Genomic DNA, 52418 nt, shown 5'->3' with positions numbered 1-52418 from the left:
TAACTCCAGGTACTGACCTTTGTATTCAGGTTGTAGGAGCGCACGGTATGCTCCTTGAACAGGGCTTCTACCTCCTGCGCGGATAGCATGCGCGGCTGATCTGACTGAGTGGGAATAACGGCGTTGCATCCGCTCAGGGCAACCGCAGCCAGCGTAAGCAGTATCAATGGCTTCATCATGAGTTCTCCTGTTGTGACTGCAGAAAATGAGTAATCAGGTGTAGCAGGCGTGTCTCGGCAATCGAGTCCGCAAAACTGTGTCCCACTCCCTCAAGCTGCTCCAACTGCCAGTCAGTACCGGCACCCAACGACCGACAGTATTCAAACCAGCGCTGTGCTCGCTCAAGCCGGGTCCTGCCTTGCTGGTGGTCGATGCGCTCTCCCCGGCGCAAGCTGGCGTCCCGCTGAGTATCCAGGCTGCCAATGGTGATCAGCGTGGGGATGGACAGGAACTGCCGTGCCTGCGCAGCCGGCTGCGGCAGAGCCTCTGGCCAGGCCGCAAGCCCGCGTGGGTAACGTACGTTGGAGTCGGGAAAGGTATACCAGCCGGCTGCTGCCAGCATTAACGATCGCACCCGCCGAGGGTAGCAGAGCGCGTAGCGGTGGCTGAACTGGGCGCCACCGGAGTAACCGAACAGGTCCAGCCGAGGCTGTGGACAGGTGGGATCGAGCTGAAGCAGCAATCGGTTCAAGGCCAGATCAGCCCGATCATGCCCAGGGCGCTGATCCAGTCGCTGGTAGCCCGGAAAGCGTTGAGTGCAGAAGTTGGGTGCGATCAACCGGATGCCCAGCGCATCTGCTACTGGCTTGAAGGCAACCAGCTGCTCGCGGGCGTTGCGGGAGATCCCGTGCACGCAGACCAGCCAGCGTCCCGGCTCTCGGATAAGCTCAGGTTCATGCAGCCAGGCACCCAGCTCTGGGGTTTCATAATATTCAGCCATGGGGACTGCCCTCAGGTTCCAACGGATCGGGCTCAGCTGCCAATATGGGCTCAATGCTCCAGAGGGTATCCACCCAGTCGGGACGCTCCGCGTCCGCAGATGTACGCAGGATCAACGTGCCGGTGAAAGAATCGGCCACGCGTTTCATGAATGCACTTTGAGCCAGGGCAACATGCAATCCGGGGTGGTCCACAACCAGCAGAGAGGGCCGTCGCAGCAGTGCGCGGCAGACCTGAATGGCAAAACACTCGTGCTCGGTCAGCGCATGGTCATGCGGCTTCAGCGGTGTGTCCAGCCCCTTTTCAAGGCGGCTCACCAGCGGGGTCAGATCACAGAGTTCGATGGCCGTCTGAAGGTCTTCTTCGCGACCCTTGCGCATGCCATAGGTCAGATTGTGACGCAGGCTGCCGCCCCATAGCTGAAGCGCCTGGCCGATGATGACAATGCGCCGCCTGGTTTCTGTGGCCGACAGTTGTTCGAGCGGAGTTCCGTTCAGTTCCACTGGAAGTGTGGCAAGACGCTCAGCATTGAGGGCGGATTGCAGGGCTGTCACCAGTCGGTTGTCGGGGTCGGACAGCATGATCCGTGCGCCGGGGGACGCTTTCAGGGTACCTTCGGCCAGCGGCAGGGACACGGACAGCGGCTGGCCTGTTGCCGCTGTAAGGCGCTCCCCCTTGCGAGGGGCGACCTTTCGCGCAAGAAAACGCTCAAGCTTGTGACAGCCAAGCCGGTATCCAGTCCAGTACTCGTACACCCGCCCCAGGCGGCGGAATTGGGGCAGCATGTAGAGACCAAACAGGGTAATCATCACAAATTGATCAGTGCTGAGAGGGCCCTGTTCTATTCGATAGTGTCCCACCAGGGCCAGAGAGCCCACCAGCATGAGGCTGGTGAGTTCGGTCAGGGCGCGGAGCATGCCAACCCAGCGGGCACGTTGCTGCTGCTGTCTGAGCAGGCGCTCACTCAAACGTTCAAAGCGGCGCGCCTCTCGCCCCATCTGGTTGGTTGCCAGAATAAGAGAAATGCCCGCGATTTTTTCGGTGGTATGGCTGATCAGACGGGTGCGTTGCTGCCTGACGCGCCGGCTGCTGTTATAGAGGGCACGGCCTGCCAGCCAGTATACGGGCATGGCGAGCAACAGCATTGCCAGCAGGAGGGCGACCAGCACGGGGTCCAGAAACATCAGTGTGGCGGTGGCGACACTCAGCCAGATACCGAGCGAAATCAGGGGTACCAGACCCTGAATGATCCAGGTCCGAATGGCAGACAGGTCGCCGGTCAGGCGCATCAACAGCCCACCTCGGTTGATGCGTCTGGCTGTGTTTCCGGGCAGGCTCAGAAAGTGGCGAAAAATGCGCTGACGTACACTGTGAATATGGGCAACGGCCAGTTGCTCCGCTCCGGCCCTTTCAATGAACCGTGATGCGGTCAGTACGGCAGCCAACAGCGCCAGGAGCCCCCACTGCTGTGACAGGTTACCGGCATCACCACGGATCTGATCGCGCAGTTGCACCATCAAGTACAGCAGGCTGAGCGACTGAATCAGTCCGTTTGCGCCCAGCCCAACAAGGCCGGCACGAAGCTTTCCACTGGCAAGGCGTGTCACACGGCACGCTCCCTTGTGCCCAGTGAACCAAGGTATTGATTCAGCAGGGCAGGGCTTTGCACCTGCTCGGATGTCAGGACCGGAAGCCCCGAGGCCTGTGCGAGCTCCTCCATCAACAGGGGCGCGCGGGTGAGGGTGCCGCTAATGCCGTGTATGGGTATCTGCAAACTGGACAGTTGCTGTATCAGCCCTAGTGCACCTGCCGTGCAGTCTGCCGCGATGAAGCAGTTGTCGATCAACTGGCGGAAACGTGTGTGTCTCAACAGGGCCGCGGTTTCCTGCTGAAAAAAGCCATCGGCCAACTCAACGATCAGGTAGTCATTCCGGTTCAGCTGAGCGGCTGTTTTGGCGCGTTGTGCAATCGTGATGAGTTCATTGATCGGGTGCTGCCAGGTACTGGCCAATCCCGCATCGGTGAAGTCCATGACCCTGTCGGCGCCTGCATCCAGAAAACGCCACAAGTCGGGCCCTGACCCTGTACCGGTCAGTTTGCAGGCCGCAACCCTTGCACCCGTACGGTTGAGCGCGTAAATCAGGTTGGCTGCCAGCGTGGTTTTGCCGCTGTTCATGCCCGTTCCCGTCACCAAAAGGGTGCGCGGGCCTGAGCCAAAGATCTGCTCTGCGGGCAATGGCAGGGTGGTAAATCGGGACAGGTTGAGTGAACGCCCCTGGGCATCCTTGAGAATCCCGATGATGTCGATCTCCGTGGCCGGTTTGACCTGGGCATGTCGTTGGGTCATCTGGCCGGCAATGCCTCCGGCTGCGACTAGGTGAGCGCTCTGGGCCTGTGGCAGTTCCGCCGTGAACTGGTCGGTGGCATAGCGTCGCCCGGCACAGAGAATCAACTCGTCATCCGGGTACAGGTGGGCACGGCGTCCGCTGGTCAGCTCGATGCGAGTATGCTGGCGTATACGCCTCACCTTGGCCAGCAGCAGGTCGCCGGCGGCCATTTCAGCCGGGGAGATGGAGTCGCAAAGGCTCAGGTCGGCATGTCGGGTGACAAAGCTGCGCTTGGCGCTCTCAAGGCGATTGTGTACAGGGTTCATTGTATGGCTCCGGTGCTAGCGTCCAATCACCTTTCGGTGCAGACGCCGTATGCGCTTATAGGTTGCCTTGCGGGGAGGCAGCAGGTGTTCCAGCGTGCGGGTCCGTTCACGTGTGCGTGTGGTACGTTCAAGATCCACCACCAGGCCCAGTGCAGGTGCGTAACTGATCAGCCGGGTTTCCCGAACCGAGCGGGTAAACCAGCGGCTGTGGAGCCGCGTTCGCATGCATTGGTATCGGTTGACCGCATATGTCTGGCCTGAAAAACGCCAGGATGCAGGCTGAAGTACCTGGCACTCCCACTCGCGGTCCTTGCTGGTGCCATCCGTGTACATGCGCCTGAGGGTAAAACCCTCTTGTGTACCCGGGCTGGCATCAGCCAGCTGCTTCGGGTTGCCCGAGACAACACTCACGCTGTAACTGCGCAGGGGGCGGGTTGGATTTTGGTAGGCCAGTGTCGGTATCAGGGGGGTGCTGGCATGTGTGCGCTGGCGCTTGCGTGTGTCTTCCCATACCGGGAGGTTGTCGCTGTCAAAGCGGACCAGTTTTTCCACATCTCCATCCGAATAGATGGCGACAGTGCCAATGGGCAGTTCGGCAGAAGCACCTTGGCTGAAGAGAGCCAGGCAAAGCACCCCCATGCCGAGTGTTGCGCGTGATTGCATATTCGGGCCCTCTTTTCAGCAGCTCGTTCATCATTGCAGGCGATATGCCATTTTTACCTGTGCTACATGAAGTCTACCTTAAAATCCCCATTGTGATCGTAAGGATTATGGGCGAGTGCTTGCGCTGACGGGTTGGGGAAACTATTCAATCCGCTGGAGTCAAAAGCGGTATCATGTGTTAAACGTTGAGAGGTTCGTTTATGTCCTTGCCACCCGAGCGATCAGGGGACCCCGATCAAGCCCGCCGTCGTATCGGCAGGGGCATGCATTACATGACCTGGATCCTGCTGCTGGTGTTTCTGGGCATGTTCTTCAACAATTACGTGGAAAAGCAGCGTAACCCCAACCAGCACCTCAGCCTGGCAGGAGATGCCAGTGGCGAGGTGGTGCTGGAGCGCAATCGGGGTGGCCATTATGTGGCGCCGGGCCGCATTAACGGGGCGCCCGTGAATTTCCTGTTGGATACCGGTGCCACCCGTGTCAGCGTACCCGAGTCACTGGCCCGTCAGCTTGGGCTGGAAGCGGGCGCCGAACAGAAAACCATGACGGCCAACGGGGTGATCAGCGTGTACTCAACCGTGCTGGACAGCGTTCAGTTGGGCGGCATAGAGTTGCGCAACGTACAGGCCAGCATCAACCCCTTTATGCCGGAGGATACCGTGCTGCTGGGGATGAGCTTCATGCAGCATCTGGAGTTGGTACAGCGGGATGGTCAGTTGACCCTCAGCGTACCGGAAACCTATCAATAAACGGGCACCTCGGGGCATGAAAGTACCGGAGGTGCTCAAGCAAGGAAAGACAGAACACGATGAGCAGTTCAGAGATCAATCGGGCCCTGTTCGATGAAGTCATGGTGCCCAACTACAGTCCTCAGCAGATGGTGCCCGTACGTGGCGAAGGCTGCCGTCTGTGGGATCAGGACGACAACGAATATATCGACCTGACCGGCGGCATTGCGGTGACCGCGCTGGGACATCGCCATCCGGCGCTGGTGAAGGCACTGAAAGAGCAGGCGGACCGGGTCTGGCACCTGAGCAACGTATTTACCAATGAGCCGGCTCTGCGGCTGGCGAAAAAACTGACCGAAGCAACCTTTGCCGAGCGTGTGTTTTTCTGCAACTCGGGCGCGGAGGCCAACGAGGCGGCCTTCAAGCTGGCACGCAAATATGCCCATGATCATTTCGATGAAGAGAAGTCCGAGATCGTTTCGTTTGTGCAGTCCTTCCACGGTCGCACCCTGTTCACGGTTACGGTCGGTGGGCAGCCCAAGTACTGTCAGGGCTTTGAACCCGTTCCCGGCGGTGTGAAGCACGCACCCTTTAACGATCTGGCGGCGGTGGAAGCGCTGGTGTCCGAGCGAACCTGTGCCATTGTGGTGGAGCCGGTGCAGGGTGAAGGCGGTGTCATCCCGGCCGATCCGGACTTCCTGCGTGGCCTGCGCGAGCTATGCGATCGCCACAATGCCCTGCTGATCTTCGATGAAGTCCAGACCGGTGTCGGCCGCACGGGATCGCTTTATGCCTACATGGATACCGATGTGACCCCGGATATCCTCACCTCTGCCAAGGGACTGGGAGGGGGCTTTCCGATCGGTGCTATGCTGACTACAGACGCGATAGCCAGAAGCTTCTCGGTGGGCACCCATGGCACCACCTACGGGGGCAACCCGCTGGGCTGTGCCGTTGCCGAAGCGGTGCTGGATGAAGTGAGCCGGCCGGAGCTGCTGGTTGGTGTGGCAGACAAGCATGATCGGTTTGTCGCTGCACTGGAAGCGATCAATCAGCGTCATGGGCTGTTCGCGGACATTCGCGGCAAGGGCCTGCTGATCGGGGCGGAGCTGGTCCATGCCTGGAAAGGGCAGGCCGGGCGTTTTCTGGCGGCGGCGCGTGAGCAGGGCGTACTGATTTTGATGGCTGGACCGGATGTGCTGCGTTTTGCGCCACCTCTGATCATTGAGGATGCCGATATTGATGCGGCGATGGCGTCTCTGGAGCGCGCTATCGAACAGCTGATACAGGAGGGGCCGGAGAGCTGATCCGACCCCGGGAGGGGTAGATGGATGCAAGCCGTTACCTGCCATGGCTTGACTGGCTGACTGACCGTCAGTCAGTCATGCTGGAGCACACCATTCGCCTGTCCGAGATCAACTCGGGCAGCCTGAATGCCGCCGGTGTCGACCGGGTCGGCGAGGTCCTTGTGCATCTCTGCGAGCCGCTGGGCGGTCAGGTTGAGCGCCTGACCGTTCCCCCCTACACCCTGATTACTCCCGACTGTGAACAGGTCCAATACCCGCTGGGCCATGCCATCCGCATTACGAAACGCCCCGAGGCCCCTCTGCAGGTGTATCTGGGTGGCCATCTGGATACGGTTTTTTCCGAACAACACACATTTCAGCAGGTGCGCTGGATAGACGATCATCACCTGAACGGCCCCGGTGTGACCGACCTCAAGGGGGGATTGCTGGTGATGATTAATGCGCTGCAGGCGTTTGAACGCTCCCCCTGGGCTGACCAGCTGGGCTGGCAGATACTGCTCAACCCGGATGAAGAGATTGGGTCGCTTTCCTCGGCGGACCTGATCAATGCGGCCGCTCGTCAGGTGCATCTGGGCCTGATTTACGAACCCTGTATGCCGGATGGCAGTCTGGCCGGTGAGCGCAAGGGCAGCGGCAACTTCAGTGTGGTGGTGAAAGGCCGCGCTGCTCATGCCGGGCGTGAGCATCATCTGGGGCGAAACGCCATCCGGGCACTGGCCGACTTCATATCGGCGCTGGACCAGCTGAACGGCCAGCGTGAGGGCGTGACCCTGAACCCGGGCTTTATTCATGGGGGCGGAGCGGTGAACACCGTGCCGGACCGCTGCATGGCCCGTTTCAATATCCGTATCGAGGCGCCCGAAGACGAGGACTGGTGCTGGCATCAGTTGCAGTGCCTGAGTGACATGATCAATCAGCGCGATGGCATTTCACTGGAACTGTTCGGGCAGTTTGGTCGCAAGCCCAAACGCTTGAGCGCTGCCAACCAGGCCCTGTTGCAACTGGCGCGCAGCAGTGGGGATGTTCTGGGGCTGGCGCTTGACTGGTATCCCACCGGCGGCTGTTGTGACGGCAATAACCTGGCAGCTGCCGGTGTGCCCAATATCGATACGCTGGGAGTGCAGGGTGGCAGCATCCATTCGTCGGATGAGTATCTGTGCATCGACAGTCTGGTGCCCCGGGCCCAGCTCAGTGCGCTGCTGCTGATGCGACTTGCGGCCGAGCCGGAAGCAAGAGATGCGATTATCGCGGGAGGTCAGCATGGATGAGTCGGTGATGTTGAACAATACCTGGCACCTCGGCCAAGGGGACCGGCTGGTGTCTACCAGCCCGGCAACGGGGGCGGTGCTCTGGGACGGCGCAAGTGCCACGGTGGAGCAGGTCGGCCAGGCGGTTGAGGCGGCCCGGCAGGCGGCCGCCGAGTGGGCGCTGACATCGCTTGACCAGAGACAGGCACTGGTGCGGGAATTTGGTGTGCGCCTTGAGCACGCCCGTGAACGTATGGCAGTTCTGATTGCCCGTGAAACCGGCAAGCCCTTGTGGGAATCACGGACCGAAGTGGGCGCCATGCTGGCCAAAGTCGAAATATCGATTCGAGCCCAGACTGAACGTGCCGGAGAAACGGTGCGTGATCTGGCCGGAGGCCAGGCGCGGCTTGTGCATAAACCCCAGGGGGTGTTGGCGGTGTATGGGCCATACAATTTTCCGGGGCATCTGCCCAACGGCCATATCGTACCGGCGCTGCTGGCAGGCAACGTGGTGGTATTCAAGCCCAGTGAGCTGACACCGGCCGTTGCCGATGCCATGGTGGAACTTTGGCTGGAAGCCGGGCTGCCGAGCGGTGTACTCAACCTGGTACAGGGTGGACAGGCAACCGGCAAGGCGCTGGCCGAGCATCCGCAGCTGGATGGACTGCTTTTCACCGGCAGTGCCCGAGTGGGGCAGATTCTGCACCGGCAGTTTGCCGGTCAACCGGGCAAAATGCTGGCGCTGGAGATGGGGGGAAACAACCCGCTGATCGTGGACGTTGTGGATAACCCGGAAGCGGCCATACACGAGGTAATCCAGTCGGCCTTCCTGAGTGCGGGACAACGCTGTACCTGTGCCCGCCGCCTGTTGCTGCCACAGGGAGACTGGGGAGACCGGTTTCTGACCCGACTGACCGAGGCGGTCAGCCGAATCCGGGTCGGGCTGGCGTTTGACGAGCCCGAGCCCTTTATGGGATGCCTGATCTCACCGGAGGCGGCCTGTTCGATCCTGTCGGCGCAGGAACACCTGATCGAGCTGGGGGCCGTGCCCCTGTTGGCCAGCGAACGTCTGTCGCGCTGCCGGGCACTGGTGTCGCCCGGGGTGCTGGATGTGGGCCGAGTCGAGCAGCTGCCGGACGAAGAGTATTTTGGCCCCCTTTTGCAGGTATTGCGCTACCCTGATCTGGATGATGCCATTCGACAGGCCAATGCAACCCGCTATGGCCTGTCAGCGGGTCTGATCAGTGATGAGCGCAGCCGTTTTGACTACTTTCATGCCCGTATACGTGCCGGCATCGTGAACTGGAACAAGGCCCTGACAGGGGCTTCCAGCGAAGCGCCCTTTGGCGGTATCGGGGCGAGCGGCAACCACCGGCCCAGTGCCTGGTACGCCGCCGATTACTGCGCCTACCCGGTGGCGGGGCTGGAGGTCAATACATTGCGGTTGCCGGATACCTGTTCGCCGGGGCTTGAGGCTGCTGTTGCAGGAGGCGATGCTGATGAGCGTTGAGCTGAATATTGACGGTCTGGTCGGACCCACGCACTTCTATGGCGGGCTGGCGGTGGGCAATCTGGCATCTGCCCGTCACCGTGCCCGTCCTTCCAATCCAAAAGCGGCAGCCCTGCAGGGGCTGGCCAAAATGAAGCGCCTGATGGAGCTGGGACTGGAACAGGCCGTGATGCCGCCACTGGCACGGCCTGATCTGGACAGTCTGCGTCGGCTCGGCTTTGACGGCAGTCATGAGACGATTATCAAGGCCGCACGCGAACAGGCACCTGACCTGCTGCGTGCCTGCTACTCCGCATCCGGCATGTGGGTGGCCAATGCGGCAACCGTATCGCCCAGCGCCGATACCCCGGACGGAAAAGTCCACTTTACCCCGGCAAACCTGATCAGCCAGTTCCACCGTGCGCTGGAGGCGCCCCAGACCGCCCAGCTGCTGCAGCGTCTGTTTCATCATCCCGACCATTTTGTACATCACCCGGCGCTGCCTTCAGCCCCGCCTTTTGGTGATGAAGGGGCAGCCAATCACAGCCGTTTTTGTGCAGGCTACGGGGAGGCGGGCGTGGCTCTGTTTGTGCATGGAGATCCGGCCCAGTCGGATGGCCCTAGGCCAGGACGTTATCCTGCCCGACAACAGTATCAGGCCTCCCTCGCGGTGGCGCGCCAGCACGGACTCTCGAGGGCTGCGGTGGTGTTTGCCCAGCAGAACCCGCGGGGGATCGATCAGGGGGTGTTTCACAACGATGTGATTGCAGTGGCCAACCAGTGTCTGCTGTTTTGCCATGCAGAGGCCTTTGCCGATCCGGATCAGGTCTATCAGCAGCTTGATCGGGCACTGCAGGGACAGCTTGAAGTCATTGAGGTGGGCAGCGATCAGGTCAGTGTCGAAGAGGCGGTGAACAGTTACCTGTTCAACAGTCAGCTGCTGAGCCTTGCGGATGGAAAGACGTTGCTGCTGGTGCCGGGTGAGTGCCAGCGCGAGCTGCGGGTGTGGCAGTACTTGCAGGCGCTGGAGGCTGCGCCGGGCGGCATCGATCGGCTTGAGGTGATGGACTTGCGCCAGAGCATGGATAACGGCGGTGGACCCGCCTGTCTGCGCCTGAGAGTTGTGCTCAGTGACACCGAGCTGCATGCCATGCATCAGGGGGTACGCCTGACCGAGCGTCTATACCGGCAACTGGTTGACTGGGTGGAGCGGCATTATCGCGACCATCTTGTACCGGATGATCTGGCCGATCCCGAGTTGATGCAGGAGAGCTACCGGGCGCTGGATGAGCTGAGCCGGATGCTGGCGCTGGAAGGGATTTATCCCTTCCAGCAGGCGTAACCTGACCCTGATTGCATCAGGGAATCAGGAAAATCACCAGCTGGCGCGGGCCATGCGCGCCCATTTGCAGCTTCTGCTCGATATCGGCGCTGCGTGAAGGGCCGGTGATCATGTTCACCGTGCGCGGCAGGCGGCCCGGCGACGCCTCGCGCAGCCGATCCCAGGCATCCTCATACGGACCGACAATATCCTGCTTGCTCAAGACCACCAGGTGGGTGTCCGGCAGGAAGTTGAGGGTGGTGGGGCTTTCAGGGCGCGAGTAGAGCATCAGGGTGCCCGTTTCGGCAATGCCGGCAAAGGCAAGCGTCAGGCTGGCCTCGTCGCCGACCTGACCTGTACGCTGATGGCACTCAACTCGGGTGCGCACCGCGGCCCAGCCCAACTCGGTCAGCGTGGGGTCGCTGGCCAGCACCAGTTCACTCTGGCCTTTCTGCTCCAGCGCATCGGCAGCGGCGGTGGGCAGCTGCTCCAGAGAGTCGAGCTCCACGATCTCGGCGGCTGCCTCTTCCGCCATACGCACAAACAGTTCCACCTGTGCCGGATGGTCATGCTGGCTGCGGGCCGGAATCCGGTTGCGCGGATGTGATTGCAGACGCTCGCGGACTGCCTCGCGCTGAGCATCAGTGGCCTCGCTGCGGCGCAGACCGCGGCGGATATTGGCAAAGATTTCGGCACGGCTGCTCATTATTTGCTCTCCTGTTTCTGGCGTGCTTTCCACTGCTGCATGAAGGTCTTTCCTGTCGGCACTGGCATATCCCGGTGATCGGTCCAGCCGGCAGCCATGGGCAATGAGCTGACCTTGCCTTTCTTGCCGCCCAGCAATCGCATGAAGCGGGAGGCACTGGCGGACATCAGGCGATAGAGCCCCGGGCGCTTGGCAAAAAAGGCCCAGCCGCCCAGGCCCCAGCGCACGGCTTTCGGGCTCAGGTGTTTCTCGAACTCCTTTTCACGCCAGTGGCGCATCAGTTTGGGCAGCGGAATGCGTACCGGACAGACCTCTTCGCACTTGCCGCAGAAGGTGGAAGCGTTCGGCAGCAATCCGGCTTTTTCGATACCGATCATCTGCGGCGTCAGCACCGAGCCCATCGGCCCCGGGTAGACCCAGCCGTAGCTGTGGCCGCCGACCGAGCCGTATACGGGGCAGTGGTTCATGCAGGCGGAACAGCGGATGCAGCGCAGCATCTCCTGGAACTGGGTGCCGACCATATCGCTGCGCCCGTTATCTACCAGTACCACGTGAAAGTTCTCCGGTCCGTCCTGATCATCCGGGCGGCGATTGCCGGAGGAGAGCGTGTTGTAGACGGAATACTCCTGACCCGTAGCCGAGCGTGCCAGCAGACGCAGGAACAGACTCATGTCCTCCAGCGTGGGCACCACCTTTTCAATGGAAGACACCACGATATGGGTTTTGGGCAGCGTCTGGGTCAGGTCGCCATTGCCCTCATTGGTGACGATAATGGTCGATCCGGTTTCCGCGACCAGGAAGTTGGCACCGGTAATGCCCACATCGGCAGCCACGAACTGCTTGCGCAGCATCTCGCGCGCTTCGGCCATCAGCTCTGCCGGATCGTCCGACTTCGGACGCTTGTGGTGCTCGTGAAAGGCTTCGGAGACATCCTCAAGATTCAAATGGATGGCGGGGGCGATGATGTGGCTCGGATGATCACCGCGCAGCTGCAGGATGTATTCGCCCAGATCGGTTTCCACCGGGCGCACGCCGTTCTCTTCAAGGTACTCGTTCAGGTTGATCTCTTCGGTCACCATGGACTTGCCCTTGGTGACCGTTTTGGCGTCCTGCTCGCGGCAGATCTGCAGGATGGTCTTGCGTGCATCTTCCGAGGTGCGACACCAGTGTACCTGACCGCCGTTTTCCACCACGCGGGCTTCAAACTCCTCCAGATAGAGGTCCAGGTGTTCCAGAATGTGGTTTTTCAGGTCACGGGCCTGATCCCGCAGCTCTTCAAACTCCGGCATACGGGCAACGGCAGCGGCGCGTTTGCCGGGGAAGCCGGCCTTGAGGTTGCCCAGCGCCTTCTGCAGGTTTTCATCCTGCAGGGCGATACGGGCACTTTGCTTGAATTCGGGACTCTTGATCTGCATGTGTGTGCTCCGTTCAGATGGCCTTGCCCAGGTCGTAGTCTGCCTCACCGATGGCGGCGTTGTCGGTCATATCGGCCAACAGCTCGACCACATGGCGGACATCAATCTCGCGACCTTCACGCTTCAGCTTGCCGGCCATATTGAGCAGGCAGCCCAGATCACCACCGACCAGCGTTTCGGCGCCACTGTCGGCCGCGAATTCGGTCTTGTTGCTGACCATGCGGTTGGAAATATCCGGGTATTTCACGCAGAAGGTGCCACCAAAGCCGCAGCAGGTTTCCGCTTCCTGCATTTCGTGCATTTCCACGCCGTCAATCTCGGCCAGCAGCTGTCGCGGCTGCTGTTTGATGCCCAGCTCGCGCAGGCCCGAGCAGGAGTCATGGTAGGTGATCCGGCCGTTGAAACGGCTCTGAATACCGCTGAAGCCCAGCTCATCGACCAGGAAAGAGGTGATTTCAAATGCGCGTGCTTTCAGGTCTTCGGCGCGGGCTTTCCAGGGATCATCCTCTGTAAACAGCTCCGGATAGTGGTGCAGCATGCCGATGCAGGAGCCGGAAGGGCCGACCACATAGCGATAGCCGTCAAACGCCTTGATGGTCTGGCGGGCGATGTCACGGCTGGTCTGGTTGTCACCCGAGTTGAAGGCCGGCTGGCCACAGCAGGTCTGGGTGTCGGGGACGTCCACTGAGCAGCCGGCCTGTTCCAGCAGCTTGACGGTGGCAAACGCGACTTCCGGCCGGAACATGTCGGCCAGGCAAGTAACGAAAAGGCCGACCTTGATCGGCGGGGTATGAGCATCAGACATGGTGTCGGCAACCTCTGTTATTCTCGTGCGCAGTTGAGTGCGATGGCTTCAAGATAGGTGAAGTTGTCAGGGGCGTGAATGCTATACTGCAAACTGGTCTTACCAAGAAGGCAGAAGGGAGAGTGGCGTGAGCCTGCAATACAGCCTGGAACGTTTGTTGCTGGATGGCGAGTGGATTCCGGGTGAGCCGATCCCGTCAGAGCGCAGCCTGATGCAGCGCTTCGACGTTTCACGCGGTGCCGTTCGAGAAGCGATGGCCGGATTGCGTGCCCGGGGCGTGGTTGAAACGCGCCAGGGAGGACGCAGCCGCTGTGCCAATCTGCTGGAACCACATCTGGAACTGCCGCTTCAGGGGCATGGTGACGATATCGACTTTCAGTTGCAGGTGCTGGAGGCACGTGCCGTGCTGGAAGGGGAGGCCGCCTGGTTTGCGGCGCGGCGTGCCAGCGATGAGGAGCTGGTGCGGCTGGAACAGGAGTTTTCCCGGATGCGTGCGCGCAATCGGAACCCGGGTGGCAAGGGGCAGAGTACACTGGACAAGGCCAAGGCTGACCTGCAGTTTCACATGCTGATAGCCCAGTCTAGCCACCATCTGCTGGTGTGCTCGTTCAGTCAGCTGTTCTACAGCCGTTATTTCAACGCCATCTACAGCGTGCTGTCGCGGACCCTGAGCCGCTTCGGGCGCTACCCGGACGGCATTGCGCAGCAGCATGCCGCCATTCACCGTGCCCTGCAGCAGCGCGACGCCGATACGGCGCGCGAGGCGGCGCGCCTGCATATCCTCTATACACGTGACCTGCTCAAGCAGTGTCGCTGATTTTTGTCTCATCCAATCGCGCTTCCCGTTCCGCATCGTTATAATGGCCGCCCGGGTAGGCCGGCACCTCGTACCTGCCGTTGCCTGAAACCCGACCGAATTGTATGTATCACTCAGGGTGTGGCCTCTCGTATGGGTTCCACCCGCCATCAAGGGAACAGTAAAGATGCCTGTTATTACGCTTCCGGATGCGAGTACTCGCACCTTCAACCAGCCGGTGACCGTGCACGAAGTGGCTGCCGATATCGGTACCGGTCTGGCCAAGGCCGCCGTTGCCGGCAAGGTAAACGGTGAGCTGGTCGATACCAGCTACCTGATCGAAGACGATGTCCAGCTGGCGATCGTAACCGCCCGCGACGACGAAGGACTGGAAGTGATCCGTCACTCCTGTGCCCACCTGATGGCGATGGCCGTACAGGATCTGTTCCCCGGTGCTCAGGTCACCATCGGTCCGGTGATCGATGACGGCTTCTACTACGACTTTGCCTACGAACGTCCGTTCACGCCGGAAGATCTGGAAAAGATCGAAGCGCGCATGAACCAGCTGGCGAAAGAGAACCTGCCGGTGTCTCGTTCCATCATGGAACGCGATGAAGCGATCAAGCTGTTCGAAGAGATGGGCGAGAAGTACAAGGTCGAGATCATCGACTCCATTCCGGGTGAAGAGCCGCTGTCGTTCTACAAGCAGGGCGATTTCATCGACCTGTGCCGTGGCCCGCACGTGCCTTCAACCGGTCACATCAAGGCCTTCAAGGTGATGAAGGTGGCCGGTGCCTACTGGCGTGGTGATGCCAAGAACGAAATGCTGCAGCGTATCTACGGCACCGCCTGGGGTGACAAGAAGGCACTCAAGGCCTACCTGCACCGTCTGGAAGAAGCCGAGAAGCGCGATCACCGCAAGCTGGGCAAGCAGCTGAACCTGTTCCACATGCAGGAAGAAGCCCCGGGCATGGTGTTCTGGCACCCGAACGGCTGGACTCTGTACCAGCAGATCGAACAGTACATGCGCACCAAACAGCGTCAGCATGGCTACCAGGAGATCAAGACGCCGCAGGTGGTGGAACGTACCCTGTGGGAAAAATCCGGTCACTGGGGTAAGTTCCAGGAGCAGATGTTCACCACGCACTCCGAAAGCCGTGACTTCGCCATCAAGCCGATGAACTGCCCCTGCCACGTGCAGGTGTTTAACCAGGGGCTGCGTTCCTACCGCGACCTGCCGCTGCGTCTGGCCGAGTTCGGTTCCTGCCACCGTAATGAGCCGTCCGGCTCCCTGCACGGCATCATGCGTGTGCGCGGCTTTGTGCAGGATGATGCCCACATCTTCTGTGGTGAAGACTCCATTCAGTCGGAAGTGGCGGCGTTTATCGACTTCCTGCACGAAGTCTATGCCGACTTTGGCTTTACCGACATCATCTACAAGCTCTCCACTCGTCCGGAAGAGCGCGTGGGCTCCGATGAGAGCTGGGACAAGGCCGAACAGGCACTGGCTGACGCCCTAAATACCGCCGGACTGGACTGGGAAGAGCTGCCGGGTGAAGGCGCCTTCTATGGTCCGAAGATCGAGTTCTCGCTGCGTGACTGCCTCGGACGTGTCTGGCAGTGCGGTACTATTCAGGTCGACTTCTCCATGCCGGGCCGTCTGGGCGCCCAGTTCGTGAACGAACAGGGCGAGCGCGAGACTCCGGTGATGCTGCACCGTGCAATCCTCGGTTCCTTCGAGCGCTTCATCGGTATTCTGATTGAGCATTACGCTGGTGCGCTGCCGGTATGGCTGTCGCCGCTGCAGGCGGTGGTCATGAACATCACCGACAATCAGGCTGACTATTGCCGCGATCTGGCAGAAAAACTCGAAAAAGCGGGTCTTCGTGCCACTGCGGACTTGAGAAACGAGAAGATCGGCTTTAAAATCCGCGAGCGTACTCTACAAAAAGTGCCCTACCTGTTAGTGGTAGGTGATAAAGAAGTCGAGTCCGGCACCGTTGCAGTGCGTACGCGCTCCGGTGAGGACTTGGGTACGATGTCGGTCGACGCGCTGGTGGATCTTATGGTTCAGGATGTGACGCGCAAAGGCCGCCAGGAATAAAAAACCGTCAGGAGATATAGCTATCAGGCGAGATAACAGACGCGGCGGTCGCGTACCGCTGCCTCCGATCAACGAAAACATCCGTGCATCAGAATGTCGTCTGATTGGTGCGGATGGTAATCAGATTGGTATTGTTTCGATTTCAGAGGCTCTTGAGCATGCTCAGGAAGCCGAGCTTGACCTGGTTCAGATCTCGGATTCTGATCCCATTGTCTGCAAAATCATGGACTATGGTAAGCATCAGTACGAGCAGAAGAAAAAAGCAAATGAGGCTAAGAAGAAACAGTCTCAGATGCAGGTCAAGGAAGTGAAATTCCGTCCGGGTACGGAAGAAGGGGATTATCAGGTAAAACTGCGCAACCTGATACGTTTCCTTGAAGCCGGGGACAAGGCCAAGGTAACCCTGCGTTTCCGCGGTCGTGAGATGGCTCACCAGGAATTGGGCATGCAGCTGATGCAGCGCATCGAGGGAGACCTCGGTGATCTGGGCAGCGTAGAGCAGCGTCCGAAAATGGAAGGCCGTCAGATGATCATGGTCATCGCCCCGAAGAAGAAATAGCCACCCGATGACAGCAACCCGATGCGGTTTCCTGCGGGAGACAGGTGTCGGGTTTTGTTGTTTGTCCGGCAGTGGCAGACCTATAAACGAATGCGTGGAGTTAAAGTAATGCCCAAGATCAAAACCGTCCGCGGTGCTGCTAAGCGTTTCAAGAAAACTGCTAACGGCGTTAAGCACAAGCAGGCCTTCAAAAGCCACATTCTGACCAAGAAAACTACCAAGCGTAAGCGTCAGCTGCGCCCGATGCTGCAGGTTCATGCTGCCGACCAGGCTCTGGTCAAGCGCATGCTGCCGTATCTGTAAGTTTTTTTCGGTCATTATCAGTTTTTATAGGAAGGATTTGCTATGCCTCGCGTAAAACGTGGTGTACAGGCTCGCGCCCGTCACAAGAAAGTTCTGAAACAGGCTAAAGGTTACTACGGTGCTCGCAGCCGAGTATTCCGTGTTGCCAAACAGGCTGTTATCAAAGCCGGTCAGTATGCATACCGTGACCGCCGTCAGCGTAAGCGTCAGTTCCGCGCACTGTGGATTGCTCGTATCAACGCTGCGGCCCGTATCAACGGTCTGTCCTACAGCCGCTTTATTGCTGGCCTGAAAAAAGCCGACATCGAGATCGACCGTAAGGTTCTGGCTGACCTGGCTGTATACGAGCAGGCTGCCTTTGCTGCGGTTGTCGAGAAAGCTAAAGCTGCACTGGCGTAACCCCACCCATGGGTAGGGAAGGGTGCCAGCTCGCAACGACTCCGGTCGTGGCAACGGGTGCCCGCAAATGATCGAATCAAACAGGGGAAGGGTGCAAGCTCTTCCCCTGTTTTTGTCTGGAGCCGGAAATGGAAAATCTTGAGACCCTGTTGGCACAAGGCAAACAGGCGGTTGCTGAAAGCGATACATTGGCTGCGCTGGATGAGATCCGAGTGCAGTATCTGGGTAAAAAAGGGGAGCTGACCTCACTGCTCAAAGGGCTGGGCAAACTGTCTGCCGACGAGCGGCCGGCAGCCGGGGCACGCATCAACGAAGCCAAGTCTGCCCTGCAGGCCGACATCAACGCCCGTCGTGACGCGTTGGAAGCGGCTGCACTGGAAGCCAAGCTGGCTGAGGAAACCGTGGATGTCAGCCTGCCGGGACGGGATCAGGCCGTGGGTGGTCTGCACCCGGTGACACGCACCCTGGAACGTATCGAAGCCTTCTTTGGCAGCATTGGTTACAGCGTTGCCGAAGGTCCCGAGATTGAAGACGACTATCATAACTTCGAAGCGCTGAATATTCCGGCTCACCATCCGGCGCGGGCGATGCATGATACCTTTTATTTCGATGCTCACCGCCTGTTGCGTACCCATACCTCCCCGGTGCAGGTGCGTACCATGGAGTCTCAAGAACCGCCGATCCGTATCATCTGTCCGGGTCGTGTCTACCGCTGCGACTACGATCAGACCCACTCGCCCATGTTCCACCAGGTGGAAGGTCTGCTGGTCGACCGCAACATCACCTTTGCTGACCTCAAGGGCACGCTGGAGCAGTTCCTGCGTGAGTTCTTCGAGGAAGATGTGAAGGTCCGTTTCCGTCCGTCCTACTTCCCGTTCACCGAACCGTCCATCGAAGTCGATATCGACCGGGGTGACGGCAAGTGGCTGGAAGTGCTGGGGTGCGGCATGGTGCACCCGAAAGTCTTTGAATACTCCGGCATTGATCCGGAAGAATTTACCGGTTTTGCGTTCGGTATGGGCGTTGAGCGTCTGGCGATGCTCCGCTACGGCGTGGATGACCTGCGCCTGTTCTTCGAGAATGATCTGCGCTTCCTCGGCCAGTTCAAGTAAGTCGTCAACGCATACAAACAGATTTTTCAGGACAGCAGCATGAAATTCAGTGAACAGTGGTTGCGCGAGCTGGTACAGCCGCAGATCGGAACACAGGCGCTGGCAGATCAGCTCAGCCTTTCAGGCCTTGAAGTCGACGATATCGAAGGCGTCGCCGGTGACTTTTCCGGCGTGGTTGTGGGTGAGATTCTGAGTGCCGAACAGCACCCCAATGCCGACAAGCTTCAGGTGTGCCAGGTCAGTGACGGTAGCGAAACCTTCCAGGTCGTCTGCGGTGCGCCCAACGCCCGTGCCGGACTTAAAACCGCCTTCGCCCGTGTCGGTGCCGTACTGCCGGGCAACTTCAAGATCAAGAAAGCCAAACTGCGTCAGGTTGAGTCCTTCGGCATGCTCTGCGCTGAAGACGAGCTGGGCCTGTCTGAAGACCATGGCGGCATCATGGAGCTGGCCCCCGATGCACCGACAGGTCAGGATATTCGCGAATTCCTGAACCTGAACGATCAGATCATCGATGTGGATCTGACGCCCAACCGTGGCGACTGCCTCAGTATTGCCGGTATGGCCCGTGAAGTCGGCGTGCTGAACAAGGCGGCTGTCACTGAGGTAGACGCGCCTGCCGTTGCACCGGTGATCGATGACCGTTTCGATGTTCAGCTGGTCGACAGCCATGCCTGCCCGCGCTACCTGGGCCGTGTTATCCGCAATATCAACCCTGGGGTGACCACGCCCCAGTGGATGCAGGAAAAGCTGCGTCGCTCCGGTGTACGCAGCATCGACCCGGTGGTGGATGTGACCAACTACGTCCTGCTTGAACTGGGCCAGCCGATGCATGCGTTCGACCTGAACAAGCTCGACAGCGGTATCAATGTGCGTCTGGCAGAAGAGGGCGAAAAGCTCACCCTGCTGGATGGCCAGCAAGTGGAACTGAGCATCGATACACTGGTGATTGCCGATGCCAGTGGGCCGGTCGCGATGGCCGGTATCATGGGCGGCGAGCCGACCTCGGTGACCGACGAAACCCGCGACATCTTCCTGGAAAGTGCCTTCTTCAACCCGCTGGCGATTGCCGGCCGTGCCCGCAGCTATGGCCTGCACACCGACTCCTCGCACCGCTTTGAGCGGGGTGTGGACTGGCAACTGCAGCGCAAGGCGATTGAGCGCGCCACAGCCCTGCTGCTGGACATTGTCGGCGGTGAGCCGGGTCCGGTTGTAGAAGCCGTGAAAGACGCGGATCTGCCGCCGGTGCAGCAGGTACACCTGCGCCACGGCAAGGTGACGGCGCTGCTGGCACTGGAGATTCCGGCGGCCGAGATCGAAGAGATTCTGACCCGTCTGGGCATGCAGCTGGAAAAAGTGGCTGACGGCTGGCAGGTCACCGTGCCGAGCTACCGCTTCGACATCAGCATCGAAGTGGACCTGATCGAGGAGATCGCCCGCGTATACGGTTACAACAACCTGCCGGTCCATACCCCGACCGCCAAGCTGCCGATCCCGCCGATCGCGGAAGCGCGCCTGACGCTGCAATCACTGCGCCGTCATCTGGTGGCGCGTGGCTATCAGGAAGCCATTACCTACAGCTTCATCGAAGCCGAGCTGCAGAAAGCCTTTGACGACCAGCACGATGCCATTGCGCTGGCCAACCCGATCTCCGCCGAGATGGCGGTGATGCGAACCACGCTCTGGCCGGGACTGGCCAAGGCGCTGCAGTATAACCAGCACCGCCAGCAGAGCCGTGTGCGCCTGTTTGAGACCGGTCAGCGTTTCCAGCCCAAGGGCGATGCCCTGCTGCAGGAAAATGTGATTGCCGGCATTCTGGCAGGCAACCGTGATGCCGAGGGCTGGACCGCCGGAAAGGACAAGCTGGATTTCTTTGACGCCAAGGGCGATCTGGAATCCCTGCTGGCGCTGGGTGGCTGCGCTGATCAGTTCAGCTTCGTGGCCGACCGTCACGTTGCGCTGCACCCGGGGCAGACGGCCCGTATCGAGCGTAACGGTGAAGCTGTGGGCTACATCGGCGCTCTGCACCCGTCACTGGTGAAGAAACTGGACCTGAACGGCCCGGTTTACCTGTTCGAGGTGGCACTGGATGCCGTAACCGGTGGCAAGCTGCCGCGTTTCAGCTCTTTGTCCAAATTCCCTGAGTCTCGTCGCGATCTGGCCGTTGTGGCCGATCAGGCAACCGGCTTTGATACCATCCGTCAGGTAGTGGAAGCCGAGGCCGGCGAATTCCTCAAACAGGTCACTCTGTTTGATGTATATCAGGGCCAAGGCATTGAACCGGGACGAAAAAGTCTGGCACTGGGCTTGACCTGGCAGCACCCATCGCGCACTCTTAATGATGATGAGATCAACAGTGCAGTGAGTGCCGTTGTATCTGCACTCCGCGAACGTTGTGGTGCAACGTTACGAGAGTAATCACAGGACAGGGTGACCGACATGAGCTCGTTGACCAAAGCCGATATGGCCGAGCGCCTTTACGAAGAGCTGGGCCTGAACAAGCGAGAAGCCAAGGAAATGGTGGATTCCTTCTTTGAAGAGATCCGTGCCAGCCTGGCGCACAACGAGCAAGTGAAACTCTCCGGTTTCGGTAATTTCGACCTGCGTGACAAACGCGAACGCCCGGGTCGCAACCCGAAAACCGGAGAGGAAGTCCCCATCTCGGCACGCCGGGTGGTGACTTTCCGTCCCGGCCAGAAACTCAAGGAGCGCGTGGAGATCTATGCCGGAAACCAGCCAGACGGCGTCTGAACTGGGGCCCATTCCCTCCAAGCGCTATTTCACCATCGGCGAAGCCGCCGACCTTTGTCAGCTCAAGCCCCATGTGCTCAGGTACTGGGAGCAGGAGTTCGACCAGATCAAGCCCGTCAAACGCAACAACCGTCGCTACTACCAGCACAAGGATCTTCTCCTGTTGCGGCAGATTCGAAGTCTGTTGCATGAGCAGGGGTATACCATCGCCGGTGCCCGGCAGTGGCTTGCAGGTGATACGGCAGGGGATGATGCTGCCCGCTATCGACAGTTGCTGCGCCAGACCATTACGGAGCTGGAAGAGCTGCGTGCGCTGCTGAAATCAGTCTGACCCCGAAGCCGTGACTGAAGGCATTTCAACCCTGACTACCAGGCCATTAAGCCCGTCTTCACGGTCCCGTAACTGAACCCGGGCTTCATGCAGGTCGGCAATCAATCTGACGATGGACAGGCCCAGACCACTGCCGCTTGTGTGTTGGCTCTGGCGGTAAAAACGCTCGAATACCCGCGATTTTTCGACCTGACTCAGGCCCGGTCCACTGTCGGTCAGGTTCAGGCAGATGTGGTCGGCCTGACGCTCAAGTGACAGGGTGACTTCACCCCCGGTCGGGGTATAGCGCAGCGCGTTATCAATCAGGTTGCGTAGCATGATGCCCAGATACAGCGCATTACCGTTGACGCTCAGGTTATCTTCGGGGGCAACCAGGCCAAGATCGATATCCCGTTCGATCGCAAAGCCGATCTGGTCGCTGATCGCTTCTTCACAGAGTTGATTGAGGCTGACGGCCTCGGTGTCGGACAGACGCTCCTGAGGGTCCAGCCGACTCAATTGCAGCAACTGGTGCACCATGCGGTTCATGTTGGCCAGACCGTTCAGAATACGGGTGCAATCGCTGCGCGCGTCTTCATCCTGCAGTTGCTGGAACAGGTTTTCACAATGGATCTGCAGCGCCGCCAGCGGGGTGCGCAGCTCGTGGGCCGCATCGGCGGTGAAGCGCCGCTCGCGCTCAAAGCTTTTCTGCAGCCGCAACAGAAGCGCGTTCAGGGCACTGACCAGTGCGTCCACCTCATCCGGAATCGGGTCCAGCTCAAAGGGTTCAAGGTTCTCCGAACTGCGGGTGGAGACTTCACGCCCCAGCGTCAGCAAGGGCCTCAGGTGATGTCCAATCAGCCACCAGATGACCAGCCCCAGCAGCGGCAGAAACACCAGAATCGGCAAGGTGTTGGTGAGGGCGATCTTGATCGCCAGCTCACGGCGGATATGGTCGTCCTGAATAACCTGAATACGGTACTCGCCGCTTGGAACCGCCAGCGTAAACAGCCGCCAGCGCGTGCCGTCAAAGGTCATCTCCCGGTAGCCTGAAGGCGCCTGTTCGGTAACCTGTGCGGGGAAGCTGGGAGACACGATCAGTGGCTCGCCGCTGCTGTCCAGAACGCGGTAGGCAAGCTGTTTTTCGTACGGGTGGGCCGGTTGCCATTGCGCTGAATGCGGCGCGATTGGCTGGTGGCTGTTTTCGCGGGGCACAAGCTGTGCCACCAGGCGTGCCATCTGGGCCATCTGGGCATCGAACAGCTCTTCCGCCTCATCCTTGGCGGCGTAAAACGACAGCCATGCGGTCACCAGCCCGGCACAGAGGCCGGCGCTGATCAGGCTCAGGCTGAGGGCGCGGCGTATGGAGGTCATCAGTCGGTCTTGTCCATCATGTAGCCAACCCCTCTGACAGTTCGGATGATGGCGTTGTCCAGCTTGCGGCGCAGGTGATGAATGTGGACTTCAAGCGAGTTGCTCTCCACCTCGCTGCCCCAGCCATAGAGGGTTTCTTCAAGTCGGCTGCGTGTCATTACCTTGCCGGCATTTTCTGCCAGCGTCAGCAGCAGGCCAAACTCACGCCGTGACAGGTTCACCGGCTCATCCCTATACCGAACGCAGTGGGCTTGCGTATCGATTTCGAGCATGCCCTGTTTCAGGGTCGTCTCGCTGTAGCCCTTGGCCCGGCGGGTAATGGCACGCAGACGCGCGCGCAATTCCGCCAGATCAAATGGCTTGAGCAGGTAGTCATCAGCCCCCGCATCAAGGCCGGCGATGCGGTCCTCGATGGCGTCACGGGCCGTCAGGATCAGCACCGGCAGTGCGTTGCCACTCTTGCGCAGGGTGCGAAGGAGGCTGAGGCCGTCCATGCCGGGCAGGCCCAGATCCAGAATAAGGCAATCAAAGTGCTCAACAGACAGGCTGTGCAGGGCCGCTTCGGCGTTGGTGAGCCAGTCGGCCGCCTCACCAGCACGGGTTAGGGCGCGGGTAATGCCATCGCCCAGCAGGGGGTCATCTTCTACCAGCAGTATGCGCATGCCCGGTTTCCTATTGCAGTTGTTCCAGCAGCTGTTGAATCTCCTGTCGGCGGCCTGCATCCGCGGTTTCGCGTCCCGGGCGTGGAGGCGCCTTCAGAGCCTGCTGCAAGTGCTGACGTGCCTGCTCCCTCTGGCCCTCATCGGCCAGGAATGCGGCATAAAAATAGTGCGTATCAATACCCTTGGGGTTCACCTGCAGTGCCTGTTCAAACAGGCCCCTGGCCTTGTCATCATCGCCGAACCCGATGGGCCAGCCGGGAACCTGATGATAAAGCGTGGCCAGACTGGTGAGTGCCGATCCCTGCAGGGCTTCGGGGTCAATTTCAATGGCAGCCTCGAAGCGCTTGCGGGCCTGTTTGACGCGCTTGAGGGCACCCAGCCCGCCCCGAACTCCGGCTTCGGAACTGAGCACGATGCCCTGCCAGATCATCAGGTCAGGATCCTGAGGGGACCGGTCGAGGGCGGTGCCGATCTCGTCCGCCAGAGCGGCAAAGGCTTTGGCACGGGCATCGTCATCGTGCATGTCATACTGAATCTGTGCCCAGCGTTGCTGCAGGGGCCGCAGCGTTTCCGTGGTCGCCGCCTGAGTCATATTCGCATACCCGGGCAGCAGGGTCAGCAGTGCGAGTGCAACAATTCTTAGGTGCGTCATGGTTAACCCCCGGTGTTGGCGTGGTCGGCCAGTGGTTTGATGATGGGCAGTTTCTTTCTGAGTGCGCGGCTGATCAGCTCGGGTCTGAGTCCGTTGAGCCGGACCAGCAGCTTCTCGGGCCAGCCCACGGTGGCCTGAGCCCGTCCGTTTTGCAGCAGCCGCAGCGCATCGCGGGCCACCCGCTCCGGGTTGTCCTGCTGGCTGCCGGTGGCGCGTGTCATGGCACTGGCACGGTCTGAGTTAAGTGACGTGCGGGTCGCACGGGGGGGCCAGATACTGAACCCTGAGCGGCGTATCGGCATACTCGCGTGAAAGGGCTTCACTGAACAGGCGCAGCGCAGCCTTGCTGGCGCAGTAGGTGCTGTAGCCGGGAAACCCGATGGCACCGAATGCAGAACCGATATTAAGGATGACGGGCGGCTGTGTTTGGTTGTTCAGCAGTCGGGGTAACAGCGCCTGAGTAAGCAGTATGGGCGCATGAATATTAACGGTCAGCAGGCGCTCAATCTGGTCCGGTGACTGCTGGTCGAACAGCTGGAAACAGCTGGTGCCGGCATTGTTGATCAGGGTGTCGAGTGGGGTAAAGTCCTCGGCAACTGTGCTGAGCAGTGTGGCGCGTCCGTCAGCAGTGGAGAGATCTGCGGCGCAGGTCAGCACCTGGGCCGCGCCCTTTTGCAGGCACTCGGATGCCAGTGTTGCGAGTGCGGACTCCTTGCGGCCATGGAGCAGCAGGTTGGCGCCTTTTTCAGCCAGCGCATGTGCAAGGGCTGTCCCGATGCCACCGCTGGCTCCCGTGATCAGAATATGACGTGTATTGAAATGCATACGATACCTCAGGCGGTCGGCAGGCTGCGGAAAATGTCGCCGTAGAGGCGGTAAAATACGCGGGCGCTGTGGGTGATCAGCGCCTGCTCCTCCGGCGACTCGATCCGACCCATCAGGCTGCGGAAAAACTGGATATGATCCTGATCGAGCGAGCCGTGCGAGCGCAGATAGCTGAAAGCCGCATCCGGCAGCTCAAGCCGTTGCTGAATGATCTCGGCCAGGGGAGTGGCCAGATCGACGCTGGTGCCTTCCAGAACCTGCACCATGCCGAAAAAGCCCACCGGATTAACGCGATGGATCAGGTCATAGGCGTAGGCCACCATCAGCTCGGTTGCCATGGACGGCTGCCCGTGACGGACCGATTCCTTGTCGATGCCGCAGGCGGCCAGGTCGTTGAGAATCCACTCCTGATGCCCGGTTTCCTCCTCGATATATTCGGCCACGGCTTCGCGCAGCCATTCCAGGCGTTCCGGTAGTCGGCTGCCGCAGGCCATCAACAGGGGAAGCGTATGTTTGACGTGGTGATAGGCCTCGGTCAGAAAGGCCGTGTACTGATTCAGGCTGATCTCACCCTGCTGGCAGGCCAGAATAATCGGGGCTTCACGCAGGTGGCGACGGGCTTCTACGGTGTCCTGTTGTAGCTGGTCATAGAACGGCATGGGTGTTTCCCTGTTCAGGTTGAAAGAAAGATTCGAGGGTGTGTGCGTACTGCTGTGCGATGGCGTCGCGCCGGGGGCGACCGTTGGGGGTATACAGCGCCGGGTCTGCTTTCAACGGGCCATGGGTGCGGGCCCAGTGTTTGATGCGGGCATAGTCCGGCAGGCGGGCATTCAGCGCAGAGAGGTGTTGGGCAAGCTGGTGGTCACTGAGTCCGGGTGCATGCAGCAGGGCGGCGTTACAGGGCTGACCGTCACCGAATAGCACGGCTTCCTGCACACCTTGCAGCGCCAGCAGCTCCGACTCGACCCATTCCGGGCTCAGGTTGCGGCCGTAGCTGTTGATAAACACGTTGCGCCACCGTCCCTGAACATGCAGAAAACCGGAAGCGTCCAGCGCCACACGATCACCGGTCGCAAAAAAGCCCTCATGTGCAGGCTCTCCCAGATAGCCCAGCATCACATTGCCCTCGACTTTCAGCTCGCCTTCGGGCGTGACGACCAGGGTGTTGTGTGGCAGTGGCTGTCCGGCGCTGCCGGGCAGGTCACGGGACGGGGTATTCACGCTGACCACGGATCCACATTCCGACAGGCCATATCCCTCGTAGGCAGGAATACCCAGCGCGCGGGCACGCTGAATCAGATCAGGGCCAACACGTGCCCCGCCGACTGCGACGAACTTGAGGTCGGTCAGGGCGGAGGCGTGTGTCAGCTGTCCGGTTAGTGAAGTCAGCACCTGAATCAGGCGCGAGGCGTTCAAGGCGCTGGAGCCTTCCCAGCCGAGTGATGTGAGAGAGGGCAGCTGAACCTCTGCGCCCATCAGCAGAGCCGTGTACACGCCCGCGACATTTTCCAGCAGTGTGGCCAGCGGCAGCAGACAGAGGTGACGTTGGATTTTCAGACCGCTCAGGTGCTCGGCCAGACTTCGAGCGACCGCCAACTGTTGCGCGCTGCTCAGGCACACGCCTTTGGGGTTGCCGGTTGTGCCCGATGTGAAGGTAATCTTGGCCGTACCCGGGTGCAGCTCGGCAGGTAACGCCTGCAGCGATTCGGCCCTTAATATCCCCTGTTGCTCGCTGACCAGTGTGTCGATACCGGCTTGTGCCAGCAGGTGCGCGCGCTGCTGGGCACTGAAAAACAGCGGGATGGGGATCAGCGGTATCCCCAGTTGCATGGCCGCCAGGTCCAGCAGAACCCATTGGCATGAATTATCCGCCAGCAGCGCGATGCGGGTGCCGGCAGACTGCTCCAGCCAGTGGCGCATCTGGGCAATACGTTCAGGTAATGCTCCCCAGCTGATGGACTCCCGTGCATCACTGAGGGCGCAGGCCTCGGGTGCTGTCCTGGCCAAGGATTCCAGCTGTGCGAAAAACTGTTCAGGCATGCAGTCGTTCTCCTGCCGTTGCTGATGCCGCGTGGCGGGTGGGGCATTCCCCGGTTATCAATTGCCTGAGCCTTGCGGCACTTTCGGGAATGGAAACGGCGACAACCCTGGGATTCAGGCGGTAATACTCACCCCAGCGGCTTGCGCTCTGTGCTACCCGCTCCGGTGAGGCGAAGGTCAGGGTGTGCAGGTTCAGCCCCAGACGCGTGAAACTGTTGATCAGAGTGGGCGTTAAGGTCAGCACGGCCCACTCCAGCCCCTCATGCTCAAACCGAGCCGCCAGCGCACGAATCAGCTGGCGCGTACTGCCGGCTCCATGGGTTGCAAGGTTGCCCACTTCGACAATCCTGTCGCGCGCGACGGGGGTACCGGACAGGAAGGAGAGGCAGACCTCGACTGGCTGGTCCAGATAGGCTTCCAGAAACAGCGGGCCCTGATGCGCACGCTTGATTCCGGCCGCAGCCAGCAACTGCCCCCGTGCGTTGCGATAACTGACCAGCGTTGGCAGAAAGTCGCGCACATCGGCTGAATGCACCTCTAAAAAGCGGCGGTGGATGAAATTCTCAACGGCGGCACGCAAAGGCGTGTCAGGTTCATGCAGGGTCAGCTGCAGGGGGCTTGCGTCTTCACCAGTGGACACTGTCGTCATGGGGCTGCTCCTCTTCATGGGGCTCCAGTCTGAAGAGGAAAACTTAAATAAGCCTTAAGGTATGCGAGCAGAAAAACTCTTGGATGAAAGCTTCCATTTTTCAAAAGCTTGGGGTAGTATTTGCAGCCTCTTCGGAACTGATCCTTCAGTTCCCGCCTAGTCGGGGCGTAGCGCAGTCTGGTAGCGCACTTGCATGGGGTGCAAGGGGTCGCAGGTTCAAATCCTGCCGTCCCGACCATTTTATAAGTTAAATCATACAGTTACACCATTCCTTTAGTGCACCAAAATGGTGCATACAATTCAAATACAATACAGATACAAAACTATCACACGATTTTGAGCCCGGCTGACACTTCAACCCAGCGGATTTCATCGTGGTCTGAGTCATAGTTTTTTGTCATGCTGGCGCTTGCGTGGCCGGCCAGCTGCTGCGGATCTGCACCTTCATCCTTGTAGAGCTTGATGCCCAATGCGCGGATCTCGTGGAAGGATGGACGCTCCGCTTCCGGCATCGCCGCGATAGACGAAACCTGCTCTGACACTTCCTTGAACTTGCGCGTGACCATCTCCGGTTTGATCTGCGTCCAGTGCTCCTGACCCTGCCAGCGCACACGTCGCTCAGGCTTCCTGTGGATAACGAACGGGCTTGGCACTTCATCCCGGCAAGCCTTCAGCACCTTATCCAGTTCGGGGGTCACCTGGATGCGCAGGTAGCCCGTGTCGTATTTCTTGGTTTTCTCTTGGATTACATACAGGTGGCCTTCTCGAATATCGCTGAATTTCATCTTCACGATGTCTTCGCGTCGCTGCAGTGTGACCAGTGCCAGGTTCATGGCATTGGCCAGCCAGGCTGGCGCCATTCGGCGGACGGCCTTGAACTGCTCTAGGGTAAGGCGCTTACGCTGCTTCCTCTCTTTCCGCTTCAATGTTGCCTCTGCCGGGTTGTTGTCGGTCAGGCCCCTGGCGATGGCTGTACGGAAGAAGTGGTTGGCATACTGGCGGATCTGGTTGGAGACCCGCGGGGTGCGGCCTTCATACACGTCCGCTATATCCTTCACCGTCACCTCATCAACAGGCTTATCGCCGAAGGCCTTGATCAGATCGCGCATGCGGATATCGAACAGCGAGAGGGTGTCGGTGGACCATTCCTGCTCTGGTACCCATTCTGTTTTCATCCACTTGATATGCTGGGCAACCGTCACCTGTCCAAGCACGGTGCCCACCAGGTCAACCGGAGTAACTAGCAGGCTGTTCAGGTGTTTGGCTGCGGCAACCGCTTTGGCCTTGTCGGTACCCATGCCGAATATCTTCCCTGTGACCGGGTGGCGGTACCGATAGCTGGCGCCGCCGTTTGCCCGGTACAGGTTGGCTGGAAGATCCTTGTTCTTGCGGGAGCGGGGTCTGGGTGCCATCAGGATGCCTGCAATACCATATCAACCAGATGATTGCCGGTGCCCAGGTTGGACACATTCACATAATAGACCTTTCCGATCCGCTCGCCCGGTAGCTCGCCGTCTTCGATCATACGGCGCAAGGTGCTGGCTGCTGGTGCAGATCCAGCGACGAAGTATACTTCCCGATATTGAGACAGCTTCATCAGGCGTTTACGGCTGGATGTCTTCATTGGTGTCTCCTTTCTCAAACTCAGTACAGCGCACGATCGTCAGCGCCTCGCCTTCCTCGTGCTTAACAATGAGGTGAGGCATGGAGCGGAAGTCGAGGCCGCTGCAGTTGTCATCTTTACGTTTACAACTGGCGCACATGGAACCCTTGGGGATGTGGAGCTTTGGGCTCATCGCACCCTCCGGTCGGCCATGCGGCACAGGGCTTCGATGTCTGACTGCAGCTCGAAGCGGTTGGGGTGCAGGGTGAAGCGCTCGGTACCCATGCTGGCGCTGACGCCGGTTTCCTCCACCTGGAAGCTGATGCCGTTGGGTTTGTGGCCAGCGATGAAGGCCAGGCACTCGGCAATAACGGAGTGGTTTTGCTGGCGCTCCAGTTGCTGGGGCTCTGGGGCGTAGGCCTGCAGGGCTTTGCGTCTTTGTTTCAGCATCAGTGCAGCTCCTCAAATCCGAAGTAGCGTTGAAGTTCGCGACCCAGCCATTCGCCCACCGGCACGCTCACGCCGTTGCCGATCATGCGGTAGGCATCGGTGTCGCTGCAGCTGAACCGGTACCAGTCCGGCACGCCCTGTAGGCGGGCGTATTCGCGCACGGAGTAGGGGCGCACGCCCAGCGGGAAGCGTTTGTCGGCCAGTAGCCGGGTGCTTTTGTCTTTGGCGTAGTGGGCAACGCAGGTTGGGGCGATGTCACCGCGTGCCGGGTCGCTGATGATGGGGCGGTCCCGGTATTCGCCGGCCATGCGCTTGGCGACTGCTTTGGGCATGGTGATGCGCGGATCCTGTTCGATGATGTCAGCCAGTTTGATCTGTCGGCCCTGTTCCGGTGGTCGCCAGTTGAAGCGGCGGCGGCTGCCGATGATGATCAGTCTGTCCCGGCGCTGGGGGAGCCAGGTGCTGGATGCGATCGGGCAGAACACTTGCACGAAGTAGTCTGGCATCTGCGTCATGGCTTCCATGACGACCGGAAATGCTCGCATGCCCGGGACGTTCTCGACCGCGTACACTTCGGGCCGGGCAATGGCCAGGTGGCGCAGGGCATGCAGGAACAGTTCGTCTCCGGTGCGAGTGCCGTGAATGTCGGCAATGGCGCTGTATTTGGTGCAGGGGTAGGTGAACACCATGCCGTCGCAGTCGTCACCGGCCACCAGCTTTTCGCTGATGTCGGCCTGCTGGACGTGCTCGCCCAGGTTGTCGGCCTGCACGCGGCAGCAAGTCGGGTCGATCTCGTAGGACTTGCCGATCTGAAGGCCCGCCTGCAGCAGCCCGATGTCCATCAGGCCGCCGCCGGAGAAATAGGAGTTGATTACGGGGGTCATGCCTCACCACCTTCAACAACAGGCATGCTATTCGGTATTGCAAATATTGCGACCGGTCCATCTTCAGTGTCATGAATGGACAGAAGAAAAGCGCCTGGCCCAGGGGGTGACGGATTCCAGTCTGAACAGCCCGCTGCAAAGTCCTCAATGCAGCGGTCGATAACATCCTCAGGCGCATCATCCTCAAACCAAACGACTTCAGTTCGGATGCCGTTTTCCTCTTCCCAAGGTTTAATATCTGAAGCGGTGGTGCCTTCATCCCATTCGGGGTATGCACTATGAGTCCAGAAACCGCACTCATCGCGCTGCACTGGCTCAGGATGAATCTTTACGCGGCCGCCAACATGCTGCTGTTCATCACCCACATCGCCGGTCAGGTAGTTCACTTGATTGCCCATCGAACGATCTCCTCTGCTGTGAGCCGGTTGCCTTTCATGTCGCGCCAGTCCGGATCGCTGTTGCGGTTGAGTACGTGGTTCGGCCGTGTGCCCTCGATGGTTTCACCACTGGCCAGCTCAATGATGAGCGGTACGCCGGGTGTGGGCAGGGTGGTGGCCGGGTGAAAGGTGCGGTGTGTCATGCCTGCTTCACTCACTTGGTAACGGTTGCTCGAACAAACCAGGGACCGGTATAGACGGCCCTGGCCAGCTTGATTGCATTGCTGGCGCTGCTGGCGCGGACGGTGACACGGCGCATACCAGTGGGCGCGCTCGTAGGGCTAGGGTCAGCCCGGAAACGGAGGATGACGGAGTAGTGGTTCATGCTGCCTGCTCCTGAAACCAGTCCCGATGCTTCTTGCCAGTAAGTTGCTCAAACAGCTCGGTGCTGATACCGATGCTGTCGATCAGGTCATCATCGTTAGACCACAGATCGAGAATGTAAGGAGCTGTCTGCATGTCAGTTTGCTGCTCCTGCAAGCGTTCAAACTCGTCATACGCCCACTGATCGTTTTTGCCCATGGCCCCGCACTTGGTTTCAACGCCATGCTGCCCATCACCCACGTAGATGAATTCGAGATATGCACTCATGCCGCCTCTCCCTGGTCTTCAGGCTTCTGCTCCATCACCGGCGCTTCATAGCCGAACATGTCGCACAGCTGTTCAACGATCTTGCTGAGGGTGAACACGCGCGCGTTGGCGAAGTGCATCCACTCTTCGTCGCGGTTCTCGAACTCGGGGGCTTCGTCGCTGCCATCGATCACACCCTTGATCTGGAACTTCTCTGTCAGGGTGAACTTGAGGCCCTGGTAGTCGAGCTGGATCTGGTGGACCTTGGCACCTTCGCCAATCTTCTCCAGCAGCTGGTACTCATCCTCACCGTGCGGGAACTCGGTTTCCTTGAATGTGACGCTGGTGCCATCGGCATCGTTTTTAAGGCGCAGGTAGGTACCCAGCGCAAAGGTGCCGAAAGGCTCGCCGCCGCCATTGAGGTGATCAGCCAGGCGAACAGTCAGGCCTTGCTTCTGGTCGCTGATGTGCACGGTAGAGGTAGTGACTTTGCCGTCTGCCATGACGACCAGCTTCAGTGCTGATGAGCTGTAACGTTCGCTGGCACCATCCACAAACAGGTTTTTGTGTGACTGGTCGTAGAAGGCATGAATGATCCGCTCACGGGTCAAGGCCCGTGGCATCAGGTCCATGATTACTTCATCTTTGATCTGCAGGCGTTCCTTGCGGAATACGGTGCGGTCCTGCTGCGCCTCGATGTCGCGCACCTTGCGGTCAACCTCACGCTTGATAGCGGGGGCGGGCAGAATCTTTTCCTGCACCAGAATGCACAGGCTGTAACCGCAGTTCAGTGGGGTGATGTAGCGGTTGGTGACCGGGTTATGCATGAAGCTGTATCGGATCATCTCGGTGTCACCCAGTGCATCCGTGTTGGTGAGGGCTTCGTTGGCCTCGATGGCGCTTTCCAGATCAGCCAATGCCGGCAGGCTGGCGCGGTACACGGTTACGTTTTTCAGTTGTTTGAACATGCCGTTCTCCTTATCCGTTGAGTGGGCGCCACTCGGTCGCGCCGTCGGTTTCATTGCCGCCCAAGGCAATCCATTCGTTGCCGCGTTCGTCCACGGCGGTTACGCCGGGCTGCCATGTGTGCGGATCGCGCAGCTGGTTCATCCAGCCGGTCGGGATGCCGTGGTTCAGGACCACCACGCCACCGGTGAGCTGTTCACGCTGGCGGTAGCGAATGGCGGCTGTTTTGCGGGGTAGGGTCTGGATGCGTTCCATCATCACCACTCCTTGAGCATTGCTTGGAAAACGGGGCCTACAGGCTCGCCTTTGTATTTGGCCCTGAGGCAGTAGATTGCGGTGGCCACTGCCCAGCCTGCGGCGAACAGGGAAACAAGGCCGAACAGCAATACGTACAGGGCAACAACCATTTCGAGTGTCATGACAGGCCTCCCTGGGCGTCTGCGTGGGTGTAGATGTCGCCGGCGTTGCCGCTGGCCCAGAAGTCCAGATCAGCCAGTAGGGCGCCGCTGGCGCCAGCAAAGCGGCCAGCTCGGCCACGTTTGCCGGATGACCGGCGAGTGATGCGTGCGCCACGGGCACGGCCTGTGCGGGTTTCAATGTCGAAATCAGTATCAGTGCTGGCGCTCGTAACGCTTCCTGCACCCAGCATTAGCGCCAGCAACAGCACTTGCAGTCGGTGGAGTGCGCCCAGCTCGACAAGACGATTGATCGCCACGATGGCGTTATCACAGCCGAGCTTGTAGTAGATGCTCTGCCAATACTGGCTGATGCAGCTGGTGCTGCAGCCCAGCTCTTTGGCGGCGTCTTTGGCCTTCATGCCGTTAACCCGGCAGACGGCTGCGCGAGATTCGCCGCGGGTGAACTTGCCTCCGGACGGCAGAGGCATCGGTCGTGCTTCCCAGCCGTTCAGTGCGTATCCCTGTTCAGTGCGTGTGATCATGAGAAATATCCCGCATGTTGGTTTGATCTAAGTATTACCCACGGGTAATTATTAAATCAATACCTATAGGTAAATAATTTATCGGCATGAATAGACTATGGGGGAGGTGATCGCCAGGGTTGGCTTTCTTGCGTAGTGGTGGTGATAATGAGCGTGCTACAGAATGTCGTCATTACAACTGGGAAAGGATGCACCTGAATGGCAAGAGATAGATCAGAAGTTCCCACTGGTGAGGAGGTAAAGGCCTTTCTGGATGCCAAGGGTGTCAGTTCCGACTGCAACGCCTGCAGTAGAAAGGGCTCTCTGTCAGTGTCCGTGAACGACCCTGACGGCCAATTGAAAGGCAAGGCGCCAGCTATACGTTTGATCCGCAGACTGCATGATCTGCCGCATCTTGGATACGGCGAGTTCCTGCAAGTGTGTAAGAACTGCGGGTTTATACGCTACTTCAGGGATATCGAGGTGTTGGATTTCTTGGAGGCTGATGGCGATAATGAGTAAGAATTCACCAAATCTACGCCTCATTGATAGCGGGGGGAGAGCCACCTGATATGGAACAGCGCCTGCGGCACCTGGAACAGGATATGGTTTCAGTGAAGACCACACTGGAACATATTCAGGGGACGCTGAACTCCTCGGTGGCCACCAAGGCGGACCTTTTTGAGCTGAAAGCAGAGATGCACTCTCTGATGCGTCAGCAGATCATGTGGAATGTCGGGTCCATTATTGCAGTGGCTGGGGTAGTGTTCGCGATCCTAAGGTTTACGGGTAGCAATTAAACGTTTGCCCGCATGTAAAAACACCCGCAAGACGCGGGTGTTATACAACCTGTGGCATCAGTTGGGCGGGTTGAAATAGTAGGTGTCGTGGTGGCCAAAATAACCGGCAGCGCCAAGCCTGATCATCTGGTCGGGCCCTAGTCTCTGTCTGAGGAAGTATGTGATTTTCGCGCCTCGCTCCCTTGGATCGAAACCGGCCTTTCTTAGTTTGCTGACCGCCTCCGCGACAAGGGTTTCTCCCATCATTTTTGCCATTGGCTGGGTTACTTGCTGATGTTCAGGCCAGTACACACGGATATCGATACCGCGCTCCGTGAATTCGCCCATCTCAAACACCCAGCCATCTTTGCGGAAACCTTCACCAGGATCTACTGCGGCCAGCATCTCGGGTGTGGGCTTGAATGCTGGCGCCGCTTGCTCTGCGGCCGGCTTGGCGGGCGGCTCGTTATCAGAAAAAAGATAGACAACAAAGGCTATAGATAGCGCCATCGCTGTATAAGCAAAGATCCTTTTAATGCGTTCCATTGCGTCTCCCTGGAGGTATGTGTACTTAACTCACTATGAGGCCGGTGCTTGGTTTTCTGCTGCCTGGATGGCCGACTCAATAATTTCGATGTAGTCCTTGGTTTCTTGGCTGCTTTCAAGATTAAACATTTCGTCAGCGTGGTCGCCAAGTAGCTGTAGTGTTTGGTCGACAGTCTTATTTCTTCTTGCGGCAGAGTAGACGACGTATCGCTTTGTATCATCGCCAAAGACATCTGTAGCCTTATCCAGTGTTAAAGCATGCAGCGCGGCTTTTGCATGTTTTTGTTTCGGGTCAGAGGTGTTCATATCTATGGTTTGGGTGATGTGCATTACGCCGTTTTTTAACGCAAAATCTGCCTTAAACCCCCTGGCCAGGTCGATAGGATACTCGGGCACAACCAGGTGCTTGCCGATATCATCCTGGCCGCCAAGCAATGATTTGCTTTTGAATAGCTCTTTCATTTTCGTGCCTATGCGGCGCGACTGAGCTTCCCGCTTGTGTTTGACGGGTTTAACCAGGAGGTTCAGTAGCTCATTCACTTTGCGTGTGTAATGCTTCGTATCGGAAAGCTGAAATTCGGCAAAGTTTGAGCAGCGAATGAAGTCATTAGATGCGGTTTCCAGCATCATGATCTTATCTTGAACGGAAGAGACGTAATCAGCTGCGCGGCAGGCCTCGTTTGCGATCTCTTCGATCAATTCTGCCTTCATGCTCGAATCCAGAGCAGCGGCTTTGTTCATCTGATCAGGAATCAGGACATCCAGCTGACCCTCGGGAGAGATGACAACGATTCCAACATTAACGATTTCGCCACGCACCCTGTCCGGGCAAGCACGCAGCACAGCATACTTATACCAGGTTGCCATGTTGAAACCCCATTAGCTTTATTTTGTTGATTCGGTCGATTCTTCTTGAGGACGCCCACCACTGAAGAATACGCTCCTTGCGATCAGTGTCACACCACTCGTCTGGCACTTTCATCAGAATCCCTTGAATAATCTCTGAGCTAATCTGCTCCAGTCTGTGTAGCACGCGGAAAAAGCCCGCACCACTCATTCCCTTCAGCAGCTGGGGGCTCCAAAGAATATCGGCACATCTGCCCGTATTGGACACCTGCCCATCAACGCTCTGATCATGAGGCGGCGAGTAGTAGTATAGCGGAAGAAGTGAAGGGTCCATATCAACTAGCCCTCTATCAACAGGGCAGTTCATGTTGTTCCAGCTACGACTGAAATCCATTGCCAGCATTGCGCAATCACGGCCATCTCCCAGATCCTTGATGATGTAGTTTCCGAAATGTCGGTCATCATTAAAGCAGAAGAGATCAAAAGCATAGATGGCTGATAGCTGCTTCACCAGGAAGTGCTTGTCCATAGGGATGTCGTGGCCACCACCGATCGCACCGAGTAGTCGTTGAAAGCCGTTTGGTATAACACCGCCTTCCCAGGTGGAGCCAAAACCAAGCGACTCATCCGGCATTTTAATAATGCTATATGGAGGAGTAGCTATCGCGCATTGCTTGGCAAGCTCGTAACAGAACAGCTCATCAAATGGGGTAAATGGAAACCTCGAACTGTCTGATACCAATTTCACAGCATAATGATTGCCATCAGCGCCTCTGCAGTTCGTTTGGCAGTCTGCAGAGTTGTCGAGCTTAGGATAAACGAGGTCGACTTCGACAGGTAACAAATCCATTGTTTGCTTCATATGCTTTGTCCAAATACATGGAGCTGTCGGTAATAGGGGATATCAGAGCTTCCGGGCGTTCCAGGCCAACAATACCTTGGCGTGGATGGTGAGTTCATCCAGCTTCACAACCCTGTCTTTGTGCTTGGGGTTGTCGCTTATCATCTCGACCTCTGTGGCCGACACCATCTGCAGGCGCTTGATGAATAGCAGGTCGTTCCAGGTCAGCAGGTATATGCCATCGCCAATGAATGACTGCACGCCGCGGTCGATAATTACCGGGTCTCCGTCGTTGATGGTGCCTTCCATGCTTTGACCGTGGCCGGTGACGATCGCCAGATTGCCTGGCTGCGTATAGCGCACACCCAGCGTGGATAAATAGCCCTGATGAAGGGTGAGGTGCCGGATGGTTTCAACGTAATCTGGCGCAACTTGGCCCGCACCCATCGCTGCACGTACATCAAACTGAGGAATGGCAATTTCGCCGTCCTTGAGGCGTCCTTTTTGGAAATCTGCCGCTATCACGTTGCTGTCCTTTTTGGCTTCAATGCTCCAGGTGGTCAACGCTTTCGTCCGATCTGCGCTGAATGAGGTGGAGTCCAAAGCGTATCGCTCTAGAGAAAAAGCATCCTCAATTTCGCGTGCCAAGTCCTCTCCAATTGCTTTTGCTCCCTTCTTAGAGGGGTCAGCCAAGCATCTTGAAATGTAGTTCTGACTACGGCCTAACGCATCAGCAAGACGAGTTTGTGCACCACGTTCTGATCCAAACAAGTGGTCCATTAGTTTTTTCAGATTGGTGCGGCGTATCTCACGAGTTTCCATTGGACAAGTCTCACCAGTTATTACTTAAAGGTAAATGTCCTGCAGGTATTGAAACTTGATTACCCGTGGGTAATACTTTGCTGCATATCGGACTTATGGACCGCAAGCAATGAAGAACACGGCACTTCTAGAGTGGGCGAAAACTGCAACCGACGAGCAGGTCAAGAGAACCAAAACCACGCGTGGCTACCTTCGCCAGATCGCTTATGGCAACAAAACTGCTTCTGCAGAGCTGGCTTCAAGAATTGAGAAGGAGACATTCGGGTCCGTAACCAGAAAGCAGCTCCGTCCTGATGATTGGCGCGTCATTTGGCCTGAGCTGAGCGTTGCCTGAACAGGTTCCAGTATCCCTGCTGGCGCCTGTTTTTTTTATCCGGCCCGGCTTATGTAAATCCATACAGGTGATTCATGACCACACAAGCAGACCGCAAGACAGAAATTCTGAAGATGATCGCCGCCAATCCGGGCATTACGCCGGGCGAGCTGGTGGCGCGTTCCGTCACCTGTAACAAGGCTGAGGTGCTCAAGGCCACCCTGAAAGCGCTAACGAAAGATGATGCGTTCATCATGCGCACGGGGCTGAACGATTCGTCGCACTACTGGCTGACAGAGCGGGGCACACAAGAGGCAAAGGAGCTGGGCTTTGAAGTATCCCCGCTGGAGCGTGAGTGCCCTGAACCTGCCAAGCCGCTTCCGGTGGTTGATTCAGATAAAACCAGCCTCGAACAGGCGCTGGCGCAGCTGGGTGAACTGGTGGCCGAGCAGCCGCGCCCGGTAAACCTCCACGACCTGATTTCATTCAACCGCCAGGGCGCTGATCTGATTCAGCACCAGGCACCGGTGCCGGCCGCCATGATGCGGTCGACAGCCAATGCACTTGAACGGGCATACCAGCAGGGCCAGTAACTGGCCGCAGTGACCCAGCGGCGGGGGAAGGCGCCGACCGGGATAAGCCGAGAGTGCCCGAGCATGAAAAAACCTCGGCAGCAGGGCGATGAGTCTCCTTGGCCTCACGGCTCAATCAGGCGCCCTCCAGAAACCGACCGGTCATACAGCTGCAGTGGGGCAGTGCCGGAAGGGAGTACGGTCGCTGACAGCCCGGAAAGACGGGCACGCAACCGACCAGCATCTTCGGTCCGTTAACGGTTGGCGGGCGAGGTATCCAGGGAACGAGGGTGCTGCTCAGTTGCGGTGAATGCCGTGCGACGGTTCTCAGTGGAATATTCGCGTCATCCAATACCCGAGCCGGTGCAACACAGCAGTGCGGAAAGTTACGGGGCCGAGGGCCGCACCCTGATGACGCCCCAGCTTACAGACAAAAGAAAACCCCGACGCTGATATGGCTGGGCAGCCGCGACGGGGTTAACTCAAAGAGGACTTCATTATGAATGATGTTATCCGAGTGAGCAATACCGAGCAGGTCACCATGACCAGCGCTGAGATCGCTGATCTGGTTGAGGCTCGCCATGACAGTGTTAAGCGCACGATTGAGCGACTGGCCGAACGCGGTGCAATTCAACTCCCACCATTGGTGGAAGTTCAAAATCACTTGGGGCAGCGGGTTAGTGTCTACTCAGTAGGTAAGCGCGACAGCTATGTGATCGTTGCGCAGCTTTCCCCTGAGTTCACCGCTCGCCTGGTAGATCGCTGGCAAGCACTGGAGCAACAGGTAAGCAGCCCTTACCAGCTGCCGGACTTCAACAACCCGGCTGTGGCCGCACGCGCCTGGGCTGATGCAGTCGAGCAGGGCCAGCAGCTGGCGCTGGAGAATCAGCAAGTTCGCCGGGATCTGGAGCACATGCAGTCGCATTTCGTTGATGGCATGAAAATTGTGGATTTTGCCAAGACGCTGAACGGCGTGAACTGTCAGGAGATTCAGAAGCACCTGTCTGCAATCGGCTGGCTGCGCCGTGACGGTTTCAGTGGCTGGCGCGTGAACAGCAAGGCCCGTGACAAGTACCTGGCCGAACGCACCACCATCTGGATACACCCCACAACTGAAGAGGAGCGCGAGCGCCATTACCCGGTGCTGCTGCGTGCTGGCGCTGTGCGCCTGTTCCAGATGTATACGCAGGAGCAGTTGCCCATGAAGAAGACGTGGAATGGAAAAATTGGCCATGCGGCCGAGGTGATGCAATGAGCATGACGCTGATGGTTGAGGCCTTGAAGGCTAAAGTCGGCAACCCTGGCCGTAAGCTGGTGCTGGTTAAGCTGGCTGACAATGCTAACGACAAGGGCGAGTGCTGGCCGTCATATCAGCATGTGGCAGACCAGTGTGAGATGGGGCGCAGCACGGTGAAGGCTCACGTCAAAGCACTGGAGGAAGCAGGCTTCCTGACGGTTGTAGAACGCAATGGTGGCAAGAGCAGCAACAAGTATCGCCTGCACATCGAGGCAGGAAAGGCGACTGAAAAGCCGAAGCATACCCGGTCAGAATCTGCCCCGGTCAAGAATAAACCCGGTCAGGATTCAACCGCCCCCCGGTCAAAATCTGATACTACCCCCCGGTCAAATCCTGACCCCAGAACCAGTCACTCTCCAGAACCAGTCATTGAACCTGATGATGACGCTGGCGCGTCCAGCAGCATCGACACCGCCCCTGATCAACCGGCTGAGCTCACACCCGAGCAGGCACACCACGCCGCAATCTTCAGCCACCAGGACACAGCGCCAGCCGTTCCAGCCAACAGCGCTGACCGCAACACCTTCCCGATGCACTGGCAGTGGCTGCCATCGGACTGGTTCACGGAGCGCTGCCGCACCGCGGGCGTCAACCTGTCACGCCTCGACTCAACCCAACAGGAAAGCATCCTGGGCGAGTTCCGCAGCTACTGGGAGGCCACCGGCAATGAGTTCACCCAGGCCCAGTGGGAACACAAGCTGCTGCGCCAGCTCCAGCGTGCCCTGAGCAGCCCGGCCACCAACCAGGCAACGCGCCAGCAAACGCGCTCGGCGGTGTCGTCCATGGTGATGGATGGCGTGATGAACCCGGACAGCGAGTGGTGAGCGGGATGAAGGATTACAACATAGTCAGCATTTCTGGCGGCAAGGACTCAACTGCAACACTTTTGGTCGCTCTGGCTCGTGATGTGAGCAATCTGTCAGCCGTCTTTGCTGACACTGGCCATGAGCATCCTGAAACACAGGAGGGCAACGATGCAGATCAGTGCGCGTGATGTATGGCGTAGCAGCTGGCGCGCCGCCCGGGTGGAGTTTGCTGCCGTTGAGCACGACGTTCGTTTCGGCGGGCTGAGCCTGCCGGTAGGGGAGCGTTTGCAGCGTTGCCGGCAGGATCATCCCATGCAGCAGCTGGCCTACGCGCTGCTGGACCGCCGCACGGTGGCAGACCTGATGCCCTATGAGTGGGTGACCGATCACCAGGGGCGTTTCTACGAACTCAAGGCAAGCGCTGTTGCCGTGCCTGAATCAGAGAGGATTCCGTTTTGAGTTTGATTATCGGCATTGATCCAGATTCAAAGAAGAGCGGCATTGGCATTGTGCAGAATGGCCAGCTGATCGACCTGAAAACGATGAACTTCTTCGATCTGCAGGAGTGGACCGAAGAGCAGCACGCGGCTGGCGCTCACTTTGCGGTCGAGGATGTGCAGGCCAACAAGGCGACATACGCCCGCAATATCAAGCGGGGCTCGCGCCAGAAGGAACAGGCACAGATGAACTGCATCAGCCAGAAGGTGGGTCGTGTGAAGCACTCAGGTGAGCTGATCGTCATGTGGCTGGATCGAATCGGCGCCAGCTACACCTTGGTGAAGCCATTGGGCGGCACTGCCAAGGCAGCCAAGCGCAAAGCGGATCTGTTCAAGAAGATGACCGGCTGGGAAGGGCGCAGCAACGAAGACACCCGGGATGCCGCCATGCTGGCGCTCTCAGTCGCAAGGAGGCAGCAACGTGCAAAAGCGTAAGCTCAAACAACGCCCCCTGCGGATCGAGGCCCCGAAGGGCAAGCGATGTGACGCCTGCTTCGGGTCCGGTGCAATCCGCGGCGCAGTATCTGAAATGACATGTGGCAGCTGCGGCGGACTGGGGCTGGTAGAGGTGGAGCAGGACTACTTCTGCGATCTGGAGGACGCACTGGCCAGCGCCCTGATCATCGCACGGCGTGATATTGCCGAGCTGAAACAGATCAATGCGAGGCTGGCGCCAGCACAATCAATCGGCAGCAAAATCGATTAAGGCGAGGTGTCACCGTGGGTGCAGCACTGCCGCAATCTGTTCAAGAGATCGCTGATGTCATAGGGCGAGAGCGCGCCCTGTATCTGGTGGGGCAGCTACCCAGATGCGGCAAGCGAGCACGGCGGGTTGTGCTGTATGTGCCGCAGCAGCTTTCGAGTGACCACATGCTCGTTGAGCTGTTGGGCTGGGAGGATGCCAAGGCCTTGGCGGCTGCTTTCGGGGGCATGATCCTGCAGCTGGGCACCTGCCGCAATGTGTTGAGGCATTACCGGAACCAGACAGTCGTACGCATGTACGAGGACGGCATGAATATCGGCGATATAGCAGACACCATCCAGATGACGAAGCGCAGCGTTCACAATATTTTGTGGGCAATGGAGCCAAAGGAAGGGTATCAGCGGGACATTGGCAAAGCCGGGCCTGCTTGGAAGCAAATAGACCTGTTCGGATAGAGGGGGAAATAACGCCAGAGGAACCCGGGGCGAGCAACAGCAATACTCCCAGCATGATGGATCAGAGCATGGTGGGTATCTCGTGAGGAATGAAGCGGAACGTCTGGCCATACAGTGGGGGGTGCCGATTGCGATTGCACTGGTGGCTGTTGCCGTCCGCCTGCTGTTCAGTGTGAACCGGTTGACGCTGTTGGGTATTGCCCGGGGCGTTACAGTCGGTTTGTTTGTGGGCAGCATGGTGAATCTGTACCTGGGCGATGTGGACGGGATGAGTGATGGTACCCGCGGTGCAATCGTCGGGGTTTCAGCTGTCTTGGCTGAGGATCTGATCATGGCCCTGCTGGCGTTCGGCAAGCGGATCCGGGAGCAGCCCGAAACGCTGCTTGATGTGATCTTCAGGGGGAAGCGGTAATGTCGATCAACTCACTGTTCACGCTGGTCAATATGGGTGCTGCCGCCTGGCTGGTCGTCAGTGCGATCGCTGCTCTGCATCACAAGGTGGATGGGCGGGATCCACGCCCTTTGGTCATGCCCATATTCTGCGGGCTGGCTTTCTTCTTTTTGGCATTCACCTGGATCGCGAAGGATGCCGAGCAATACCACGACTCTCTGACACTGCTGGCCTGGCAGATGGTTCATTTCGGCATGCTGGTGGGCCTGCAGCTGTTTGTCAGGGCGTTTTCTGGGCATAGGGGGTGATCATGGAGCTGTTCGATTTTGCGCTGGCGCTGGTGTTGGAACACGAGGGTGGCTACGTCAACGACCCCGCCGATCCGGGCGGTGAAACGTACTTGGGGATCAGTGCTCGGGCTCATCCTGATGCGTGGAGCAATGGCCGGCCGTCTCATGAGCAGGTGCGCAGCATTTACCTGAATGAATACTGGCTGGCCGCCGACTGCTCAAAGTTGCAGCCGTGTGTCGCTGTTTTCCTGTTTGATACGGCGGTGAACATGGGGGTGCGTCAGGCCGTCCAGCTACTGCAGCGAGCATTGCGCGTGAAGGATGATGGGATCATGGGGCCGGTCACCCGAGCGGCTGCCAACAAGGCCGATCCGGCTCATATCCTGCCGAGCTTTGCATCAGAGCGGCTGGCGCACTATGCGGCCCTTGCAGGGTGGCAGCGGTTCGGTCGGGGCTGGAGCACCAGAACGGTTAAGACGGCCATGGCGAGCGCCAAGATCGAAGCCGAGGTGGCGGCATGAATCGCTTACTGATTGCCGCGGCACTGGCTGGTGCACTGGCCGGATGCGAGAACATCAATACCCGCATGGATGACGGCTACCAGTTTGGTGACCTGACAGGTACAGCTCTCGACGGCACTGTGCATGCGTTGACGATTCAGCAGCAGTATTGCACCGAGTCTGACCCTGTTGCTCGCGCGGTACTGCTGAGGTTGATTCGTACAGCACTGCCGGGCTATCCGAGTGATGGCCTGTGCACGGATGTCCTGAGCGCTATGGAGGACACCCATGAAGTACCGTAAGCGTAATTGGAAGTATGACCTGCCAGAGCAGGCTGTATTCCAGACCCGTATCCATCCGAGTGAAACACTACGCACTGAATGGATCACGCTACATCCGAACGGCACGCTGATCCTTGCAGCTGGCTATGCATGGGATGGGCCTTCAGGCCCTACATTTGACACTCCTGATAGCCTGCGAGGCAGCGCCATACATGATGCCTTGTATCAGCTGATGAAGCTGGGATTGCTGGATATGCGTTGGTTCGAAGAGAGTAACCGCGAGCTGCTACGCTGGCTGAAAAAAGACGGCATGTGGTACATCCGTCGCCGCGCCTGGTACCGCGCCGTTCAGCTCTACGGCGAGGAGTACATGTTTCGGGGCAAGGATGATGAGACGGTCTACATAGCCCCTTCAGGTGACGTATGCGAGCCTGCTTGATCGGCCAGGCTACTGATTCCCAAGGTACTTTCTCAAGGGGCACCCTTGCGGGTGACACGGCCTCGCAGTTTTTTACTTGTGCGTGGCACTCCAGATTCATTTCATCATCGTCATTTGAGTTGAGCAGATGGCCAAGCTGAACACCTCCGAACTTGCAGACCACTACGGCAAGCACCGCCAGACCATCATGGCCTGGGTGCGCCAGGGCATGCCTTATGTGAAGAAAGGCGGCCGCGGTAAAGAGTGGGTGTTTGATTCGACGGCGGTGGCTGAGTGGCGAGAAGAACAGGCGATCATCAATGCCACCGGTGGTGGTGACTTCGTTGATGAGGATGAGCTGAAGCGCCGCAAGCTGGCCGCCGAGACCGCCAAGGCCGAGCTGGACCTGGCCAAGGCCAAGAGTGAAGTGGCCATGGTGGATGATATCCAGAAGGGGCTGGCCAAGGTGTTCGCGGAAGTGAAAGCGAACATGCGCAACATCCCCGGCCGCGTTGCTGGCAGGCTCATCGGCGAAGAAGACGAGACCCGGATCAAGAAGGTGTTGATCTCCGAGATTGATCAGTCGCTTGAGGCCTTGTCTTCGAGCAGCCTGCTGACCGAGTGTGACTTCGAAGACGAGATCGAAGAGGAAGCGGCGTGACGGCAGCGCTACAGTTCCGAAACCTGAACGGCCTGGTCAAAGCGGTGCGTGCCGCTCAGGTGCACTTCAAGCCACCGCCCGACCTTAAGCCTTCCAGCTGGGCCGAAGCCAACGTCAAGATCCCGATCGGCAACGCAGTGCCCGGTCTTATCCGCTTTGATAACGCTCCCTACCAGCGAGAACCGCTGGATATGACGGCGGACCCCAGCTGCCAACGGATCACGCTGCAATGGGGTGCTCAGGTAGGTAAAACTATGCTGGCGCTGTGTGCCCAGTCGTACCGCATTGCCCAGAACCCCTGTAGCCAGATCATGATGCAGCCCAGCCAGGGCGACCTAACCACCTGGCTGGAAACCAAGTTCAACCCACTGGTGGAGAACAACGACCAGCTGCAGGAGCTCATCGCCAAGCCGCGCGGCCGTGACGGTGTGAACAACCAGCGCATGAAGTCCTACCCAGGCGGTTTCATGATGTTCAGCTGGTCGGGCAGTCCGAAGACCATGCGAGGTCGGTCGGCTCCGTTCATCGTCTGCGACGAAACGGACGGCTATGACCGTACCAACGAGGGCCATCCGGTCGGCTTGCTGTGGCAGCGTGCGGCCACCTTTGGTGATCAGCGCTTGTTGTTGGAGATCAGCACGCCTACCACGAAAGGGGCAAGCTGGATCGAGTCCAGTTTCGAGCAGGGCGATCAGCGCCGGTTTCACGTAGCCTGCCCGCACTGCGGTGAACATCAGCCGCTCAAGTGGCAGAACGTGACGTGGGAGCAGGATGAAGAGGGCAACCACCTGCCAGAGACTGCGCGCTATATGTGCGTGAATGGCTGTGCCCCAGGCTGGACGGATGCCGAGCGCATCGCGGCGATCAGGACCGCCGAGGAGATTGGCGCCGGCTGGAAAGCCGCCAAGCCGTTCCGCGGTCACGCCTCCTACCACCTGAACGAGCTTTACAGTACCTTTCGCCGATTGGGCGACATCGTTCAGTCGTTCCTGGATAAGAAGGCTGCCGGCGACCTGCAGACCTTCGTTAACGTCAGTCTGGCTGAAACGTGGGAGGAGCGGGGCGATCAGGTCGACAGCACCGGCCTGATTGAGCGCGCCGAGAAATACCGCGCCCCGGTACCGGCGGGAGGGCTGGTGCTGACCTCCGGGGTGGACATGCAGCAAGACCGCCTGGAAGTCGAGACCGTGGCATGGGGTCTGGGCGATGAGTCATGGTCCGTCGATTACCAAGTGCTATGGGGGGATCCGCTGCAGGGCGATGTCTGGGATGATCTGGACGATTACCTGGCAAAGACGTGGATGCACCAGTCTGGCGCTCAACTGCCGATCAGCGCCGCCTGCCTGGATACCGGCGGCAACAGCGGTTACACACAGGCAGCCTATGAATACGCCAAGGGCAAGACGGGTCGCCGTCTGTTTGCCATCAAAGGCGTGGGCGGTTGGGGCCGTCCGATCGTTAGCGCACCCAGCCGGAAGCGTACCGGCCGTGGCCAGCGTCCAGTCGACCTGTTCACCGTCGGTACCGACGAAGCCAAGATGATTGTGGCCAAGCGGCTGGCAATCAAATCGCCGGGGCCGGGTTACTGCCACTTTCCGGATGAGCGTGACGCGGAGTGGTTCCACCAGATTACCGCCGAGAAGTTGATCACCAAGTACATCAAAGGCTTCCCGATCAGGGAGTGGCACAAAACCCGAGACCGAAACGAGGCCTTTGACTGCCGTGTGTACGCCTTGGCTGCACTGAAGATCCTGAACCCCAACATGGCGCGACTGGCAAAGCGGCTGGTGGTAGAGGATGACCAGGAAGATAGCCAAGCAACGGATGAGGAGTGGTCGCAGCAGGTGGCTGATACCGCCAACAAGCTGCGCGATGTGCTGACCAGCAACCGGGTGGAGTCGAAAGACAAGCCTTCGGGTGAAAAGACGCCAGAGGAAGAATACCGGCCAGTCCGCAAGACTAAGCGCATAAGGCAATCCAGCCGCGCTCGCAAATCCGGCAAGCGCAAAGGGGGCTGGGTCAATGGCTGGTGATTCTAAGTGTCAGATCTATTACCGAACAGCATTACCGCAGGGCTTACCCTGGATGTACCGATCACGCTGACGGCCTATCCGGCACCGAGCTGGAGCCTGTCTGTCATTATGCGCGGTCCTCAGTCAATCGATCTGACCGCCACCGCTTCTGATCCTCAGCACCTGATCCAAGTAGACGCCATCACAACAGCCGCTTGGTTGCCGGGGGATTACTGGTTCAGTGTGCGCGTGTCGGACGGTGCCAATGTGCATGAAGTGGATCATGGCACGCTCACCATCAAGCCCGATCTGGCCGCGATGCCTGAAGGCTACGATGGCCGCATCTACGCCGAGAAGGTGCTGGATGCCATTGAGGCTGTTATTCAAGGCCGTGCCACTAAGGACCAGCAGAAGTACAAGATCAACAATCGGGAGCTGGAGCGCACCCCGATTGGTGACCTGCTGAAGCTGCGCAGCACCTTCAAGGAGGAGGTGCGCCGCGCCAAAGCAGCCGCCAAGGGTCAGTCACTGCTGGGCCGCAACGTCATGGTGAGGTTTTAACCTGTGTTTGGATTCGGAAAGCGCAACCAGGAACAACTGACCACCCCAGCGCAGCAGGATGACAAGCCGCGCCGAAAATTTACCGGCCTTGGTCGCCATCTTGCCCGCATGTTTGATGCCGGTCAGTCAGATCGGCTGACCGAAAGCTGGGGCACCATGCCGCTGACAGCGGACGATATTGTCCGTCGCAACCAGCGCGTGATCGTGGCGCGAAGTCGTGAGCAGGCAGCCAATAACGACTATGCCAAGGCCTATCTACGCATGTGCCGCCAGAACATCGTTGGCCAGCGCGGGGTGCAGCTGCAGGCGCAGAGTCGAGACCCGTCCGGCAAGCTGGACCAGCTGGCGAACGATGCCATCGAAGCGGCTTGGCACGCATGGGGCAAGCGACAGAACTGTGACGTGACCGGCCAGTTGTCCTGGCGCTCACTACAGTCGATCTGCACCACCAGCGCGGCCAAAGATGGCGAGTTCATGGTGCGCATCATCACTGGCAGTGATGCGGGTGAGTGGGGGGTTGCGCTGCAGGTACTGGACCCTCAGCGCTGCCCGGTGGACTTCGACCAGGAAAAACTGCCCAGCGGCAAATTCGTGCGCCATGGCATCGAGTTCAACCGCTACGGCAAGCCTCTGGCCTACTACTTCACCACCACGGACGCTGTCGACGCCGATTACTCATACGGTGGTCGTCATTACGTGCGCGTCCCTGCCAAGCAGATCATTCACGGCTTCCTGCCGGATATCGTTGGCCAGAAGCGAGGTTTGCCCTGGATGGCCACGGGCCTGTGGCGCGCCAAAATGCTGGAAGGTTTCGAGAAGGCGGCGCTGGTCAACGCCCGTGTGTCAGCGGCTAAGGGTGGCTTCTTCGAGTGGGAAGAAGGCTACGGCCCAGAGCAGGACGAAGACGAAGAGCTCTACATGGATGCAGATCCGGGCAGCTTTCAAGAACTGCCAGCCGGGGTGCGCTTTCGAGAGTGGAATCCTCAGTACCCGTCTGGCGAATTTGCGCCGTTCCACAAGTCGATGCTGCGAGGCTTCGCGAGCGGTTGGGGCGTGGCCTACAACAACCTGGCCAATGACCTGGAAGGCGTGAACTTCAGCTCTATCCGTCAGGGCAAGCTGGACGAGCGCGACAACTGGAAAGACCTGCAGGAATGGCTGATCGAACAGCTGATTGAACCGGTGTTCGAGGCTTGGCTGCCGCGTCAGCTGCTGGCGGGACGCATCAAGGTAAACGGCAAGCCACTTAAGGCTGAACGGCTGGATAAGTACCGCAATGTCAGCTGGCAGCCGCGCCGTTGGGAATGGATCGATCCGCGTGCCGATATGGATGCCGCCGAGCGCAGCGTTCAAAACCTGATCGACTCGCCCAGCCAAGTCATCCGCAACCAGGGCCGGGATCCGCAAACGGTCTGGCGCGAGCTGGCGCGGGATATTGAGGCGATGAAGGCTGCAGGCATCCCCGACGAATTTATCAGCACAGCCATGGGCATCAAGATGGGAGGCGCTGGGAATGGACCGGCAAGCACTGAGCAAAATGCTGGCGATTAGCGGCGCGTACTTCACGCGCAGCATTACGCCTGAGCAGATCAATACCCGTGACGGCGGGGTGTTCCGTTTTGCGGAAGTCACCCGCGTCATGGATGAAGCGAAACGCACTGTCGAACTGGCGTTCAGCTCTGAGGCTGAGGTCGAGCGCTGGTTCGGTGTTGAAGTCCTGAGCCATGCACCCGGTGCTATGCGCAAAGAGCGCCTTGAAAACGGGGCGCCTGTGTTGTGGATGCACAATTGGGAAGACCAGGTTGCAGTGGTTGAGAGCATAGAGATTGGCGCTGATCGGCGGGGCCGTGCAGTGGTGCGCTTTGGCAAAGGCGCGCGTGCCAGCGAAATGTTCCAGGACGTGGTTGACGAGATCATCCGTCACGTCTCCGTTGGCTATCGAGTCCACAGGGTGGAGATCGAAGAGCGCAGCGGCATGGCTGATCTGGTCACCGTCACAGACTGGGAGCCCTATGAAATCAGTCTGGTCAGCGTGCCTGCTGATCCCACCGTGGGGGTGGGTCGCAGTATGGAAAACGCGCCAGAGGCTGAGGGGCGGCGGTCTGGTAATACTGACGATAATTCTGGCAATCCGGACAAACAGGAACCCGCCGATATGGAAAAGATTCTACGAGATGCCCAGGGCAACCTGGTGCGAGCGCTGGTCGACGAAGATGGCAACATCACCAAGGTGCTCGAAACCTTGGAAAAGGCCGGTGAAGGTGAGCGTGCGGCACAGCGCACAGGCTCCGAAACCGAACGTAACCGAGTCCGCTCCATCATGGAGATGGCTGAGCAGTACGGCGCCGAAGATCTGGCGCGCGATGCGGTCAAAGGCAACACCAGCGTGGCCGACTTCCAGCGTAAGCTGCTGGACCACTTGAACGCCGAGCGCAGCAAGCCGCTGGGTGACGAAACCGGTGCCGACATCGGCATGTCTGACAACGAAGTGCGTCAGTTCAGTTTCATCCGTGCGCTGCGTGCACTGGCCAACCCGACTGACAAGCGGGCTCAGGAGGCGGCTGCCTTCGAATATGAGGCCAGTCGTGCAGCCGCAGAGCGTGCCGGCAAGGAGCCGGAAGGCATCCTGGTGCCTGCGGACGTGCTGCGCCGTGCGCTGAACTCCACCACCACTGGTACCGCAGCCGGTGATACCGGCGGCTACTCCATCAGCACCGACCTGATGAGCCAGTCATTCGTGGAGATGCTGCGTAACCGTGCGGTACTGATGCAGCTGGGTACCACCATGGGCGGGCTGGTCGGTAACATCGCCATTCCTCGCCAGTCTGCTGGTGCTACCGGTTACTGGATCGGTGAAGACGAAGACGCGACTGAAGACGGCCTGGAGCTGGATCAGATCGGGATGACTCCGAAGACAGTCGCCGCGCTGTCTGAAGTCACCCGAAAGCTGCTGATGCAGTCCAGCTTGGACGTGGAAGCACTGATCCGTCGCGATCTGGCCAGCGCGCTGGCGCTGACCATCGACAAAGCTGGTTTTTACGGAACCGGTTCTGGCAACCAGCCACTGGGTATCGCCAACGCCACTGGCATCAATGCCGTGGACTTTGCTGGCGCGACCTCTGGTGCTACAGGCGCACTGCCGACCTATGCCGAAGTGGTGAAAATGGAGTCGGAGATTGCGGCGGACAATGCGGATGTGAACAGCATGGCTTATGTGATGAACAGCGGCATGCGCGGCCACTTCAAAACCACGCAGAAGTTCAGCGGCACTGATGGTTCTCCGATCTGGGAGCCGGGTAATACGGTGAACGGTTATGGCACCCAGGTGACTAACCAGATCCAGAACGGCGACATGTTCTTCGGTAACTTCGCTGACCTGCTGATCGGCATGTGGGGCGGCCTGGATCTGACCGTTGACCCCTATACCCACAGCGCCAAGGGTCGCGTGCGCGTAGTGGCGATGCAGGATGTGGACTTCGTGCTGCGCCGTGTCGAGTCCTTCTGTCTGGGTCGTGACGCAACCTAACCCCTCATCACCAGGGCTGCCCGGCGCAGCCCTTTTTTCTGACAACTGAGAGAGTATGAGCATGGCCAAAAAAACCGACCTCATCGTGCTTGAACTGACCTCTGCCATTGTGATGGAAGGTGAGATCGTCACCGCGGGCAACCTGATTGAAGTCACTGAAAAGGAAGCCCGCAACCTGCTGGCGCGAGGTAAAGCGGTGGTTGCGGACGAGCAGGACGTGGAATCCGCAGCCGACGCTGACCTGACCGAAATGACCGTGGCGGACCTGCAGAAGCTGGCCGGTGATATCGGCGTCGAAGGCTTCAAGTCGATGAAGAAAGACGAGCTGATCGCAGCGATTGAAGCGGCTTCCGAGGCTAGTGAGTAATGCCAACCCCTGACTGGGAAGATCTGGACGACTTCCTGGACGCCGAAGAGTTCGCCGTTCAGGCGGTCATCGAGCTGCAGGACGCCACCAGCCGAACCGTTACGGGTATCTATGATGACCCCTACTTGAATGCAGAGCTGGGCGAATACGATATGGATACCAGTCGGCCCAGGTTTACCTGCAAGGAAGCGGATGTCCAGGGCGTGACGCGCGGCGACACCATCAGCATTGATGGAACGGTGATGGACATCATGACCAGTCCGCAGCCGGATGGAACAGGTATGGCGTTGCTGGATCTGGCGCCACGGGGGTGATTCATGCTGGAGTTTGATATCGACTACCAGCAAATCGTTGATCTTCAGGATGAGCTCGGAGCAACCGAGCAGCAAATCCAGCAGGCGTACAGTCGCGCTATCAATCGTACCGCCGGCACATTGCGAAAAATGAGCAACAAAGGCCTGAAGGATGAGCTCGAGCTGCGCAATACCAAAGAATTACGCAAGCGCCTGCGCACTATTCGCATACGTAAAGGCAAGCTGCTGGATGCGGTGACCCTGTGGTACGGCACCAACGACATGAAGGTGTCAGCATTCAAGGGTTCACCCAAAGCGTCACGAGGCGGTGCCAGCTTTCGCGGCACCGAGTTTCCAGGGGCGTTTATTGCGAAAGGGAAAGGCGGTCCCCGCACGATATTCAAGCGCAAAGGCCAGGAGCGCCTGCCGATCATTGAACAGACCCTGCCGGTCAAGGATCAGATGGATGTGTATCTGGAAGACGAGATATTCACTGAGCTGGAATCCATCTTCTTCAAGCACTTCACCGCTGATCTACGGGCGCGTGTGATTTACGGAGTAGGGCGCAAGTAATGGATGCCAACACCGAGATCGATCTGAACCAGCTTCACCAGTCCATCATTGATGCGATCGCCGCGCAGTTTCCTGACTTGGTCACGGTTGACGACTACCACGAAGAGCGCAACCGGCTGGCCATTCCCGCCTGCCTGATCGAGCTGGCCGATATGGAAGGCTCACCTGACGATGACCCAGGAACTGAGCAGTTGGCGATGCTGGCGCGTTTTGAGGCGCGTGTAATCATTGGATTCCGCACCGCGAATGCCAAGCGCGAGATCCGCAAACTGGCAGCCGCGATTGGCGCTTTCATTCAGGCCAACCGATTTGGACAGCCGATTTCTCCTGCTGAGGTCACGGCCATTACGCCGGACGACTTCAGTCCTGAGCTGGACCAGTACGAAGTCTGGCGCATTGAATGGCAGCATATCGTCCACTTGGGCGCGACTGT

At 58.9% G+C, this 52418-nt stretch carries 70 protein-coding genes and 1 tRNA gene (2 of these 71 cut by a window edge); 39 read left to right on the top strand and 32 right to left on the bottom strand.

Translation table 11 applies throughout. The features are described from left to right. The 5 genes in view from H9C73_RS03150 to H9C73_RS03130 are tightly spaced (at most 15 nt apart) and all read right to left on the bottom strand, a layout consistent with a single transcriptional unit that may run on beyond the window. Positions 1 to 176, bottom strand: partial view of a toxin-antitoxin system YwqK family antitoxin gene (locus H9C73_RS03150; RefSeq protein WP_209286326.1) — the 5' end (the start) only. The gene continues 229 nt to the left of window position 1, outside the view; 176 of the gene's 405 nt are visible here — the first part of the coding sequence; its start codon is at positions 174 to 176; the stop codon falls past the left edge of the window. Further along, a complete protein-coding gene (locus H9C73_RS03145) occupies positions 176 to 940 on the bottom strand; it encodes an alpha/beta fold hydrolase (RefSeq protein WP_209286325.1) in 765 nt (254 codons plus the stop codon). The genes H9C73_RS03150 and H9C73_RS03145 overlap by 1 nt, the downstream gene beginning before the upstream one ends. Beyond that, entirely contained in the window at positions 933 to 2546 is a 1614-nt protein-coding gene (locus H9C73_RS03140; RefSeq protein WP_209286324.1) for an ABC transporter transmembrane domain-containing protein, read from the bottom strand. Before H9C73_RS03140 ends, H9C73_RS03145 begins: the two co-directional genes overlap by 8 nt. Continuing rightward, complete coding sequence (locus H9C73_RS03135) at positions 2543 to 3592, bottom strand: molybdopterin-guanine dinucleotide biosynthesis protein MobB (RefSeq protein ID WP_209286323.1); 1050 nt, start codon at positions 3590 to 3592, stop codon at positions 2543 to 2545. The genes H9C73_RS03140 and H9C73_RS03135 overlap by 4 nt, the downstream gene beginning before the upstream one ends. Before the next feature lie 15 nt (positions 3593 to 3607). Beyond that, positions 3608 to 4255 (bottom strand): hypothetical protein, encoded by a 648-nt coding sequence (locus H9C73_RS03130; RefSeq protein ID WP_209286322.1) that lies wholly within the window; start codon positions 4253 to 4255, stop codon positions 3608 to 3610. 200 nt (positions 4256 to 4455) lie between these two features. Between H9C73_RS03130 and H9C73_RS03125 the strand changes: the two genes are divergently transcribed. From H9C73_RS03125 to astB, 5 genes are read left to right on the top strand one after another with little or no spacing between them, the layout of a single operon-like run. Continuing rightward, positions 4456 to 5004, top strand: a complete 549-nt coding sequence (locus H9C73_RS03125; protein WP_209286321.1) for a retropepsin-like aspartic protease family protein — start codon at positions 4456 to 4458, stop codon at positions 5002 to 5004. Positions 5005 to 5063: 59 nt separating this feature from the next. Next, the gene (locus H9C73_RS03120; protein WP_209286320.1) at positions 5064 to 6290 is read left to right on the top strand and encodes an aspartate aminotransferase family protein; all 1227 of its coding nucleotides are present in this window, start codon (positions 5064 to 5066) and stop codon (positions 6288 to 6290) included. A 20-nt stretch (positions 6291 to 6310) separates the two neighbouring features. Continuing rightward, positions 6311 to 7558: a hydrolase gene (locus tag H9C73_RS03115; RefSeq protein WP_209286319.1), complete on the top strand. Its 1248-nt coding sequence runs from the start codon at positions 6311 to 6313 to the stop codon at positions 7556 to 7558. Beyond that, positions 7527 to 9047 carry a succinylglutamate-semialdehyde dehydrogenase gene (gene astD, locus H9C73_RS03110; protein WP_236014049.1) on the top strand — a complete coding sequence of 507 codons (1521 nt, stop codon included), beginning with the start codon at positions 7527 to 7529 and terminating at the stop codon, positions 9045 to 9047. Before H9C73_RS03115 ends, astD begins: the two co-directional genes overlap by 32 nt. Beyond that, positions 9037 to 10368, top strand: a complete 1332-nt coding sequence (gene astB, locus H9C73_RS03105; RefSeq protein ID WP_328797927.1) for an N-succinylarginine dihydrolase — start codon at positions 9037 to 9039, stop codon at positions 10366 to 10368. Before astD ends, astB begins: the two co-directional genes overlap by 11 nt. Before the next feature lie 16 nt (positions 10369 to 10384). Here astB and H9C73_RS03100 read toward each other — a convergent pair whose 3' ends face one another. Genes H9C73_RS03100 through H9C73_RS03090 form a run of 3 tightly spaced genes read right to left on the bottom strand, consistent with a single transcriptional unit; the run spans position 10385 to position 13273 of the window. Further along, on the bottom strand, positions 10385 to 11053 hold the full coding sequence (locus tag H9C73_RS03100; RefSeq protein WP_209286318.1) for a LutC/YkgG family protein: 669 nt from the start codon (positions 11051 to 11053) through the stop codon (positions 10385 to 10387). Continuing rightward, positions 11053 to 12468 (bottom strand): LutB/LldF family L-lactate oxidation iron-sulfur protein, encoded by a 1416-nt coding sequence (locus tag H9C73_RS03095; RefSeq protein ID WP_209286317.1) that lies wholly within the window; start codon positions 12466 to 12468, stop codon positions 11053 to 11055. The genes H9C73_RS03100 and H9C73_RS03095 overlap by 1 nt, the downstream gene beginning before the upstream one ends. A 13-nt stretch (positions 12469 to 12481) precedes the next feature. Continuing rightward, positions 12482 to 13273, bottom strand: a complete 792-nt coding sequence (locus H9C73_RS03090; protein WP_209286316.1) for a (Fe-S)-binding protein — start codon at positions 13271 to 13273, stop codon at positions 12482 to 12484. 127 nt (positions 13274 to 13400) lie between these two features. On the opposite strand from H9C73_RS03090, the gene H9C73_RS03085 reads away from it, so the two are divergent. From H9C73_RS03085 to H9C73_RS03045, 9 genes are all read left to right on the top strand, one after another. Next, positions 13401 to 14090 carry a FadR/GntR family transcriptional regulator gene (locus tag H9C73_RS03085; protein WP_209286315.1) on the top strand — a complete coding sequence of 230 codons (690 nt, stop codon included), beginning with the start codon at positions 13401 to 13403 and terminating at the stop codon, positions 14088 to 14090. Positions 14091 to 14256: 166 nt separating this feature from the next. Continuing rightward, the gene (gene thrS / locus H9C73_RS03080; RefSeq protein WP_209286314.1) at positions 14257 to 16173 is read left to right on the top strand and encodes a threonine--tRNA ligase; all 1917 of its coding nucleotides are present in this window, start codon (positions 14257 to 14259) and stop codon (positions 16171 to 16173) included. A 16-nt stretch (positions 16174 to 16189) separates the two neighbouring features. Beyond that, the gene (gene infC / locus H9C73_RS03075; protein WP_209286376.1) at positions 16190 to 16732 is read left to right on the top strand and encodes a translation initiation factor IF-3; all 543 of its coding nucleotides are present in this window, start codon (positions 16190 to 16192) and stop codon (positions 16730 to 16732) included. A 108-nt stretch (positions 16733 to 16840) separates the two neighbouring features. Then, positions 16841 to 17035: a 50S ribosomal protein L35 gene (gene rpmI / locus H9C73_RS03070; RefSeq protein WP_010324607.1), complete on the top strand. Its 195-nt coding sequence runs from the start codon at positions 16841 to 16843 to the stop codon at positions 17033 to 17035. 42 nt (positions 17036 to 17077) lie between these two features. Then, entirely contained in the window at positions 17078 to 17434 is a 357-nt protein-coding gene (gene rplT / locus H9C73_RS03065) for a 50S ribosomal protein L20 (RefSeq protein WP_209286313.1), read from the top strand. 128 nt (positions 17435 to 17562) lie between these two features. After that, on the top strand, positions 17563 to 18546 hold the full coding sequence (gene pheS, locus H9C73_RS03060) for a phenylalanine--tRNA ligase subunit alpha (protein WP_209286312.1): 984 nt from the start codon (positions 17563 to 17565) through the stop codon (positions 18544 to 18546). Between the two features lie 39 nt (positions 18547 to 18585). Next, positions 18586 to 20961, top strand: coding sequence for a phenylalanine--tRNA ligase subunit beta (pheT, locus tag H9C73_RS03055; protein WP_209286311.1), 2376 nt, complete (start codon positions 18586 to 18588; stop codon positions 20959 to 20961). Positions 20962 to 20982: 21 nt separating this feature from the next. Continuing rightward, positions 20983 to 21294 (top strand): integration host factor subunit alpha, encoded by a 312-nt coding sequence (gene ihfA, locus H9C73_RS03050; protein WP_209286310.1) that lies wholly within the window; start codon positions 20983 to 20985, stop codon positions 21292 to 21294. After that, the gene (locus H9C73_RS03045) at positions 21266 to 21625 is read left to right on the top strand and encodes a MerR family transcriptional regulator (protein WP_209286309.1); all 360 of its coding nucleotides are present in this window, start codon (positions 21266 to 21268) and stop codon (positions 21623 to 21625) included. The genes ihfA and H9C73_RS03045 overlap by 29 nt, the downstream gene beginning before the upstream one ends. Here the strand turns inward: H9C73_RS03045 and H9C73_RS03040 are convergent. The 8 genes from H9C73_RS03040 to H9C73_RS03005 are packed head-to-tail and all read right to left on the bottom strand — an operon-like array spanning position 21617 to position 27806. Continuing rightward, positions 21617 to 22978 (bottom strand): ATP-binding protein, encoded by a 1362-nt coding sequence (locus H9C73_RS03040; protein ID WP_209286308.1) that lies wholly within the window; start codon positions 22976 to 22978, stop codon positions 21617 to 21619. The genes H9C73_RS03045 and H9C73_RS03040 overlap by 9 nt on opposite strands. Beyond that, on the bottom strand, positions 22978 to 23640 hold the full coding sequence (locus H9C73_RS03035) for a response regulator (RefSeq protein ID WP_209286307.1): 663 nt from the start codon (positions 23638 to 23640) through the stop codon (positions 22978 to 22980). Before H9C73_RS03035 ends, H9C73_RS03040 begins: the two co-directional genes overlap by 1 nt. 10 nt (positions 23641 to 23650) lie before the next feature. Beyond that, on the bottom strand, positions 23651 to 24292 hold the full coding sequence (locus H9C73_RS03030; RefSeq protein ID WP_209286306.1) for a tetratricopeptide repeat protein: 642 nt from the start codon (positions 24290 to 24292) through the stop codon (positions 23651 to 23653). 2 nt (positions 24293 to 24294) lie between these two features. Next, on the bottom strand, positions 24295 to 24513 hold the full coding sequence (locus tag H9C73_RS03025) for a hypothetical protein (RefSeq protein ID WP_209286305.1): 219 nt from the start codon (positions 24511 to 24513) through the stop codon (positions 24295 to 24297). A gap of 19 nt (positions 24514 to 24532) precedes the next feature. Beyond that, positions 24533 to 25117, bottom strand: coding sequence for an SDR family NAD(P)-dependent oxidoreductase (locus H9C73_RS03020; protein WP_209286304.1), 585 nt, complete (start codon positions 25115 to 25117; stop codon positions 24533 to 24535). 8 nt (positions 25118 to 25125) lie between these two features. Further along, entirely contained in the window at positions 25126 to 25776 is a 651-nt protein-coding gene (locus H9C73_RS03015; RefSeq protein WP_209286303.1) for a TenA family transcriptional regulator, read from the bottom strand. Then, positions 25763 to 27157 (bottom strand): AMP-binding protein, encoded by a 1395-nt coding sequence (locus tag H9C73_RS03010; protein ID WP_209286302.1) that lies wholly within the window; start codon positions 27155 to 27157, stop codon positions 25763 to 25765. Before H9C73_RS03010 ends, H9C73_RS03015 begins: the two co-directional genes overlap by 14 nt. After that, a complete protein-coding gene (locus H9C73_RS03005) occupies positions 27150 to 27806 on the bottom strand; it encodes a thermostable hemolysin (protein WP_209286301.1) in 657 nt (218 codons plus the stop codon). The genes H9C73_RS03010 and H9C73_RS03005 overlap by 8 nt, the downstream gene beginning before the upstream one ends. A gap of 161 nt (positions 27807 to 27967) precedes the next feature. On the opposite strand from H9C73_RS03005, the gene H9C73_RS03000 reads away from it, so the two are divergent. Continuing rightward, positions 27968 to 28044: transfer RNA gene (locus tag H9C73_RS03000), tRNA-Pro, on the top strand. 88 nt (positions 28045 to 28132) lie between these two features. On the opposite strand, the gene H9C73_RS02995 is transcribed toward H9C73_RS03000, so the two are convergent. From H9C73_RS02995 to H9C73_RS02940, 12 genes are all read right to left on the bottom strand, one after another. Further along, positions 28133 to 29218 carry a phage integrase Arm DNA-binding domain-containing protein gene (locus H9C73_RS02995; RefSeq protein ID WP_209286300.1) on the bottom strand — a complete coding sequence of 362 codons (1086 nt, stop codon included), beginning with the start codon at positions 29216 to 29218 and terminating at the stop codon, positions 28133 to 28135. Continuing rightward, on the bottom strand, positions 29218 to 29430 hold the full coding sequence (locus H9C73_RS02990; RefSeq protein ID WP_209286299.1) for a MerR family transcriptional regulator: 213 nt from the start codon (positions 29428 to 29430) through the stop codon (positions 29218 to 29220). The genes H9C73_RS02995 and H9C73_RS02990 overlap by 1 nt, the downstream gene beginning before the upstream one ends. Then, a complete protein-coding gene (locus H9C73_RS02985; RefSeq protein WP_209286298.1) occupies positions 29411 to 29602 on the bottom strand; it encodes a hypothetical protein in 192 nt (63 codons plus the stop codon). The genes H9C73_RS02990 and H9C73_RS02985 overlap by 20 nt, the downstream gene beginning before the upstream one ends. Then, complete coding sequence (locus H9C73_RS02980) at positions 29599 to 29859, bottom strand: hypothetical protein (protein ID WP_209286297.1); 261 nt, start codon at positions 29857 to 29859, stop codon at positions 29599 to 29601. The genes H9C73_RS02985 and H9C73_RS02980 overlap by 4 nt, the downstream gene beginning before the upstream one ends. Continuing rightward, on the bottom strand, positions 29859 to 30743 hold the full coding sequence (locus H9C73_RS02975; protein ID WP_209286296.1) for a DNA cytosine methyltransferase: 885 nt from the start codon (positions 30741 to 30743) through the stop codon (positions 29859 to 29861). Before H9C73_RS02975 ends, H9C73_RS02980 begins: the two co-directional genes overlap by 1 nt. Beyond that, positions 30740 to 31141, bottom strand: a complete 402-nt coding sequence (locus H9C73_RS02970) for a hypothetical protein (protein WP_209286295.1) — start codon at positions 31139 to 31141, stop codon at positions 30740 to 30742. Before H9C73_RS02970 ends, H9C73_RS02975 begins: the two co-directional genes overlap by 4 nt. Then, positions 31126 to 31323 (bottom strand): hypothetical protein, encoded by a 198-nt coding sequence (locus H9C73_RS02965; protein ID WP_209286294.1) that lies wholly within the window; start codon positions 31321 to 31323, stop codon positions 31126 to 31128. Before H9C73_RS02965 ends, H9C73_RS02970 begins: the two co-directional genes overlap by 16 nt. 178 nt (positions 31324 to 31501) lie before the next feature. Further along, a complete protein-coding gene (locus H9C73_RS02960; RefSeq protein WP_209286293.1) occupies positions 31502 to 31771 on the bottom strand; it encodes a hypothetical protein in 270 nt (89 codons plus the stop codon). After that, the gene (gene rdgC, locus H9C73_RS02955; protein ID WP_209286292.1) at positions 31768 to 32718 is read right to left on the bottom strand and encodes a recombination-associated protein RdgC; all 951 of its coding nucleotides are present in this window, start codon (positions 32716 to 32718) and stop codon (positions 31768 to 31770) included. The genes H9C73_RS02960 and rdgC overlap by 4 nt, the downstream gene beginning before the upstream one ends. Before the next feature lie 10 nt (positions 32719 to 32728). Next, entirely contained in the window at positions 32729 to 32974 is a 246-nt protein-coding gene (locus H9C73_RS02950; protein WP_236014048.1) for a hypothetical protein, read from the bottom strand. Continuing rightward, positions 32974 to 33135: a hypothetical protein gene (locus H9C73_RS02945; RefSeq protein ID WP_209286291.1), complete on the bottom strand. Its 162-nt coding sequence runs from the start codon at positions 33133 to 33135 to the stop codon at positions 32974 to 32976. The genes H9C73_RS02950 and H9C73_RS02945 overlap by 1 nt, the downstream gene beginning before the upstream one ends. After that, positions 33132 to 33656 carry a helix-turn-helix transcriptional regulator gene (locus H9C73_RS02940; protein ID WP_209286290.1) on the bottom strand — a complete coding sequence of 175 codons (525 nt, stop codon included), beginning with the start codon at positions 33654 to 33656 and terminating at the stop codon, positions 33132 to 33134. The genes H9C73_RS02945 and H9C73_RS02940 overlap by 4 nt, the downstream gene beginning before the upstream one ends. 551 nt (positions 33657 to 34207) lie before the next feature. On the opposite strand from H9C73_RS02940, the gene H9C73_RS02935 reads away from it, so the two are divergent. Beyond that, positions 34208 to 34435, top strand: a complete 228-nt coding sequence (locus tag H9C73_RS02935; RefSeq protein ID WP_209286289.1) for a hypothetical protein — start codon at positions 34208 to 34210, stop codon at positions 34433 to 34435. Between the two features lie 57 nt (positions 34436 to 34492). Here H9C73_RS02935 and H9C73_RS02930 read toward each other — a convergent pair whose 3' ends face one another. From H9C73_RS02930 to H9C73_RS02915, 4 genes are read right to left on the bottom strand one after another with little or no spacing between them, the layout of a single operon-like run. Further along, positions 34493 to 34960 (bottom strand): hypothetical protein, encoded by a 468-nt coding sequence (locus H9C73_RS02930; protein WP_209286288.1) that lies wholly within the window; start codon positions 34958 to 34960, stop codon positions 34493 to 34495. Between the two features lie 33 nt (positions 34961 to 34993). Next, positions 34994 to 35827, bottom strand: a complete 834-nt coding sequence (locus H9C73_RS02925; RefSeq protein ID WP_209286287.1) for a DUF3037 domain-containing protein — start codon at positions 35825 to 35827, stop codon at positions 34994 to 34996. Continuing rightward, positions 35811 to 36668, bottom strand: a complete 858-nt coding sequence (locus H9C73_RS02920; protein ID WP_209286286.1) for a hypothetical protein — start codon at positions 36666 to 36668, stop codon at positions 35811 to 35813. The genes H9C73_RS02925 and H9C73_RS02920 overlap by 17 nt, the downstream gene beginning before the upstream one ends. Before the next feature lie 42 nt (positions 36669 to 36710). Continuing rightward, a complete protein-coding gene (locus tag H9C73_RS02915) occupies positions 36711 to 37469 on the bottom strand; it encodes a S24 family peptidase (RefSeq protein ID WP_209286285.1) in 759 nt (252 codons plus the stop codon). Positions 37470 to 37578: 109 nt separating this feature from the next. Between H9C73_RS02915 and H9C73_RS16420 the strand changes: the two genes are divergently transcribed. From H9C73_RS16420 to H9C73_RS02800, 23 genes are all read left to right on the top strand, one after another. Continuing rightward, positions 37579 to 37803 carry a transcriptional regulator gene (locus tag H9C73_RS16420; protein WP_209286284.1) on the top strand — a complete coding sequence of 75 codons (225 nt, stop codon included), beginning with the start codon at positions 37579 to 37581 and terminating at the stop codon, positions 37801 to 37803. A 74-nt stretch (positions 37804 to 37877) separates the two neighbouring features. Then, on the top strand, positions 37878 to 38375 hold the full coding sequence (locus H9C73_RS02905; RefSeq protein WP_209286283.1) for a hypothetical protein: 498 nt from the start codon (positions 37878 to 37880) through the stop codon (positions 38373 to 38375). A gap of 478 nt (positions 38376 to 38853) precedes the next feature. Beyond that, positions 38854 to 39609: a Rha family transcriptional regulator gene (locus tag H9C73_RS02900; protein WP_209286282.1), complete on the top strand. Its 756-nt coding sequence runs from the start codon at positions 38854 to 38856 to the stop codon at positions 39607 to 39609. Then, positions 39606 to 40475: a helix-turn-helix domain-containing protein gene (locus H9C73_RS02895; RefSeq protein WP_209286281.1), complete on the top strand. Its 870-nt coding sequence runs from the start codon at positions 39606 to 39608 to the stop codon at positions 40473 to 40475. Before H9C73_RS02900 ends, H9C73_RS02895 begins: the two co-directional genes overlap by 4 nt. Positions 40476 to 40480: 5 nt before the next feature. Beyond that, positions 40481 to 40645: a phosphoadenosine phosphosulfate reductase domain-containing protein gene (locus tag H9C73_RS02890; protein ID WP_209286280.1), complete on the top strand. Its 165-nt coding sequence runs from the start codon at positions 40481 to 40483 to the stop codon at positions 40643 to 40645. Continuing rightward, positions 40626 to 40916 (top strand): hypothetical protein, encoded by a 291-nt coding sequence (locus H9C73_RS02885; RefSeq protein WP_209286279.1) that lies wholly within the window; start codon positions 40626 to 40628, stop codon positions 40914 to 40916. The genes H9C73_RS02890 and H9C73_RS02885 overlap by 20 nt, the downstream gene beginning before the upstream one ends. Then, positions 40913 to 41389, top strand: a complete 477-nt coding sequence (locus tag H9C73_RS02880; protein ID WP_236014047.1) for a hypothetical protein — start codon at positions 40913 to 40915, stop codon at positions 41387 to 41389. The genes H9C73_RS02885 and H9C73_RS02880 overlap by 4 nt, the downstream gene beginning before the upstream one ends. Beyond that, positions 41376 to 41660, top strand: coding sequence for a hypothetical protein (locus H9C73_RS02875; RefSeq protein ID WP_209286278.1), 285 nt, complete (start codon positions 41376 to 41378; stop codon positions 41658 to 41660). Before H9C73_RS02880 ends, H9C73_RS02875 begins: the two co-directional genes overlap by 14 nt. A gap of 14 nt (positions 41661 to 41674) precedes the next feature. Continuing rightward, positions 41675 to 42112, top strand: coding sequence for a hypothetical protein (locus tag H9C73_RS02870; protein WP_209286277.1), 438 nt, complete (start codon positions 41675 to 41677; stop codon positions 42110 to 42112). Positions 42113 to 42194: 82 nt separating this feature from the next. Continuing rightward, positions 42195 to 42524, top strand: coding sequence for a hypothetical protein (locus tag H9C73_RS02865; RefSeq protein WP_209286276.1), 330 nt, complete (start codon positions 42195 to 42197; stop codon positions 42522 to 42524). Further along, complete coding sequence (locus H9C73_RS02860; RefSeq protein ID WP_209286275.1) at positions 42524 to 42811, top strand: hypothetical protein; 288 nt, start codon at positions 42524 to 42526, stop codon at positions 42809 to 42811. The genes H9C73_RS02865 and H9C73_RS02860 overlap by 1 nt, the downstream gene beginning before the upstream one ends. Before the next feature lie 2 nt (positions 42812 to 42813). Then, entirely contained in the window at positions 42814 to 43314 is a 501-nt protein-coding gene (locus H9C73_RS02855) for a glycoside hydrolase family 108 protein (protein ID WP_209286274.1), read from the top strand. Continuing rightward, positions 43311 to 43595, top strand: coding sequence for a hypothetical protein (locus H9C73_RS02850; RefSeq protein ID WP_209286273.1), 285 nt, complete (start codon positions 43311 to 43313; stop codon positions 43593 to 43595). Before H9C73_RS02855 ends, H9C73_RS02850 begins: the two co-directional genes overlap by 4 nt. Continuing rightward, entirely contained in the window at positions 43582 to 44013 is a 432-nt protein-coding gene (locus tag H9C73_RS02845) for a hypothetical protein (RefSeq protein ID WP_209286272.1), read from the top strand. Before H9C73_RS02850 ends, H9C73_RS02845 begins: the two co-directional genes overlap by 14 nt. 127 nt (positions 44014 to 44140) lie before the next feature. Continuing rightward, the gene (locus H9C73_RS02840) at positions 44141 to 44653 is read left to right on the top strand and encodes a terminase small subunit (RefSeq protein ID WP_209286271.1); all 513 of its coding nucleotides are present in this window, start codon (positions 44141 to 44143) and stop codon (positions 44651 to 44653) included. Then, complete coding sequence (locus H9C73_RS02835; protein ID WP_209286270.1) at positions 44650 to 46686, top strand: phage terminase large subunit family protein; 2037 nt, start codon at positions 44650 to 44652, stop codon at positions 46684 to 46686. The genes H9C73_RS02840 and H9C73_RS02835 overlap by 4 nt, the downstream gene beginning before the upstream one ends. A 6-nt stretch (positions 46687 to 46692) precedes the next feature. Further along, complete coding sequence (locus H9C73_RS02830) at positions 46693 to 47226, top strand: hypothetical protein (protein ID WP_209286269.1); 534 nt, start codon at positions 46693 to 46695, stop codon at positions 47224 to 47226. Positions 47227 to 47229: 3 nt separating this feature from the next. Further along, complete coding sequence (locus H9C73_RS02825) at positions 47230 to 48777, top strand: phage portal protein (protein WP_209286268.1); 1548 nt, start codon at positions 47230 to 47232, stop codon at positions 48775 to 48777. Then, positions 48740 to 50752, top strand: a complete 2013-nt coding sequence (locus H9C73_RS02820) for a phage major capsid protein (protein ID WP_209286267.1) — start codon at positions 48740 to 48742, stop codon at positions 50750 to 50752. Before H9C73_RS02825 ends, H9C73_RS02820 begins: the two co-directional genes overlap by 38 nt. Before the next feature lie 61 nt (positions 50753 to 50813). Beyond that, positions 50814 to 51119: a Rho termination factor N-terminal domain-containing protein gene (locus H9C73_RS02815; RefSeq protein WP_209286266.1), complete on the top strand. Its 306-nt coding sequence runs from the start codon at positions 50814 to 50816 to the stop codon at positions 51117 to 51119. Further along, on the top strand, positions 51119 to 51433 hold the full coding sequence (locus tag H9C73_RS02810) for a head-tail joining protein (protein WP_209286265.1): 315 nt from the start codon (positions 51119 to 51121) through the stop codon (positions 51431 to 51433). Before H9C73_RS02815 ends, H9C73_RS02810 begins: the two co-directional genes overlap by 1 nt. A 3-nt stretch (positions 51434 to 51436) precedes the next feature. Continuing rightward, complete coding sequence (locus tag H9C73_RS02805; protein WP_209286264.1) at positions 51437 to 51985, top strand: phage tail protein; 549 nt, start codon at positions 51437 to 51439, stop codon at positions 51983 to 51985. Next, positions 51985 to 52418: the 5' portion of a hypothetical protein gene (locus H9C73_RS02800; RefSeq protein WP_209286263.1), read on the top strand. The gene runs 118 nt beyond the window's last position; only the first 434 of its 552 coding nucleotides appear in the window; its start codon is at positions 51985 to 51987; the stop codon falls past the right edge of the window. Before H9C73_RS02805 ends, H9C73_RS02800 begins: the two co-directional genes overlap by 1 nt.

Origin of the sequence: Marinobacterium alkalitolerans, assembly GCF_017776525.1 — a bacterium.
GTDB classification, from domain to species: Bacteria; Pseudomonadota; Gammaproteobacteria; order Pseudomonadales; family Balneatricaceae; genus Marinobacterium; species Marinobacterium alkalitolerans.
Note: the sequence above shows the minus strand (reverse complement) of the source record. Positions and strands in the feature narration are given on the sequence as shown.

Excerpts from the sequence above, each read along its gene's own strand:
- H9C73_RS02900 (WP_209286282.1), top strand. The coding sequence starts at position 38,854 with ATGAATGATGTTATCCGAGTGAGCAATACCGAGCAGGTCACCATGACC.
- H9C73_RS02915 (WP_209286285.1), bottom strand. The coding sequence starts at position 37,469 with ATGGAAACTCGTGAGATACGCCGCACCAATCTGAAAAAACTAATGGAC.
- H9C73_RS02990 (WP_209286299.1), bottom strand. The coding sequence starts at position 29,430 with ATGAAGACATCCAGCCGTAAACGCCTGATGAAGCTGTCTCAATATCGG.
- H9C73_RS02940 (WP_209286290.1), bottom strand. The coding sequence starts at position 33,656 with ATGATCACACGCACTGAACAGGGATACGCACTGAACGGCTGGGAAGCA.
- H9C73_RS03005 (WP_209286301.1), bottom strand. The coding sequence starts at position 27,806 with ATGACGACAGTGTCCACTGGTGAAGACGCAAGCCCCCTGCAGCTGACC.
- H9C73_RS02840 (WP_209286271.1), top strand. The coding sequence starts at position 44,141 with ATGGCCAAGCTGAACACCTCCGAACTTGCAGACCACTACGGCAAGCAC.
- rpmI (WP_010324607.1), top strand. The coding sequence starts at position 16,841 with ATGCCCAAGATCAAAACCGTCCGCGGTGCTGCTAAGCGTTTCAAGAAA.
- H9C73_RS03025 (WP_209286305.1), bottom strand. The coding sequence starts at position 24,513 with ATGACACGCGCCACCGGCAGCCAGCAGGACAACCCGGAGCGGGTGGCC.
- H9C73_RS02980 (WP_209286297.1), bottom strand. The coding sequence starts at position 29,859 with ATGCTGAAACAAAGACGCAAAGCCCTGCAGGCCTACGCCCCAGAGCCC.
- H9C73_RS02860 (WP_209286275.1), top strand. The coding sequence starts at position 42,524 with ATGTCGATCAACTCACTGTTCACGCTGGTCAATATGGGTGCTGCCGCC.
- H9C73_RS02845 (WP_209286272.1), top strand. The coding sequence starts at position 43,582 with ATGAAGTACCGTAAGCGTAATTGGAAGTATGACCTGCCAGAGCAGGCT.
- H9C73_RS02975 (WP_209286296.1), bottom strand. The coding sequence starts at position 30,743 with ATGACCCCCGTAATCAACTCCTATTTCTCCGGCGGCGGCCTGATGGAC.
- H9C73_RS03130 (WP_209286322.1), bottom strand. The coding sequence starts at position 4,255 with ATGCAATCACGCGCAACACTCGGCATGGGGGTGCTTTGCCTGGCTCTC.
- H9C73_RS02920 (WP_209286286.1), bottom strand. The coding sequence starts at position 36,668 with ATGAAGCAAACAATGGATTTGTTACCTGTCGAAGTCGACCTCGTTTAT.
- H9C73_RS02820 (WP_209286267.1), top strand. The coding sequence starts at position 48,740 with ATGGACCGGCAAGCACTGAGCAAAATGCTGGCGATTAGCGGCGCGTAC.
- H9C73_RS02930 (WP_209286288.1), bottom strand. The coding sequence starts at position 34,960 with ATGGAACGCATTAAAAGGATCTTTGCTTATACAGCGATGGCGCTATCT.
- H9C73_RS02895 (WP_209286281.1), top strand. The coding sequence starts at position 39,606 with ATGAGCATGACGCTGATGGTTGAGGCCTTGAAGGCTAAAGTCGGCAAC.
- H9C73_RS03090 (WP_209286316.1), bottom strand. The coding sequence starts at position 13,273 with ATGTCTGATGCTCATACCCCGCCGATCAAGGTCGGCCTTTTCGTTACT.
- H9C73_RS03115 (WP_209286319.1), top strand. The coding sequence starts at position 6,311 with ATGGATGCAAGCCGTTACCTGCCATGGCTTGACTGGCTGACTGACCGT.
- rdgC (WP_209286292.1), bottom strand. The coding sequence starts at position 32,718 with ATGTTCAAACAACTGAAAAACGTAACCGTGTACCGCGCCAGCCTGCCG.
- H9C73_RS03040 (WP_209286308.1), bottom strand. The coding sequence starts at position 22,978 with ATGACCTCCATACGCCGCGCCCTCAGCCTGAGCCTGATCAGCGCCGGC.
- H9C73_RS02985 (WP_209286298.1), bottom strand. The coding sequence starts at position 29,602 with ATGAGCCCAAAGCTCCACATCCCCAAGGGTTCCATGTGCGCCAGTTGT.
- H9C73_RS02995 (WP_209286300.1), bottom strand. The coding sequence starts at position 29,218 with ATGGCACCCAGACCCCGCTCCCGCAAGAACAAGGATCTTCCAGCCAAC.
- astD (WP_236014049.1), top strand. The coding sequence starts at position 7,527 with ATGCGATTATCGCGGGAGGTCAGCATGGATGAGTCGGTGATGTTGAAC.
- H9C73_RS03135 (WP_209286323.1), bottom strand. The coding sequence starts at position 3,592 with ATGAACCCTGTACACAATCGCCTTGAGAGCGCCAAGCGCAGCTTTGTC.
- H9C73_RS03015 (WP_209286303.1), bottom strand. The coding sequence starts at position 25,776 with ATGCCGTTCTATGACCAGCTACAACAGGACACCGTAGAAGCCCGTCGC.
- H9C73_RS02925 (WP_209286287.1), bottom strand. The coding sequence starts at position 35,827 with ATGGCAACCTGGTATAAGTATGCTGTGCTGCGTGCTTGCCCGGACAGG.
- ihfA (WP_209286310.1), top strand. The coding sequence starts at position 20,983 with ATGAGCTCGTTGACCAAAGCCGATATGGCCGAGCGCCTTTACGAAGAG.
- thrS (WP_209286314.1), top strand. The coding sequence starts at position 14,257 with ATGCCTGTTATTACGCTTCCGGATGCGAGTACTCGCACCTTCAACCAG.
- H9C73_RS03095 (WP_209286317.1), bottom strand. The coding sequence starts at position 12,468 with ATGCAGATCAAGAGTCCCGAATTCAAGCAAAGTGCCCGTATCGCCCTG.
- H9C73_RS03045 (WP_209286309.1), top strand. The coding sequence starts at position 21,266 with ATGCCGGAAACCAGCCAGACGGCGTCTGAACTGGGGCCCATTCCCTCC.
- H9C73_RS03120 (WP_209286320.1), top strand. The coding sequence starts at position 5,064 with ATGAGCAGTTCAGAGATCAATCGGGCCCTGTTCGATGAAGTCATGGTG.
- H9C73_RS02890 (WP_209286280.1), top strand. The coding sequence starts at position 40,481 with ATGAAGGATTACAACATAGTCAGCATTTCTGGCGGCAAGGACTCAACT.
- H9C73_RS02950 (WP_236014048.1), bottom strand. The coding sequence starts at position 32,974 with ATGATGGAACGCATCCAGACCCTACCCCGCAAAACAGCCGCCATTCGC.
- H9C73_RS02970 (WP_209286295.1), bottom strand. The coding sequence starts at position 31,141 with ATGGGCAATCAAGTGAACTACCTGACCGGCGATGTGGGTGATGAACAG.
- H9C73_RS03010 (WP_209286302.1), bottom strand. The coding sequence starts at position 27,157 with ATGCCTGAACAGTTTTTCGCACAGCTGGAATCCTTGGCCAGGACAGCA.
- H9C73_RS03030 (WP_209286306.1), bottom strand. The coding sequence starts at position 24,292 with ATGACGCACCTAAGAATTGTTGCACTCGCACTGCTGACCCTGCTGCCC.
- rplT (WP_209286313.1), top strand. The coding sequence starts at position 17,078 with ATGCCTCGCGTAAAACGTGGTGTACAGGCTCGCGCCCGTCACAAGAAA.
- H9C73_RS16420 (WP_209286284.1), top strand. The coding sequence starts at position 37,579 with ATGAAGAACACGGCACTTCTAGAGTGGGCGAAAACTGCAACCGACGAG.
- H9C73_RS02965 (WP_209286294.1), bottom strand. The coding sequence starts at position 31,323 with ATGACACACCGCACCTTTCACCCGGCCACCACCCTGCCCACACCCGGC.
- astB (WP_328797927.1), top strand. The coding sequence starts at position 9,037 with ATGAGCGTTGAGCTGAATATTGACGGTCTGGTCGGACCCACGCACTTC.
- H9C73_RS03035 (WP_209286307.1), bottom strand. The coding sequence starts at position 23,640 with ATGCGCATACTGCTGGTAGAAGATGACCCCCTGCTGGGCGATGGCATT.
- H9C73_RS03020 (WP_209286304.1), bottom strand. The coding sequence starts at position 25,117 with ATGCATTTCAATACACGTCATATTCTGATCACGGGAGCCAGCGGTGGC.
- H9C73_RS02945 (WP_209286291.1), bottom strand. The coding sequence starts at position 33,135 with ATGACACTCGAAATGGTTGTTGCCCTGTACGTATTGCTGTTCGGCCTT.
- H9C73_RS02850 (WP_209286273.1), top strand. The coding sequence starts at position 43,311 with ATGAATCGCTTACTGATTGCCGCGGCACTGGCTGGTGCACTGGCCGGA.
- H9C73_RS03125 (WP_209286321.1), top strand. The coding sequence starts at position 4,456 with ATGTCCTTGCCACCCGAGCGATCAGGGGACCCCGATCAAGCCCGCCGT.
- pheT (WP_209286311.1), top strand. The coding sequence starts at position 18,586 with ATGAAATTCAGTGAACAGTGGTTGCGCGAGCTGGTACAGCCGCAGATC.
- H9C73_RS02960 (WP_209286293.1), bottom strand. The coding sequence starts at position 31,771 with ATGAGTGCATATCTCGAATTCATCTACGTGGGTGATGGGCAGCATGGC.
- H9C73_RS02805 (WP_209286264.1), top strand. The coding sequence starts at position 51,437 with ATGCTGGAGTTTGATATCGACTACCAGCAAATCGTTGATCTTCAGGAT.
- H9C73_RS02905 (WP_209286283.1), top strand. The coding sequence starts at position 37,878 with ATGACCACACAAGCAGACCGCAAGACAGAAATTCTGAAGATGATCGCC.
- H9C73_RS03100 (WP_209286318.1), bottom strand. The coding sequence starts at position 11,053 with ATGAGCAGCCGTGCCGAAATCTTTGCCAATATCCGCCGCGGTCTGCGC.
- H9C73_RS02810 (WP_209286265.1), top strand. The coding sequence starts at position 51,119 with ATGCCAACCCCTGACTGGGAAGATCTGGACGACTTCCTGGACGCCGAA.
- H9C73_RS02855 (WP_209286274.1), top strand. The coding sequence starts at position 42,814 with ATGGAGCTGTTCGATTTTGCGCTGGCGCTGGTGTTGGAACACGAGGGT.
- H9C73_RS02815 (WP_209286266.1), top strand. The coding sequence starts at position 50,814 with ATGGCCAAAAAAACCGACCTCATCGTGCTTGAACTGACCTCTGCCATT.
- H9C73_RS02935 (WP_209286289.1), top strand. The coding sequence starts at position 34,208 with ATGGAACAGCGCCTGCGGCACCTGGAACAGGATATGGTTTCAGTGAAG.
- pheS (WP_209286312.1), top strand. The coding sequence starts at position 17,563 with ATGGAAAATCTTGAGACCCTGTTGGCACAAGGCAAACAGGCGGTTGCT.
- H9C73_RS03145 (WP_209286325.1), bottom strand. The coding sequence starts at position 940 with ATGGCTGAATATTATGAAACCCCAGAGCTGGGTGCCTGGCTGCATGAA.
- H9C73_RS02885 (WP_209286279.1), top strand. The coding sequence starts at position 40,626 with ATGCAGATCAGTGCGCGTGATGTATGGCGTAGCAGCTGGCGCGCCGCC.